Annotated in this window: 33 protein-coding genes and 6 pseudogenes; 19 read left to right on the top strand and 20 right to left on the bottom strand. The window is 60.6% G+C overall.

The features are described 5' to 3' along the window. The 8 genes and pseudogenes from AC630_RS46845 to AC630_RS10600 form a co-directional block, all read right to left on the bottom strand. Positions 1-124, bottom strand: a pseudogene (locus AC630_RS46845) (enoyl-CoA hydratase/isomerase family protein); the annotation flags it as partial. Between the two features lie 252 nt (positions 125-376). Beyond that, positions 377-1,225, bottom strand: a complete 849-nt coding sequence (locus AC630_RS10630) for an ABC transporter ATP-binding protein (RefSeq protein ID WP_074118486.1) — start codon at positions 1,223-1,225, stop codon at positions 377-379. A gap of 72 nt (positions 1,226-1,297) precedes the next feature. Beyond that, positions 1,298-2,617: an ABC transporter substrate-binding protein gene (locus AC630_RS10625; protein ID WP_074118485.1), complete on the bottom strand. Its 1,320-nt coding sequence runs from the start codon at positions 2,615-2,617 to the stop codon at positions 1,298-1,300. An 81-nt stretch (positions 2,618-2,698) separates the two neighbouring features. Next, positions 2,699-3,787 (bottom strand): branched-chain amino acid ABC transporter permease, encoded by a 1,089-nt coding sequence (locus tag AC630_RS10620; RefSeq protein ID WP_074118484.1) that lies wholly within the window; start codon positions 3,785-3,787, stop codon positions 2,699-2,701. Between the two features lie 13 nt (positions 3,788-3,800). Further along, a complete protein-coding gene (locus AC630_RS10615; protein ID WP_074118483.1) occupies positions 3,801-4,721 on the bottom strand; it encodes a branched-chain amino acid ABC transporter permease in 921 nt (306 codons plus the stop codon). A 9-nt stretch (positions 4,722-4,730) separates the two neighbouring features. After that, complete coding sequence (locus tag AC630_RS10610; protein ID WP_502691509.1) at positions 4,731-5,564, bottom strand: ABC transporter ATP-binding protein; 834 nt, start codon at positions 5,562-5,564, stop codon at positions 4,731-4,733. Further along, positions 5,561-7,502 (bottom strand): annotated as a pseudogene (locus AC630_RS10605) (AMP-dependent synthetase/ligase). The gene AC630_RS10610 and the pseudogene AC630_RS10605 overlap by 4 nt, the downstream one beginning before the upstream one ends. Before the next feature lie 205 nt (positions 7,503-7,707). Continuing rightward, positions 7,708-8,034, bottom strand: coding sequence for a 2Fe-2S iron-sulfur cluster-binding protein (locus AC630_RS10600; protein ID WP_083636188.1), 327 nt, complete (start codon positions 8,032-8,034; stop codon positions 7,708-7,710). 279 nt (positions 8,035-8,313) lie between these two features. Here AC630_RS10600 and AC630_RS10595 point away from each other — a divergent pair, with 279 nt between their 5' ends. After that, complete coding sequence (locus AC630_RS10595; protein WP_083636187.1) at positions 8,314-9,222, top strand: TetR/AcrR family transcriptional regulator; 909 nt, start codon at positions 8,314-8,316, stop codon at positions 9,220-9,222. Here the strand turns inward: AC630_RS10595 and AC630_RS10590 are convergent. After that, complete coding sequence (locus AC630_RS10590) at positions 9,179-9,973, bottom strand: cytochrome P450 (RefSeq protein ID WP_208866997.1); 795 nt, start codon at positions 9,971-9,973, stop codon at positions 9,179-9,181. The genes AC630_RS10595 and AC630_RS10590 overlap by 44 nt on opposite strands. A 928-nt stretch (positions 9,974-10,901) precedes the next feature. Here AC630_RS10590 and AC630_RS10585 point away from each other — a divergent pair. Together AC630_RS10585 and AC630_RS10580 are read left to right on the top strand one after the other, a co-directional pair. Beyond that, positions 10,902-11,225 (top strand): 2Fe-2S iron-sulfur cluster-binding protein, encoded by a 324-nt coding sequence (locus AC630_RS10585; RefSeq protein ID WP_074118480.1) that lies wholly within the window; start codon positions 10,902-10,904, stop codon positions 11,223-11,225. After that, entirely contained in the window at positions 11,222-12,460 is a 1,239-nt protein-coding gene (locus AC630_RS10580; protein ID WP_074118479.1) for an NAD(P)/FAD-dependent oxidoreductase, read from the top strand. Before AC630_RS10585 ends, AC630_RS10580 begins: the two co-directional genes overlap by 4 nt. A 242-nt stretch (positions 12,461-12,702) precedes the next feature. Here AC630_RS10580 and mmsB read toward each other — a convergent pair whose 3' ends face one another. Beyond that, positions 12,703-13,680 (bottom strand): 3-hydroxyisobutyrate dehydrogenase, encoded by a 978-nt coding sequence (mmsB, locus tag AC630_RS10575; RefSeq protein WP_283808408.1) that lies wholly within the window; start codon positions 13,678-13,680, stop codon positions 12,703-12,705. Between the two features lie 226 nt (positions 13,681-13,906). Here mmsB and AC630_RS10570 point away from each other — a divergent pair, with 226 nt between their 5' ends. Further along, positions 13,907-15,184, top strand: a complete 1,278-nt coding sequence (locus tag AC630_RS10570; protein WP_074118492.1) for a CaiB/BaiF CoA transferase family protein — start codon at positions 13,907-13,909, stop codon at positions 15,182-15,184. Continuing rightward, positions 15,181-15,957: an enoyl-CoA hydratase/isomerase family protein gene (locus AC630_RS10565; RefSeq protein ID WP_074118477.1), complete on the top strand. Its 777-nt coding sequence runs from the start codon at positions 15,181-15,183 to the stop codon at positions 15,955-15,957. Before AC630_RS10570 ends, AC630_RS10565 begins: the two co-directional genes overlap by 4 nt. A 107-nt stretch (positions 15,958-16,064) precedes the next feature. On the opposite strand, the gene AC630_RS10560 is transcribed toward AC630_RS10565, so the two are convergent. Further along, positions 16,065-17,264 carry an ABC transporter substrate-binding protein gene (locus AC630_RS10560; RefSeq protein WP_074118476.1) on the bottom strand — a complete coding sequence of 400 codons (1,200 nt, stop codon included), beginning with the start codon at positions 17,262-17,264 and terminating at the stop codon, positions 16,065-16,067. Positions 17,265-17,470: 206 nt separating this feature from the next. On the opposite strand from AC630_RS10560, the gene AC630_RS10555 reads away from it, so the two are divergent. Beyond that, positions 17,471-19,033, top strand: a complete 1,563-nt coding sequence (locus AC630_RS10555) for an aldehyde dehydrogenase family protein (RefSeq protein ID WP_208866996.1) — start codon at positions 17,471-17,473, stop codon at positions 19,031-19,033. Between the two features lie 116 nt (positions 19,034-19,149). Beyond that, on the top strand, positions 19,150-19,938 hold the full coding sequence (locus AC630_RS10550; protein WP_074118475.1) for a GntR family transcriptional regulator: 789 nt from the start codon (positions 19,150-19,152) through the stop codon (positions 19,936-19,938). Positions 19,939-20,299: 361 nt separating this feature from the next. Here AC630_RS10550 and AC630_RS10545 read toward each other — a convergent pair whose 3' ends face one another. The 3 genes and pseudogenes from AC630_RS10545 to AC630_RS10535 form a co-directional block, all read right to left on the bottom strand. Next, a complete protein-coding gene (locus AC630_RS10545; protein ID WP_074118474.1) occupies positions 20,300-21,556 on the bottom strand; it encodes a thiolase family protein in 1,257 nt (418 codons plus the stop codon). Positions 21,557-21,656: 100 nt separating this feature from the next. Then, entirely contained in the window at positions 21,657-22,586 is a 930-nt protein-coding gene (locus AC630_RS10540; RefSeq protein ID WP_083636185.1) for an SDR family NAD(P)-dependent oxidoreductase, read from the bottom strand. Positions 22,587-22,738: 152 nt separating this feature from the next. Further along, positions 22,739-23,939, bottom strand: a pseudogene (locus tag AC630_RS10535) (ABC transporter substrate-binding protein). A 497-nt stretch (positions 23,940-24,436) separates the two neighbouring features. Between AC630_RS10535 and AC630_RS10530 the strand changes: the two are divergent. Further along, a complete protein-coding gene (locus tag AC630_RS10530) occupies positions 24,437-26,038 on the top strand; it encodes an AMP-binding protein (protein ID WP_167561169.1) in 1,602 nt (533 codons plus the stop codon). A 113-nt stretch (positions 26,039-26,151) separates the two neighbouring features. Continuing rightward, the gene (locus AC630_RS10525) at positions 26,152-27,339 is read left to right on the top strand and encodes a thiolase family protein (RefSeq protein WP_074118472.1); all 1,188 of its coding nucleotides are present in this window, start codon (positions 26,152-26,154) and stop codon (positions 27,337-27,339) included. A 65-nt stretch (positions 27,340-27,404) separates the two neighbouring features. Here AC630_RS10525 and AC630_RS10520 read toward each other — a convergent pair whose 3' ends face one another. Together AC630_RS10520 and AC630_RS10515 are read right to left on the bottom strand one after the other, a co-directional pair. Continuing rightward, positions 27,405-27,833, bottom strand: a complete 429-nt coding sequence (locus AC630_RS10520; protein ID WP_074118471.1) for a Zn-ribbon domain-containing OB-fold protein — start codon at positions 27,831-27,833, stop codon at positions 27,405-27,407. Next, positions 27,830-28,927: a thiolase family protein gene (locus AC630_RS10515; RefSeq protein WP_208866995.1), complete on the bottom strand. Its 1,098-nt coding sequence runs from the start codon at positions 28,925-28,927 to the stop codon at positions 27,830-27,832. The genes AC630_RS10520 and AC630_RS10515 overlap by 4 nt, the downstream gene beginning before the upstream one ends. Before the next feature lie 295 nt (positions 28,928-29,222). On the opposite strand from AC630_RS10515, the gene AC630_RS10510 reads away from it, so the two are divergent. After that, complete coding sequence (locus AC630_RS10510) at positions 29,223-29,858, top strand: TetR/AcrR family transcriptional regulator (RefSeq protein ID WP_074118470.1); 636 nt, start codon at positions 29,223-29,225, stop codon at positions 29,856-29,858. Between the two features lie 426 nt (positions 29,859-30,284). After that, a complete protein-coding gene (locus AC630_RS10505; protein ID WP_167561168.1) occupies positions 30,285-30,689 on the top strand; it encodes a recombinase family protein in 405 nt (134 codons plus the stop codon). 94 nt (positions 30,690-30,783) lie between these two features. Here the strand turns inward: AC630_RS10505 and AC630_RS10500 are convergent, their stop codons facing one another. Next, the gene (locus AC630_RS10500; RefSeq protein ID WP_074118468.1) at positions 30,784-32,133 is read right to left on the bottom strand and encodes an oligosaccharide flippase family protein; all 1,350 of its coding nucleotides are present in this window, start codon (positions 32,131-32,133) and stop codon (positions 30,784-30,786) included. Between the two features lie 320 nt (positions 32,134-32,453). Here AC630_RS10500 and AC630_RS10495 point away from each other — a divergent pair, with 320 nt between their 5' ends. Both AC630_RS10495 and AC630_RS10490 read left to right on the top strand, forming a co-directional pair. Beyond that, positions 32,454-34,124 (top strand): GMC family oxidoreductase, encoded by a 1,671-nt coding sequence (locus AC630_RS10495; RefSeq protein WP_074118467.1) that lies wholly within the window; start codon positions 32,454-32,456, stop codon positions 34,122-34,124. 53 nt (positions 34,125-34,177) lie between these two features. Beyond that, entirely contained in the window at positions 34,178-35,344 is a 1,167-nt protein-coding gene (locus AC630_RS10490; protein WP_167561167.1) for a glycosyltransferase, read from the top strand. A gap of 17 nt (positions 35,345-35,361) precedes the next feature. Here AC630_RS10490 and AC630_RS48260 read toward each other — a convergent pair. Next, positions 35,362-35,517: pseudogene (locus AC630_RS48260) on the bottom strand (IS5/IS1182 family transposase); the annotation flags it as partial. 180 nt (positions 35,518-35,697) lie between these two features. On the opposite strand from AC630_RS48260, the gene AC630_RS10485 reads away from it, so the two are divergent. Genes AC630_RS10485 through AC630_RS10460 form a run of 6 tightly spaced genes read left to right on the top strand, consistent with a single transcriptional unit; the run spans position 35,698 to position 41,607 of the window. Continuing rightward, positions 35,698-36,255, top strand: a complete 558-nt coding sequence (locus tag AC630_RS10485) for a D-sedoheptulose-7-phosphate isomerase (protein WP_074118465.1) — start codon at positions 35,698-35,700, stop codon at positions 36,253-36,255. Further along, a complete protein-coding gene (locus tag AC630_RS10480) occupies positions 36,255-37,511 on the top strand; it encodes an HAD-IIIA family hydrolase (protein ID WP_083636182.1) in 1,257 nt (418 codons plus the stop codon). The genes AC630_RS10485 and AC630_RS10480 overlap by 1 nt, the downstream gene beginning before the upstream one ends. Then, positions 37,504-38,622 (top strand): NAD-dependent epimerase/dehydratase family protein, encoded by a 1,119-nt coding sequence (locus tag AC630_RS10475; RefSeq protein ID WP_074118464.1) that lies wholly within the window; start codon positions 37,504-37,506, stop codon positions 38,620-38,622. Before AC630_RS10480 ends, AC630_RS10475 begins: the two co-directional genes overlap by 8 nt. Further along, entirely contained in the window at positions 38,600-39,682 is a 1,083-nt protein-coding gene (locus AC630_RS10470; protein WP_083636181.1) for a GHMP family kinase ATP-binding protein, read from the top strand. Before AC630_RS10475 ends, AC630_RS10470 begins: the two co-directional genes overlap by 23 nt. A gap of 20 nt (positions 39,683-39,702) precedes the next feature. Beyond that, positions 39,703-40,266 carry a dTDP-4-dehydrorhamnose 3,5-epimerase gene (gene rfbC, locus AC630_RS10465; RefSeq protein WP_074118487.1) on the top strand — a complete coding sequence of 188 codons (564 nt, stop codon included), beginning with the start codon at positions 39,703-39,705 and terminating at the stop codon, positions 40,264-40,266. Between the two features lie 6 nt (positions 40,267-40,272). Then, positions 40,273-41,607 carry an NAD(P)H-dependent oxidoreductase gene (locus tag AC630_RS10460; RefSeq protein ID WP_074118463.1) on the top strand — a complete coding sequence of 445 codons (1,335 nt, stop codon included), beginning with the start codon at positions 40,273-40,275 and terminating at the stop codon, positions 41,605-41,607. Between the two features lie 144 nt (positions 41,608-41,751). On the opposite strand, the pseudogene AC630_RS43655 reads toward AC630_RS10460, so the two are convergent. Further along, positions 41,752-42,065: pseudogene (locus AC630_RS43655) on the bottom strand (transposase); the annotation flags it as partial. Between the two features lie 224 nt (positions 42,066-42,289). Further along, positions 42,290-42,420: pseudogene (locus AC630_RS43650) on the bottom strand (branched-chain amino acid ABC transporter permease); the annotation flags it as partial.

Raw genomic sequence — 42,420 nt, 5'->3', positions numbered from 1 at the left:
CGACCCCCAGGGCCATCTCCAAGCTCAGGGCATTGATTGCCTTCGGCCGGTTGAGCCGGATGACGCCCGCAGTCCCTTCGCGCCGGACGATCAGGTCGCCTTCTGCGACCACCACATCATTCATCGTTCACTCTCGATCATATTGTGCGACATGACCAGCCGCATGATTTCGTCGATAACTTCGTGGATCAACGCCGCATCGACGCGCGTCATCACCGTCGCGGGCGTTCGACCATCCGAGAGCACTCTGTGCATCAATTGATGCCGGCGTAGTTCGGACGTCGGCGCAGAAGGCCGTGGATCAGGATTTGCGACATCAGGCGCTCAATGGCGGCGCCGACCGGACCGCACTCGACGCATCGCCCGGGAACATCCTCTAGGCCAACCAGCGCTTTCGACGCCTATAGGACTTGACGTCTCGAAAGCTGGTCCTGTTCGAATCCGCGATGCCAAGGTAGAATTCCTTTACGTCCTCGTTTTGCCGCAGATCGTCCGCCGAGCCGTCCAACACGATTCTTCCCGTTTCAAGGATGTAGCCATAGGTTGCGTAGCGCAGCGCCATATTCGTGTTCTGCTCCGCGATCAGGAACGACACGCCCTGTGCCTCGTTGAGCGTCTTGACGATTCCGAATATCTCTTCAACGATCTTTGGAGCCAATCCCATCGACGGCTCGTCCAGCAGGATCATCTTCGGCCTCGACATCATTGCACGGCCGATAGCGCACATTTGTTGCTCTCCACCGGAGACGTAACCGGCCAGGGACTTTCTCCTCTCCCTCAAACGCGGAAAGTATTCGTACACCGCGTCCAAATCTCGCTGAATCGCCGCCTTGCCGTTCCTTCGCGTGAAGGCGCCCGTCAGAAGGTTTTCGTGGATCGACAAATGGGCGAAGCAGTGCCGCCCCTCCATGACTTGAACACAGCCGTTGCTGACAAGATCATTGGGCGTCGTATTGTCTACACGCCGACCGTCGAATTCGATGATCCCCTTCGTCACGAGGCCCTTCTCGCTCTTCAGCAAGTTCGAGATCGCCTTCAGCGTTGTCGTTTTGCCCGCGCCGTTCGCGCCCAGAATACTGACGATGCCGCCTCTTGGCACCGCGAGTGAAACGCCCTTGAGGACCAAGACCACCTGGTCATAGATCACCTCGATGTTGTTGACGGATAGGATCGGTGTCGTACCGATCCCGGACTGACCGTTCGTCTCCCGTTCGATCTGAGCCATCTGCGAAGTCCTCCCCACGTATCCGGCGGTCGGCGGAGCCGGGAAGGCTCCGCCACCCCAAGATTGCGGCAGCTAGTCGGCCTTCGAGCAATCGACGGGCGCGATGCCCTTGCTGCCGGCGTACGCCGCGGCGGATTCCTTGACCATCGGCTGGAGCACCGCGTCGTCAGCTTCGATCCAGTCGCTGATCACCTTCCAATGAGCACCGTCCCATTGCTGCACGCGCCCAAGACGCGCTCCCTCATGATCTGCGCAAGTGACCTTGAGCGGCCGCATCATGGTCGGCACCCCAAGCTCCTTCAGCCGAGCAGCTGTCAGTTCCATGTGCTCGGCACCCCACCGGACTTGCTCCCCGGTCAGCGGCTTGTTTCCGTATTTCGTTTGCGCCGTCCGGATCGCTTCGACGCCCAGCATTGCGCTCAGCATCCCGCGATTATAAAGCACCTGCCCAACACCACCTTCCGAACCACGTCCCAGGCCTTTCCCGTAGACGTGCTTCAGGATGTCGTCGTGGACCTGATCGTGCTCTGCCCCGTGCTGAAGCATGAGCGACTTATAGTTCTTCGCCAGATCGCCGGCGGGGATGACATCGGGCTCAGCGCCAGACCAGGCGTATCCGATCAATTTGTCGCGCGGAAATCCGACGGCGGCGGCCTCCTGGATGGCGGCCGGATTCATTCCGCCGTACCCCCAAAGGACGACATAGTCGGGCCGCATCTGCCGGATCTTGAGCCACTGCGCCTTTTGTTCGAGTCCTGGAGCAGTTACGGGGATGCCCGTGAATTCGTAACCCAGGCTCTGGGCAAGCTTTTCGAAGACAGGAATCGGCTCTTTCCCGGCCGGAGCGTCCAGGTAAACCAGAACGATCTTCTTGCCTTTGAGATTCTGTTTTCCGCCGACCTGCTGGCCGAGATATTCGACCGCTACCGCCGCCGCCGTCCAATGCGTGCTGATCAACGGGAAGTTCCACCTGAAGGCGGCCCCGTCGCGAGTGTCGGATCGACCATATCCCACCGTCAACAAAGGTATCTTGTCGACGGGCACTTTCTCCGTCAGCGCGAAAGTGATCCCGGTCGACACCGGATGAAACATCGACGCGCCGGTCGGCCCCTTTCCTTTCAATCGCTCGTAACACTCGACGCCACGATCGGTCGCGTAGCTCGTCTCGCATTCCTCGAACGTGATCTTGACCCCGTTGACGCCACCATCCCGCGCGTTGACGAGTTGCAGATAATCAACAAAGCCGTTCGCGAAAGGTACGCCGTTTGCGGCGTAGGGACCCGTTCGGTACGACAAGATGGGGATGAATTGCTCGTTTTGAGCGCTAGCCGTTGCCGACATCACCGTCAAAGACATCAACGCAGCCATGACAAGCGTTGAAACAACTCTCATGCGTATCCTCCTGCTTCTTTTTTGTCGGTCATTCTCACTTTGAGAACGACCCATTTGTTGCGGCGCCCTCACCGAGGAGCGCTAGTAGGGAAACGGCCAGATCCTGAGCTTCTCCTTCGCCAACAGCCACAGGCGCGCCAGCCCCAGTGGCTCGGCGATCAGAAAGAAAATGATCAGAATGCCGAATACCGCCACCTCGAGATGCGAGATCGTCGATGTCGACAAGGGTACGCCAAGCGCCGCCGGCACTCGGGTCAACACGATCGGCAATATCATGATGAAAGCGGTGCCCAGGAACGATCCAAGAATGGAGCCAAGGCCTCCAACGATGATCATGAAGAGAATATTGAATGAACGGTCGATCGAAAAGGCGAGAGGTTCCCATGAGCCGAGATGAACAAAAGCCCAGAGCGCTCCGGCAACCCCGATCGTGAACGAAGACACGGCGAATGCCGTGAGTTTGGCGTAGACGGGACGAATACCAATGATCTCGGCGGCGATGTCCATGTCCCGGATAGCCATCCACTGCCGGCCAAGCGCACCGCGCGTCAGGTTCTTGAGACCGAGAGAGAAGAGCACGACAACGGCGAGGACGAACAGGTATTTTCCCGTCCCGCTTTCAAGTTTGATTCCAAGAATCTCGACCGCGGGCGCGGTCACGGACCCGGAGGCCGACCCGTTGGTAAACCAGCTTACGCGCAGGAAAAGCCAATCGAAGAAGAATTGCGCTGCGAGAGTCGTAACCGCAAGGTAGAGGCCTTTGATACGCAGGCTCGGCAAGCCGAACGCGATACCGGCGCCGGCGGCCGCGATGCCTCCACACAATATGGCCAATATGCTCGGGACCTGCGGAAGTCTGACGGCAACGTTGTAGGCCGCATAGGCGCCGATCGCCATGAACGCACCGGTCCCGAGCGATATCTGACCGCAATATCCCACGAGAATGTTCAACCCGATGGACGCGAGCGACAGGATCAGAAACGGGATGAGGATCGCGGAATAGAGATAGTTCGATGTGAATGCGTCCGTCCCGAAAGCCAACAATATCGGAAGACCGGCCACGGCGAAGGTAACCAGTGCGACAACGGACCAGCGATCCTGCACGATCGGCAGCATCGCCATGTCCTGCTTGTAGCTCGTCTTAAACTGGCCTGCCTCGTGGTAAATCACGTGCCACCCCCAATCAGATGCGCTCAATGAGGCGTTCGCCAAACAGGCCTTGAGGCCAGATCATCAGAAAGATCAACGCCACGACGTACGCAAACCAATATTCGATCCCGCCCCCGATCATCGATCCAATGAAGACTTCGGCCAGCTTCTCTCCAGCTCCGATAAGCAGGCCGCCCACTATCGCGCCCGGAATCGAGGTGAAGCCGCCGAGGATCAAGACCGGCAAGGCCTTCATCGCCAGGAAGACAATCGAGTATTGTATGCCGACTTTCGTTCCCCAAAGCACAGCCGCCGCGAGTGCGATCAATCCCGCGACCGACCATATGATCAACCACGTCCAGGGTATCGGAATGCCCACCGATTGCGCGGCAGCGTGATCGTCGGCGACCGCGCGCAACGCCAGGCCAGTGCCCGTCTTCTGAAAGAACACGACAAGGATTAGTACGAGACAAGCCGCGATAATCGCGGCCCACAAGTCGACACTGTTGAGAAGCACGCCGCCGTCAAAGAGTCCGGTCAGAACGATGATCGGCTCTCGGGGAATGCCGATCTTGACGGCATACACCTCGGATCCGAACGCAATCTGGCTTAGCTCATCGATCACGAACGCCAGTCCGATGGTCGCCATGAAGAGGGACAACGAACTCTGGTTGATCAGCCGGGTCAGAACGAATTTTTCGACGAGCCAGGCAACGATGACCATGATGGCGACTGCAAATGCCAGCCCGCCTGCAACCGAGATCCAGAACGGGAAGGTTTCGCCGAGAAATGCCTGCGCCCGAACGAATGCCAGGCCCGCCAGGAGAACCATCGAGCCTTGCGCGAAGTTCAGGACGCCTGACGCCTTGAAGATCACCACAAAACCGAGGGCGACCAGTGAATACAGCACGCCGGAGAGCAGCCCACCAATCAGCACTTCTATGAAAAATCCCATGACGATCCCTCAGTGCGAGCCGAGATAAGCCGCAATGACCCTGTCGTCAGACTTGATCGCGTCGGGCGTTCCGTCGGCGATCTTCCTCCCGGATTCCAGGACCACGATGCGATCTGACAAATCCATCACAACGCCTATGTCATGCTCGATCAGGGCGACGGTCGTCCGGAAATGCCGATTTGCCTCCAGGATGAAGCGGCACATATCGCCTTTTTCTTCGAGATTCATTCCGGCCATCGGTTCGTCGAGGAGCAAGAGGTCCGGCTCCATCGCCAGCGCGCGACCGAGCTCCACCCGTTTCTGCAATCCGTAGGGGAGCACTCCGACCTGCGTCTTCCGGATGTGCTCGATCTGCAAGAAGTCTATGATCTCTTCGACAAGATATCGGTTCTCGATCTCCTCCCGCTCCGCCTTCCCGGCGCGGACGAGCTGTTGCCAGAAATTGGCGCGCATCTTCAATGCACGCCCCGTCATGATGTTTTCCAGCGTTGTCATTCCTCGAAAGAGAGCGACGTTCTGAAACGTACGGGCAATGCCGTCGCGCGCGGCCTCGTGTGGCCTCATCTGAGCACGCTTGCGGCCCTTGAACGTGATGCTTCCCTTTGCGGGATGATAGAAGCCGTTGACGCAATTGAGCATCGTCGTCTTCCCGGCGCCGTTTGGCCCAATGATGGCCCGGATCTCGCCGCGGCGGATGTCGAACGACACATCGGTCAGCGCCCGCACTCCGCCAAAGGCAACGGAGATGTTTTCGATGTCGAGGATCGTCTCGGCTTCTCGGGCCACTTGCCGGCCGAGGAAGGCCTGCTCCCCCGGCGCGGGCTCCGGTATCACCGTCATCATGCGGCCCTCGCCTGCGACGGACTTCCACCACGCGTCACGAAAGTTTCGGCGTCACGAACTCGTACCTTGCCGCCGACGGTCCCCTGCCGCCCATCTTCGAACATGACGGGCGTCTCGATTTCGTAGGAGCCAGGTCCCTGGTAGAGCGCGTCGATAAGAACGGCGTATCGGTCGACTATGATGTTGCGGCGGACCTTTTGCGTACGCGTTAGCTCCCCGTCGTCCGCGTCGAGTTCCTTGTGCAGAATGAGAAATCGGCGGATTTGCGCACCGGACATCCTGGGGTCCGCTGCGAGCGCCCGGTTCACGTCAATCACGTGGGTTGCGACCAGGTCATAGACCAGTGGATGGGCCGCCAGTTCCTGGTAGCTCCCCCAACTGATGCCGTTCCGTTCGGCCCAGTTGGTGATGGCACTGAGTTCGATGTTGATCATCGCGGTGCAGTAGTCGCGGCCGTCACCGAACGCGACTACTTCCTTGATGACGGGAAAGAATTTCAGTTTGTTCTCGACATACTTCGGCGCGAACAGCTCGCCACTCCGCAGCCGGCCAACGTCACGCACGCGGTCGATGATCCTGAGGTGACCACGGTCATCGACGAATCCGGCGTCCCCCCGTTCGCACCCAACCGTCAGCCGTCAGTATCTCCTGCGTCTTTTCGGGCTCCTTGTGATACCCGATGAACACACCCGGAGAGCGGAACAGAATCTCGCCCTGCTCGGTCACGCGTATCTCGACTTCGGGCGCCGGCACCCCGACCGTCTCGAAATCCACGGAGTCGTTGCGGTGCATGGCTATGTACACGCAAGCCTCGGTCTGACCGTAAAGCTGCTTGAGATTCACGCCGAGCGATCGGAAGAAGCCGAACATGTCGGGCCCGATGGCCTCCCCGGCCGTGTACGCGACCTTTATGCGCGAGAAGCCCAACCGGCTCTTTATGGGGCGGTAAACGAGCAGCCAGCCAATTGCATAGAGCAACCGCCCCTTGAGCGGCACGGACCTTCCCGCGTTTATCGCGTCGCCCCATTTCTTCGCAACGCGAATGAAGTAGTCGAACATGCGGCGCTTCAGCGGAGCTGCGTCCTCAATTCGGACCAGCATCGTCGTCAACATCTCCTCAAAGACCCTTGGAGGAGCAAAAAAATATGTTGGCGCGATCTCGTGGCGATCGTGCGCTATGGTCTCAGGGGACTCAGGGCACGAAACGCAGTATCCCGCGCAGTAAGCCTGAGCGTATGAGAATATGTGATCGCCAATCCAAGCCATGGGCAGGTAGGCGATCGCCTCGTCCGTCTCATCCAGACTATCGAACTCATTCGCGTTCAACGCCGAGGTGATCAGATTCCGGTATGTCAGCATCACCCCTTTCGGCCGGCCCGTGGTGCCGGACGTGTAGAGGAGGACCGCGAGGTCGTCCAAGGACACGGCATCTATCTGCGATCGCCAGGCAGCTTCTCGGCGAGGATCAGCGCGGAGCGCGGATACGCCCCTGGCTTGCACGTCCTGGAATTGATGCAATCCTGCGTCGTCGTAATCGCGCATGCCACGAGGCTCGTCATAGACGACGTGGCGCAGGGCGCGAAGGCGGTCGCGTATGCCCAATAGCTTGTCTACCTGCTCCTGATCCTCCACGACGGCGAACGTGGCCTCCGCATGCCCCAACACGTACTCCATCTCTTCGGCGGTTGAGTCGTGATAGACCGGAATGGCCACGCCGCCGAGGGACTGGGCGGCTGCCATTGACCAATACAGTCGCGGGCGATTCCTGCCAGCGATCGCGATCCGGTCGCCAGGCTGAAAGCCGAGGTCCTGGAGGCCGGCCGCGAACGATCGAACCTCGTCGAGGACGTCTCGCCATGTCCAGCTTTGCCAAATGCCGAGATGCTTGAAGCGCTGAGCGGGGCGGTCCGGGAATCGCTCAGCATTGACCAGCAGCATCGCCGGAAAGGACTTGCAGTTGCGAATCCTCGCATTGAGCGCCGAGACTGTCGCGGCATCAATTCGCTTGGGAGAGGGCGGTGACGGATGCATGGTATCCTGCATAACCTTCACTCGTCGGCTGGACTGAGTTGACCGCGCCGATCTCGACACTTGCTCATGCGCAGGCAGTTCGGCGCAGCGATCGGCAACATGCAACTCTGCCTCATCGCTGACGCTCTGGAACGACCACGACGAGCCCATCGAGCAGCTTCGTCATCCGCACTTGGCAGCCCAAGCGGCTATTGTGCCGACGGGGTGCAGCGACGCCGTTCAACAACTCATCCTCGAGCTCCGATGGCGCATCGAGCTCTCCCAATCGCGTCTCGTCGACGTAAAGGTGACAGGTCGCGCACACGCAGGCTCCGCCGCAGTCCCCGAGCACGCCGGGCACGGCGTTCTCGATCGCGCCCTGCATCAGAGACACGCCGTCCGACAGATCCAATGAGCAGCGCGATCCGTCCGGCAAAATGTACGTCACCGCTGGCAACATCCCCCCTTGGCCTACTGGTCTGGTTTTTTGATTAATGCGAGCGAACGATCCCTCGCAACTGATAGCGCCATTATTCTTTTTGGAAGTCAACAATTTTTTGTCGAACCGATCTTGTTGATTATGAAGCGCCAGATATGCTTGGAAGAATTGCTATTCGGCGAAACCGTTTCCATGCGAGATGGGGCGGCGGATAGATGCACTGTAATTTCAGGATCGGCGATATTTCGATAGATCGCTCGCAATATCACCCGTCCCTGACTGCCACTTCACGAGAGAACCATGACTGATCCTCAGGCGCGCCCAGGGCCGGAAAAAAGCGCGACAATCTCGGCTCCTCGGCAACGACGCAGTCAGGAGCGTCGCCGAGAACTGGCCCGCGTTGCCGTGCAGCTCATTCAGGAACGCGGCTTTGACGCGCTTTCGGTAAGCGAGGTTGCTGAAACAGCCGGCATCAGCATCGGCGGGATGTACCGATACATCCGCACGAAAACCGACCTGCTTGTCATGGCTTGCGAGGACATTTTTTCCGGCCTCCGGCAGCAAATGCTTGAAGCGATGCGGTCAGAGCAAGGCATTCCGGCAAAACTCGAGACTGCAATGCGCGTCTACTGGGCGGCTTGTAACGAACGGTTAAGCCTGCTCCGCCTGACTTACCGCGAGTACCGCTCGCTGCCTCCCGAGGCTCAAGACACCTACAAAAAGCAAGAAACCGATATCGCCGATTTGTTCAGCGACCTCATCCGAGCCGGCATGATCGCGGACGAATTCAATGAAGTTGATGACCGCATTGTCGCGCAGCAGATTATTTTCATGTCACACATCAACGCCTTCAAGGGATGGGCGCTTCGAGAGAAAAGCGCGGAACAATTGCTGGCAGAGCACACCCAATTGTTCATGGCGCGACTGAGGCGGGCGCCTCCCCCCCTGAATCTGCGGCGAGGCGCACGCACTCTCAGAACTCCGTGCTTGAAGAAGCCGTGCGGTCGCCTTCGCTTCATTGTGTCGGGTCACGGGGCGCCTGCGCGGCGCCGATCGCACCCCGCCCATTCGCAAACGTGCGCAAGATCGGCCTCATCGATCTCCGCACGTCGAGCGAACCTTGTACGGGCCTGTTCGAGTCCCGTCATGCGTGGCGCAAATTCCGTCAGCGATGCAACCGCACCGGAAGCGCCCGAACGCCCCTCATGACCATCGCATCGATCCAATCGAGCTCTTCGATGGGCTTGGCGACCTCGATTCTCTGAAACCGCTTCAGAAGCTCGTTGAAGGCCGTCTTCGCCTCCAGTCTCGCGAGAGGCGCGCCCAGGCAGAAATGGGCACCTTTGCCGAAGGTCACGTGGCGGTTCGGCTTGCGGCCAATATCGAGACGATCAGGCTCATCAAAGACCTTCGGATCTCGATTGGCTGCCGTCAGCATGACGAACATTCGCTGACCCTCCTCCAGCGAGTGACCGCCAAGCTCATGAGATCGCGCGACAACCCGCGCCGTTGACAATACCGGGCCGTCAAATCGCAGGAATTCCTCGACGGCACTTTCGATCGAGCCCGGACTTTGACGCAAGTGCTCCCATTGATCCGGATTGGCGTGGAGTGCCATCACCGCATTGCCCAGCAGGTTTGTCGTCGTTTCGTGCCCCGCGAACAGCATCAGCATCGCCGCGGCCACCAACTCATCGTCAGTCAGCGCGGACTGCTCGTCCCTCGCCTCTACGAGATAAGTCAGGATGTCGTTCTTCGGTTGCGCCCGCCGCTCGGCGACGAGTTGGCTGAAGAAATCCGCCATGGCGATCACACCGCGACGCGCGCGTTCGTACTTGTCTTCGACCGTCCTGGGGCTGCCGACAAAGTTGATGAGGTCGTCCGACCATTCCTTCATCTTGAAGAGCATGTCGCGGGGAACACCCAGCATCTTCATGATGACCAGGGCCGGCAGCGGCATCGCGAAATCTCCGATGAAGTCGATTTCATCCCTGCCTTTGAGCTCCTCGAGGAGGAGATCCACGATCGAAGCAATGTCCGGCTGGAGGCCGGCGACGACGCCGGGGTTGATCGCCACATTCATGAGACGGCGGAGACGCGTATGCTCGGGCGGGTTCCGGAAGACGAGCCAGAGGCTGATATAGCGCATGATCTCGTTGAGCTTGGCGCGATCCGTCGCCTCGGCCTGCTTGTAGAATGGTGACAGGCGGTCGGAGGAGAAGTCACCGATCGCAAGGACGGATTCCGCCAACGCGTGACTCGTCACGACCCAGCTCGACAACTTGGGGCTCCAGTGAACGGGATCTTCCGCACGCATGCGAGCAAACAATGCGTGCGGATTTCGAAGCACCGCGGGGTTTGACGGGTCGTAGAAAAGGCTCATCGGCATCTCCTCTTGGTCGCGATGTCCTGCGAGACGAACGAGCGTGGGCCCCACACGCGAACGTCGCGCCAACTGATGTTTTGAACCGAGCGTCGGGACCGAAGGCGCCACCTGCTCGCAGCCCCCGCCGGTAGACACACATGTCGGCGAAAACTCAATTTATAGTTGTCAAAGACCGAGGCGACGTGGAGCGCGCGGACGGCGCTACAGAGCGCAACACTCGGCCGTGGGCCGAATACACCGATCAGCGATCGCCGCTCCGGCGACGAAAACGCGGACCGCTGAAATCCACCAGCAGCAGATCAGGGCATGAGCGACTCATTCCAGAATAAAAGAGAATACTTGCTCTCATTTATTCGACGAGTGAGAATTGCTGTCAAGCCAGAATTCCGCAATTATCTTATGAAATTCTAACATTAGGCCCTTGGTTGACATTCTGGCACAGCTAAGAATAAAAGAGATTACTCGCTCTCTTTGTGGATTGACGGAGCCGGAACCTTTCAGCATGCCGACCGTGACTTACCTGTTGAGTGATGGCTCTCAGATCTCTGCCGACCTGCCGGTGGGCACAACCTTATTGGCGGGCGCGGTCAATTCCGCCGTACCCGGCGTGCTCGGAGACTGCGGCGGAAGCTGCTCGTGCGCGACCTGCCACGTGTACGTCGAGGAACGCAGACTTGGCGAGCTGGAGCCACCATCCGTCCTGGAGAACGAGTTGCTTGACGGCGTCGCCGCACCTCGGCGTGAGAACAGTCGTCTAAGCTGTCAAATCTGCATGACGCACGAACTGAATGGCCTGATTGTCACTCTTCCGGATGTGCAGGCTTGACGGAGAGCCCTCTGGTCGTCGTCGGCGCCTCCTGCGCCGGAACCAATCTCGCCCTCGCCGCCCGAGAGTTCGGATCGCAACGCCGGATCATCGTAGTCGGCGAAGAGCCGGGATTCCCGTATCACCGACCTCCCCTTTCCAAAGCATACTTGTCGGGAAAAGCTGACGATCAATCGCTGATGTTGCGCCCCGAAAAGCTCTACGCTTCTCAGGGCATCGAGTTTCTCCCTGAAACCCGGGTCGTGTCCATAGACCGCAACGTCAAGGCGCTCTTGACGAGTGAGGGACAGCGGATTTCATACGGTCAACTTGCGCTGACGACCGGATGCAGACCGCGGCGGCTGTCGCTCGCCGGAGCGGAGGCCGACAACGTACTGCTACTCCGAACGGTCGCCGAAGCTCGTTCGCTCCGCGAGGCCGCCCAGTCCGCCCGCTCGGCACTCGTCATCGGCGGCGGCTTCATTGGCCTCGAGGTCGCCGCGACGCTGGCGCAAGGGGGCATAGCCGTCACTGTTATTGAGCTCGAGCCTCGCCTTCTGCAACGCGCCGTCTCGACACTGGTGGCCGACGCCTTGCTGAAAGTGCATCGTTCACACGACGTTACATTCCGCTTCGGCGTAACTGCAGCGGCACTCGAGCTCTCCGGAAATCGGGTTCGCAACGTCCGACTGAGCGACAACTCCACGATCACCTGCGACCTCGTCGTCGTCGGCATCGGGACAATCCCCAATGATGAGCTCGCGCGCGATGCGGGACTTTGTTGTGACAACGGCATCCTGATTGACGCGCACGGCCGGACGTCCGACGAGTCGATCGTCGCGGCGGGGGATTGCGCCAGGCAATCAAACGCCTTTGCAGATCATCAATTGCTTCGGCTCGAGTCTGTCCAAAACGCCACGGACCAGGCGAGATCCGCAGCCGCCACCCTGACCGCCCGTGCAGACACAGGCCTCAAGCCTCCGTGGTTCTGGTCCGATCAGTATGATGTCAAGCTGCAGATCGCAGGCATCATCACGGGAGCGGACACAAGCGTCGTGCGAGGCACTCCCGAAGAGGGCAAATTCTCGGTGTTCCACTTCCGCAATGGAAGCTTCATCGGCGCGGAATCCCTCAGCCGCGCGTCAGACCACGTGTTGGCACGCCGATGCCTTGGAGAGCAGATCTCGCTCTCCCCGTCCGTCGTCGGGGATACCAGCATCGATCTCGCCACGATCGTCCGGCAATCAAAGAAATGAGATTGAACCAATCTGCAAGGGCTTGAGCGCCTGCTTGCCTAAGGCGTGCTGAGGCCCGCAGCATCAGAAGCAGGGCAATCGCGCATGATGCCGTGGAGGCAGTGAACTTGCCCCGCCTCACGGTTCAAGGAGCGCCGCACTCGAAGGACAGGCCGCCGGGAAACTGCCCACCAGAGCCTCTTCCATATGCGATTGCCCGGCACTCGGAGCGGCCTCGCAACGCTTCGTTGCTGCCTCGCCTTTCAGGTCGAGGGGGTACGAATGAAATTGATGATGCCCGAAAAATCGGTCTGGCCATGACCGGCCCCCTCGAACGCTCGATAGATCTCCTCTGCATGCTTTCCGAGCGGCGTCTTCACAACAGCGGCGTCGGCCGCCTCCTGTGCCAGCGCCAGGTCCTTCAACATGAGGGAAGAGGCAAAGCCCGGCTTGTAGGCATTGTTCGCCGGCGACGTCGGCACAGGGCCCGGCACTGGGCAATAACTGGTGATCGACCAGCACTGCCCCGACGAAGTCGAAGCCACATCGAACAGCGCTTGATGCGACAAGCCAAGCTTTTCACCCAGCGCGAAGGCTTCACTCACCGCGATCATGGAAATCCCGACGATCATGTTATTGCAGATCTTGGCTGCCTGCCCCGCTCCGGCACCGCCGCAAAGCACGATCTTCTTGCCCATGGCCGCCAGAAAGGGCTTGGCATCGGCGAACGCCCGCTCTTCGCCACCACACATGAACGTCAGCGTTGCGGCTTTGGCTCCGCCGGTGCCTCCGGAGACCGGCGCATCGACCGACGCGAGTCCGTGCTTGGCGGCAAGCGCATGCACCGCCTTGGCGCTTTCGACGTCGATCGTCGAACAATCGATGACGAGCGCCTGTTTCGACATGACGGGAAGTATGTCTGCCCAAACTGCCCGGACATGTTTGCCGGCAGGCAGCATGGTAATGACCACGTCCGCGCCGTCGGCCGCCGCGACCGCACTTTCGGCAACGTCAGATCCTTCGCCGCTCACTTGGTCGCGTAGCGCCTTGACCAGATCGAACGCGACCACCTTGTGACCGGCCTTCACGAGGTTGGCCGCCATCGGCGCGCCCATATTGCCCAGACCGATGAATCCGATAGTTGCCATTTGGAGCCCTCCCGATTGGCAAGCAGAACAATGCCCGCTGGCCGAGACTTGAAATCGTCGCGAGCGCCCGGCACGCGCCCAGACGGGCGACACTCTGCAATTTCAGAAATACACCTGTCAATAAATTGAACTTCTATATGGTCTATAAATATACGATGGTGGTTGTTGTGTATTCTAATGTCTCGTGCTACGGGCCTTTCCGCTAGATGCCATCGCAGAACTCGTCGCGGCGGACCTCTTCGCGCCGTTGCGCATCGCAAGGCTTTTGCGGATCCGCGACCGGTCGCGGTCGGTCCCTTTTCAGGTGCAGGTGGGCTTGATGTCGACTTCCAATCCAACCAACAAGAACCAGCTGCCTCTTGCGGGCATGCGCGTGCTGGATCTCAGCCGGGCCTTGTCGGGGCCATTCTGCACCACGATCCTCGGCGATCTCGGCGCCGACGTGATCAAGGTCGAAGCCCTGCCCGATGGCGACATGGTGCGCAATTGGGGCCCCTTCGATCGTGAGCTTAGCGCCTACTACCTGTCGGCCAACCGCAACAAGCGGGGGATAGCCATCGATTTCCGGAGCGAAGAAGGACGCGCCATCCTGTTTCGCTTGGCAACCGAAAGTGACGTCATTGTCGAAAATTTCATGCCGGGCACCCTGAGCGCCATGGGGCTGGATCCGGAGAAATTGCGAGAGCGAAATCCCCGGTTGATCATTTCAAGCATCAGCGGCTTCGGCCGTAGCGGTCCGTTGGGAGACAGGCCGGGATTCGACCAGATTGCACAGGGTTACTCCGGTCTGATGAGCGTGACCGGCGACCCCGCCACGGGACCGACGAGAGTCGGCGTCGCCATTGGAGATATGACCGCTGGAATGTGGTTGGCTCTGGGCGTTCTCGCAGCCTGGATCGGCGTCGACAAGACGGGCGCCGGCCAAACCGTCGATACCTCGTTGCTCGCCGGTCTTGTGAGCTTGTTGAGCGTGCAGGGGCAGCGATATCTCAGCCTCAATGAGGTGGCGCCTCTCGCTGGCAACGTTCATCCGGTCATTGCGCCTTACGGCGTCTTCCGTGCCGGCGACGGCGACATGAACATCGGAGCCGCCACCCAGGGCATGTGGCTCAGCCTGTGCGACGTCATCGGGCGACCGGACCTCAAGCAGAATCCGCGCTTCACCACTAACGCCCTGCGCATGCAACACCGCGACGAATTGAAGGAAATCATTGAGACCGAATTGACGGGTCGGACGCGAGGGGAGTGGACCGGCTTGTTCGTAGCGGCCGGCATTCCGGCCGGCCCGATCAACTCGATCAAGGACGCATTGGAGAGCGATCAGGTCCGCCACCTCGGTCTTGTCGAGGTCACGGAGCTTCCGGACCGGGGCAGGTTCAAGCAGATCACCAATCCTCTCCGGATGTCCAATCATACCGGCGGCTGGCTAAGACGCGGCCCTGCCATCCTTGGCCAACACACGAGGGAGGTCCTGGAGGAAGTGGGGTTCAGCCCGAAGGAAGTGACAGAGCTCGAGAACAAGAACGTTGTGCTGCAAGCGCCTCTGTCCGTCGACAACGCCCTGTCAGGGGCCGAAATGCAAGCAGGCACCCCATGACCGGACATATCCACTCCACGGTACGAGCCGACGGTATCGTCGCGTTGACGATATCCAATCCCAGCAAGCGCAATGCGTTGACGGTCGAGATGTGGCGCGACTTGCGTCAACTGTTTTCGGACTTTCACGGCGACAGTGAACTGCGATGCGTCTTGATCGCGGGGCACGGAGCGGATGCGTTTTCGGCTGGGGCCGATATCAGCCAGTTCGCAAGCACCCGTGCGACACCGGAACAGACCGAAAAGTATCACGAAGAGATCGTCGGCCCCTGCCTGAAGGCCATCGCCGATTGCCCCGTCCCGGTCGTCGCCAAGTTGCGCGGCCATGTCATGGGAGGCGGCCTCGAGATCGCCGGGGCATGCGATCTACGGATTGGAGACACGTCTGTCCTGATGGGCGCGCCGGTTGGACGCCTGGGCTTCGCTCTCGCTTTCGGCGAGACTCAATCACTCTTTAACCTGGTGGGCTATTCAGTGCTGGCTGAAATTCTCATCGAGGGCCGCGTCTTGCGGGCAGATGAAGCGGCTGCCCGAGGGTTGCTGACCCGAGTTGCGGCTCCCGAAGATCTCGACGCGACCGTGGAAAACACCCTTTCGGGGGTTTGCGCGAATAGCCCCCTCGCCACGCGGATGCATAAGCAACAGCTCCGGCGCCTGATGACCGACAGCTCTCCAGTGACGCATTCGGAGCGGGTCGAGATGTACGCTTTTGCCCGATCCGAAGAATATTCCAGAAGGACTGCGATGTTTTTGCGCAAGGGAAAGCCGGCGTAGCGCCAGTAGACGCACTGCGGCATCCACGCCGTCGGTAGGCAATCTCACCGTAAGACGACAACGAGTAACGCGCCGGGAAGCTGGAAAGCCTCCCGGCGCGTTCGTCTTCACGGCTTCATCAAGCTACATTTGCTGTCGGATGCCGGCGAAATCGCTTCGGCCGAGGGGATTGTGCGCAAAACCTTATAGTAGTCCCAGCGCGCTTTCGACTCGGCAGGCCGTTTGACCTGGATGAGGTATTGGTCATTCATCAATCGCCCATCTGCCCTTATCTTGGCACCCGGCGCATAGAAATCATCGACGGTCGTTGTCCGCATCTTATCGGCGACGGTCTTGCCGTCAGCGGTTCCTGCTGCGGCGACCGCCCGCAGGTAATGAAGGACCGCGGAATAGGTGCTTGCCTGGATTTGACCGGGCATACGCTTGGTTCTTTCATAGTAGCGTTGGGACCACGCGCGTGTTGCGTCGTTGAGGTCGTGGTAAAAGGCTTGCGTTGTGACGAGGCCCTGCGCTCTATCGAGGCCCAGCGCGTCCACATCGCTGAGAACGATCACAAGTCCGACGAGCTTCTGTCCCCCCTCGATCAATCCGAACTCGGCCGCCTGCTTGAGCGATGTCGTCGTGTCGCTACCCGCGTTGGCAAGACCGACCACCTTCGCCTTCGAGGCTTGTGCCGCAAGCAGTTGCGACGCGAAATCCGAGGTATTAACGGGGTGGACTGATTGGCCGAGAATTCGGCCTCCCGAAGCGGTCACGACCTGGTTCAGTTGCTTGCTCATCTGATGACCGAACGCGTAATCAGCCACAAGGAGATACCAGGAATCGCCCCCTTCGCGCACGACGGCGGATGCCACACCACGGGCCAACCCCGCAGTGTCGAAAGTCCACAGGAAGCCAGTTGGCGAGCAGTCCTCGTTGATCAGCCGGTCGGTTCCAGGACCCGTAAGCAGCGCGATTTTCCCCCGCTCACGCGCCAATCCCTGAACTGCCAGCGCCACCGCGGAATTCGTAAGGTCCGCAATGGCGGTCACGCCGTCGGCATCGAACCATTTGCGGGCGATCGTCGCAGCAAGGTCGGGTTTGTTCAAATGGTCGGCCGAGACGATCTCAATCGGCTTGCCGAGCACATTGCCGCCAAAATCCTCGATCGCCATTTTGGCGGCCTCGACCGATCCGCTCCCTCCGAAATCGGCCAGCGGTCCGGACTGATCGTTCAGGACCCCTATCTTGATTGACGTCTGCGCATTCGCGAGACCGAAAGTTGCGCCGACCAGCATCAGCGCTGCCAACACGCCCCTCAACATCATCTATCCTCCACTACCTGTATACGGTTTGCCATCATTGGCGTACAAATCGTAGTTTTCTGTATATATTTTTGGCCATTTTGCAAGCGCGACGGCGGTCCGGGCTGGGTGCCTTGGTCGACAGGCAGAACGTCGACACCCAACGAATTGTGGAAACATCGCCCCGTCCGCATTTTTCGACGGGCCGAGTGCATCCGGAGCTTCAATGTATGCAGAAAGAGGTTATTTGTATTGCGCGATTGCAGCGGTCTGTTACGTTGCGCCGACAGACGACGGTTGAAAAATCAGGTGACGGGATGAACAAGAGAGTCGCATTGGAAAACCTGCCCAGCAAAATGCTGATCGGCGGCGAGTGGGTCGACGCCCAGTCGGGAGAGGCTTTCGATGTTGAAAACCCGGCGACGCGCGCGCCGATTGCAAAAGTCCCTCGCGGCAATGCCCTCGACGTCGACCGCGCTGTCGCGGCCGGGCTATCGGCGTTTCCCTCTTGGCGGACTGTTCCTCCGCGTGAACGGGGGAGACTCCTCCTCCAGATTGCTGACCGCCTCGATCATCGCGCGGAAGAGATAGCGACAACGATCGCTCTCGAAACGGGCAACGCGCTTCGGACTCAGGCGCGGCCCGAAGCGAAGGCCGCAGCGGATATTTTCCGTTATTTCGGCGGCCTCGCAAGCGAGTTGAAGGGCGAGACGATCCCGTTGAGCGAAACCGTGCTCAGCTATACGCGACGCGAGCCGCTCGGTGTGGTTGCTGCGGTGATACCATGGAACGCCCCGCTGCTGCTGGCGGCCGTGAAAGTCGCCCCCGCCGTTTGCGCCGGGAATACGGTCGTGCTGAAGACCGCCGAAGATGCACCGCTCGCTGTATTGAAAATGGCTGAGGTTTGCCAAGAGTACCTCCCTCCGGGGGTCCTTAACGTTCTGACCGGGACCGGCATCGAGTGCGGCGCGCCACTCTTCTCCCATGGACAGGTTGCGAAACTCTCCTTCACGGGATCCACCGCCGTCGGTAAGATCGCGATGGAAGCAGCCGCCAAGCGCATTCTGCCGGTGTCGCTTGAGCTTGGTGGCAAAAGCCCCGTCATCGTCTTCCCGGACGCAGATGAGGACTGGGTCGCCGACGGGATCATCGCGGCGATGCGCTTCACTCGCCAGAGTCAATCCTGCACCGCGGGATCACGCGTGTTCCTTCACCGCAGCCTTTTCGATCGAATGCTGGACAGGATCGTCGCGAAAACTTCGGCCTTACAGGTCGGCGACCCGTTGGACGAGGCATCCGATGTCGGCACATTGATCAACGCGAAGCAATTCGCGAAGGTCTGCGGCTACATTGAGGACGGCATCGCTCAACCCCACAGCAAGCTCCTGGCCGGTGGATTGCCGCCGAAGCAAGGACCGCTATCCCAAGGATACTTCCTCACACCGACAATCTTCGCGAGCACGAACAACAAGTGGCGCCTGACCCGCGAGGAAATCTTCGGACCCGTCATGGTGGCAATCCCGTGGGAAAACGAAGACGACGTGATCCGCATGGCGAATGACACGCACTACGGCCTCGCCGCCTACGTTTTCACGCATGACGTGGGGAAGGCGCTGCGATGCGCGCACTCGGTCGAGGCCGGTTGGGTCCAAGTCAACCAGGCGGCCGGCCAGTCGCCGGGGCACATCTACGGCGGATACAAGGAAAGCGGCCTTGGCCGCGAATTTTCTCTCGGCGCAATGCTGGACAGCTTTACACAGACGAAGAACGTGACGATCAATCTCACGCGTTGAGCGCGCGATCCCTCTGCCCTGCCTGGCCGCCGGGGCTCGGTCTTCACGGACGATCACGAGAACTATAGGATGTCCGCAGAACGACTTGAATGTGCCGACTAACCGGAGACGGGAAAATGGGCCGGAGCGAGCGTAAGCGAACGTCCGCCAAGCAAAGTGAGATTCGCCTCTGGATCGAGCAGGAGATCGCGGAAGGGCGTGTCCGTCCCGGAGACGCCCTCAATGAGCGGAGTCTCTGCCTGCAATTCAACGTTTCACGCACGCCGGTTCGCGAAGCGCTACTGCAACTCGCGTCCGTCGGACTGGTGGCATTCGAGTCGCGACACGGCGCCGTCGTCGCGACGATGAACGTTCAGCAAATCGCGGCGATGTGGGAGGTTCTCACTCACCTCGAGGGCCTTTGCGCGAAATTGTGTGCGAGGCGCCTGATCAAGCCCGACCTGGACGTCTTGCGAGCCGCATACGAGCGCGGCTCGAAGGCGATCGAGAAATCGGACGTCGCCATGTACGCTGAAGCGAACAAAGATTACCACGAACTGATCTACCATGGCTGCAAGAATGAGTTTCTTGCAGATCAGGTTCGCGGCATTCGAACGCGGCTGAATCCGTATCGCAAATTCCCTTTCCAGAGATCTGGAGGAATGGAAAGGTCGCTCGCTGGACACAAGGCCGTGTTGGATGCCCTCGCCGTTGGCGACGACGAAGCGGCCGACAGGGCAATGCGGGAGCATGTGGCGGGCGGACTGTCGTTCCTGGATCTGGTTGCCGAACTGCCGGCGCACACGACGACCGCATCGCCGATTGCACCTCGGAGCGAACCAAGCATGCGCCCTGCCTCTGCACCAGCTCGGAAGAAAATCGCACCCGCCCCGACACCGGCAACATCGCGCAAGGCAACAAAGTAGCCGCCAGCCAAGCTCGAACCGGCGACGTGCGCGTATCGCAGGCCAGCCAAGGGCGGAGCAATCCCTTCCGCCTGACATACCGCGAGCATCGCCCACGGCCGCCTCACGCTCGGAACACTTACAAGCGGCAGGATTAGAGATCACTGCACTGCCCAGTGACCTTATCCGGACTGCCGGCATCACCGACGATTTTCGGATCGCCGTAGATGCGATCATCTCCATGTCCCGCACCGGCGCCCTCAAGCATTGGACGCTTCAACCAAAATGGCGCGGGACACCTGCTGATGGAGCACATCGACCCGTTCGTGTCGCGTTTACGAGGGGGCAGCGCACCAATCGACTGACAGCGACGACGAGCCGATCATGCTTTTGGCGCCTCGAGTATCGTAACTGCACAGACTGCTTCGTCGAAGCCGATAACGCCACCGCCGTTCTCCGCCAAGCCGATCCGGGCACCGCGGGCTTGCCGCGCGCCAGCTTCTCCTCGCAGTTGAGTGGTCAACTCGTGGATCATCGAAAGGCCCGTTGCTCCGATCGGATGCCCCTTTGAGACCAGGCCGCCGGACAAATTGACCGGACGCGCACCGCCGAGCGCCGTCGCACCCGATTCGACATAGCGGCCGCCCTCGCCCTCGGCACAGAAGCCCAGCATTTCGCACTGGTAGATCTCGCAGAACGAAGTCGCATCGTGAACTTCCGCGATGTCGATATCCTCTGGCGCAAGACCTGCACGACGATAGGCCTTCTGCGCCGCGATCCGGCTGAGACTGGGCTCGTCAGGATCGCGATACTTCCCGCCTGAAAGCTGCATCGCGCGCACCTTCACGGCACGTTCCCGCACCTCAGGTGGGCATGTCGCAAGATAGGCAGACGAACAGACGATGGCAGCGGCGCCACCGTCGCCGATAGGCGCGCACATCGCCCGCGTGAGCGGCCAGCTTACGGGACGATCTGCGAGGACGTCTTCAACCGAGACTTCGAAGCGATACTGCGCTCCAGGATTCAAGCTTCCCATATGGTGATTCTTGGAAGCGCCCACCGCGATCTGTCGTTGGGTCGTGCCGTAACGTTTCATGTGATATGCCGCCTGCATACCGTAAGTGCTCATGAAAACCGTCGACCCGCCAGCCTTGGGTTCAAAAGGCTTTCCTGCGCGATGTCCGATGGCCGTATAGTATTCTTCCCATTCCTGCGGGTCGAACTGATCAATGGCGCCGTCGAAGATCTGCTGCGTGACGGCCCGGTCTTCGAAGAAAGTCTTTTCGACACCAATTGCCAAAGACACGGAGACATCCCCCGAGACAACGTCCTTTATTGCACCATTCAGCGCCAACGCCGCCGTCGCGCAGCCACCCTCTACATTCGTGATCGGCACGCGCTCAGGAAAAAGACGGTCACGCACAAGAGGCGTAAAGCACACTTGGCCGCGAATGTTTCGCTGCTCGAATGCGCCCATGCCGCAATTACCGAACCAGGCCGACTCAATAGGCCCGCCGTCGGCCAAGCCGGCATCGCGCAAAACCATCGTAAAGACGTCGCGTGTGAGGCCTTTATACGTCTGCTCCTGAAACTTGCCGAAAGGCGTGCAGGCCGAACCGATGATGAAAGCGTCTTCCATGATCTCCCCTTAGCTCATCGATGAAATCGAACGAGAGAGCGCGAACGGCCCATATGATCCCGACCTCAATCCAATCGAACTCACGACCTCGACCGCCGCATCAGGCATCCGCAGATGGCGCTGCACCATCCTCCAGACGAAGCGCCGCCGCCTTGAACGCGACTTCAAGGTTTGGAAAGGCATTGGCGCCCGCTAGGTCGAGAGTTGCTTGAATGGAGCACGCGACCTGCTCCGGCAACGGCCGATCGGATGCCAGGACGACACCGCGAGATTCGACGATTGCGGCGCGAGCCAAATACCCGCCCCCGGCGACGAAGACTTCGCCGGTTATGTCGCAGCCTTCGCTGGCGAGATACGCAACAACGGCCGAAACATGCTCAGGCGGCATCTTCCGGAACACCTCCGCGTCGAGGACCCCCTCGCTCATGCGGGTTGCCGCAAGAGGGGCAACAGCGTTGGCAAGAATCCCAAAGCGCTGGCCTTCCTGTGCCAGAGCCTTGACAAACCCTACGAGGCCGAGCTTCGCCGCACCGTAGTTTGTTTGTCCGAAATGGCCGTAAAGTCCGGAAGACGATGTCGTTACGATCACACGGCCCCAGCGTTGGCTCTGCATCACGCTCCAGGCAGCCTTCGTGCAGTAAACCGCCCCGAGAAGATGGACGTCGAGAACCTTTCGAAAGTCGTCCAGATCCATTTTCGCGAAGGTTTTGTCGCGCAGGATACCGGCATTGTTGATCAGGATATCGACCCGGCCGTAAGCAGAAACGGCCTGGTCGACGAGACGTGACGCACCGGCCGGATCGGAGATGTCATCGCCGTTCGCAATGGCGGTCCCGCCCGCCGCGCAAATCTCTGCGGCCACGTTTTCAGCAGCGAGCGACGGACTGGCCGCGCCATCGACGGATGTTCCGAGATCGTTGACGACAATGCGCGCGCCTCGCGACGCGAGCAGCTTCGCGTGGCTACGCCCCAAGCCACCTCCAGCACCGGTAATGATGGCGACGCGGCCATCGAAGCGGATTTGACTCATTGGCAGCCTACCTGACCGGCCGATAGCAGGGACTTTTGCCGCGCGTGACACTTGAGGGACCAATGTGAAGCCGCAAAGGGCGTTTCAGGCATTTTTCGTCCTCCTGGATTGCGCGAACCACATGAAAGCCAAGCGTCCTAAAACAGCGAGGCTCAGTTCTTCACGAGGGGGCAGTCGCCTTCGTTCAGCGGCCGGAACGCCTCGTTGGCCGGGATTGTCGCGACGAGCTTGTAGAGGTCCCACGCACTCTTCGACTCGGACGGCTTCTTGACCTCGAACAGGTACATGTCGTGGATCTTGCGGCCGTCAGCCCGGAGTTGTCCCTTGCCGAACAGGACGTCGTCGGTCGGGTTGGCCTTCATCCATGCCATCACCTTGGCCGGGTCCTTGTCCTTGAGCGCCTGGACCGCCTTCAAGTAATGCAGAATGCTCGAATAGACGCCGGCGTGAACCGAAGTCGGCGCCTTGCCGCGGAGACGGTCGGCAAAGCGCTTTGACCAGGCACGGCGCGGCTCGTCCATGTCCCAGTAGAAGGCTTCGGTCACCAGAAGGCCCTGAGCCGCGTCCGCGCCCAGAGCGTGTACGTCGCTGATGAAGGTCACCAGACCGGCGAGCTTCTGGCCGCCGCGCACGATGCCGAATTCCGCGGCCTGCTTGATGGCAGTCGACATGTCGGTTCCGGCGGTGGCCAGTCCGATGATCTTGGCCTTCGAGGCCTGCGCCTGGAGCAGATAGGACGAGAAGTCGGCGGTCGAGAGGGGGTGGCGCACCGAGCCCAGCACCTTGCCGCCCGAGGCCGTCACCACTTCCGAGGTATCACGTTGGACGGCTCGGCCGAAGACGTAGTCGACCGTGAGGAAGAACCAGGTGTCGCCCCCCCTGTTGCACGATGGTGCGACCACCGGCATGCGCCAGCGACCACGTGTCGTAGGTCCACATAACGCTGTTCGGAGAGCACTGGGCGCCGGTCAGCTCCGAAGCGCCGGGGCCCGAAAACAGGGCGATCTTGTTCTTGTCGCGGGTCAGTTGACTTACGGCCAAGGCGACGGAGGAAATCGGCACGTCCGCGATGACGTCGACGCCATCGACTTCGTACCAGCGGCGCGCGATGCCCAATCCGACATCGGACTTGTTCTGGTGGTCAGCCGAGATGATCTCGACCTGGATGCCTTTCTGGGCTGCCTGAAAGTCCTCAACGGCCATCTGCGCCGCCACGACCGACCCCTCGCCCGTGATCTCAGACGAGAGGCCCGTGCGGTCGTTCAGGACGCCGATCTTGACGGCGAGCTCCGCACGGGCGGTGCTGACGACTGCAATCGTCGCAAACGCCGCCAACGAAAGACTTCTGAACATCACGGGCGCGCCTCCTGGAATTGGTTTTTTGTGGACGCGCCGACGGCGCGCTCGCACCCTCTCGTCCAATTCTTATAATAGAGAGAATGCTCGCTCTCATTTTGCTCAATTGAGCCCACACGTCAAGCGACGATCGCCTAAAGACCCGGCCCCACGCCTGGAAATCGGAGAAGGTCTCCCGATTCTCTAGAGAATCCAATTAGTGCAGCAATTTCACAAGCGCCTTTGCGGGAGCTCCGGGACTGTTCTTGCGAGCCGTCCTATTCCGACGAGCAGGAATTGACACCAAGGAAACGGGTGACCTATATTTCAAGAAAGCGATTATTCAGTCGCATAAAACAGGCCAAGCGATCTCCGGTGCACGGCAGCGGAAGTGTTGCTCCCTGAAATATGACGACGAAGAGAAAACAAGGTTGAGCCGGCCGCGCATCGAAGGCCGGCCCTCCAGGGAGGATGCAAGGGAGCAAGAATGCCCAGTGTCTATGATCGTTTTCGGGATGCGGCTCGGCGATGTCCGACTCTGCCCTTTCTATGCATTCCGAAAAGCCCGACACGCGACTATCTCGCCGGTGGTACCGAGTTCAGCTACGGGCAGGCCCTGTCCATTGTTGACGATCTGGCTGCCCGATATGCGGACGCCGGCTACAGCGTCGGCCATCGGGTCGCGATTGTTCTCGAGAACCGGCCGGAGCATTTTTTGGCATCTTCTCGCGCTGAATGCGGTTGGCGCCTGCGTGGTCCCGCTGAATCCCGATTATCTCGACCACGAGTTCGCCTACGCGATCGAGTTCGCCGATTCTGCTTTGGTCATCGGCATCGGGAAGCGCCTCGAAACATTGCGCCGTGTCGTATCAATGCTCGATCCATCCGTGGCGCTGATCAATGCCGAAGATCTGCCAGCCAAGTTCCCGAGCCCGGCGCAACTGGCGCAATCGGTCGACGCTCACGTCATCAAGGACCTGCGCGAGGCCCTCATCATCTACACCTCGGGAACGACCGGGCGCCCCAAGGGCTGCATCATCTCAAACCATTCCTGCTTTGTTGCAGGGCAGAGCTACGCGTCCTCCGGCGGTCGGCTGTCTCTCGAAGAGGAGCGGGAACGGCTCTACGTACCGTTGCCCACGTTTCACATGAACGCCACCATCGTTGCCCTGAACGCCATGATCGAGGCCCGCGGCTGCCTTGTCATGCCAGACCGCTTCCACCCCTCGTCCTGGTGGTCCGATCTGTGCGACACGCGGGCGACTGCGGTCCATTACCTTGGAATCATCCCGCCGATTCTGCTGAAGGCGCCACGCCATCCCGACGAAGCCCGACATTGCGTCAAGTTTGGTTTCGGCGCAGGGGTCGATTCCGTCCTCCATGGAGCGTTCGAGGAGCGCTTCGGCTTTCCCCTGGTGGAGGTTTGGGGCATGACGGAAACCTCGCGCTTCGTTGCCGACAATTTTGAGCCGCGGCGGATTGACACCCGTGCCTTCGGGAAACCTCGGCCGCCGCTCGAAGTGTGTGTCGTCGACGAGCACGATCGACCGGTCCCGGCCGGGGAATCGGGCGAGTTGCTCGTGCGTTGCGAGGGTCCGGATCCGCGCTCCGGCTTCTTCTCGGGCTACCTCAAGAATGCGGATGCGACCGAGGCGGCGTGGCGCGGCGGGTGGTTTCACACCGGCGACATCGTCTCGCAGGGCGCCGACGGCATGCTCTGCTTCGTCGACCGCCGCAAGAACATCATCCGTCGCAGCGGCGAGAATATTTCCGCCGCTGAAGTCGAGGAAGCTCTGATCGAGAGTCCGGAGGTGCAGAGCGTCGCGGTTATGGCGGTTGTCGACGAGCTGCGCGATGAAGAGGTTCTCGCCTGCGTCAAGGCACGACCGAATGCGGAGCCGGGTTCGGAGCTGGCGATAATCCTGTTGGAGCGAGCACGCCAACGGATCTCCTATCACAAGCTTCCAGGGTGGATCGTCTTCGTGGACGAAATTCCGGTGACCGGAACTCAGAAGATTCGCAAGGGGCTGATCTTCCCCGAGGACATGGACCCGCGAGTTCATCCGCAGGCCATAGACCTGCGACACCTCAAGAAGCGCACCGTGGCCGCATCATAACCCGCCGGCTGAACACAGAGAATGCAGGTTCGTCATTCCCGCCGCAGTCGTTTGTGGCGGGACATCTTTTCAACTGACGCAAGTCGTCTCGACTGACACAAGGAGTGTAGACCATGTCCCGCAACGTTGTATTGGCCGCCGGCAAGCGCACGCCGTTCGGTGATTTCGGCGGTTCCCTCAAGGATACGCCACTTTCGGCCCTGGGAGCCCACACGGTGCGAGCTACGCTGGGCGCCGCCGGGCTCGACGCGGCGCGCATTGATCATCTCACCTTCGGCAACGTCATGTCGGTGGACTACGACGGCAACTTCATCAGCCGCAAAGTCGCACTCGACGCCGGACTGCCGATCGAGTCCGCGGCGCTGGCCGTGAACCGGGCCTGCGGCACGGGCACCGAGGCGATCGCCAGCGCGGCACGATTGGTCCTGTGCGGCTCAAGCCGTCTGGGGATCGCGGCCGGTGGCGAGAATTTCAGCCGCGTACCGTACGTGGCACAGAACGTGCGTTGGGGCGCGAAGCGTGGCCCTCAGACACTTGAGGATGGACTGGACTTTGCCTATCGCTGCCCCTTCAGCCGGGAACTCATGGGCGAAACGGCCGAGAACCTTGCCGATGTCGGCGACTACAAACGGGCCGACATGGATGCCTGGGGCCTCATGAGCCAACAACGAGCCAAGGCGGCGATCGAGAGTGGCTTCCTGAGCCGGCAAATCGCGCCGATCGAGGTGCCCGACGGCAAGGGGTCGAGACTGTTCGCGCAGGACGAATTCCCGCGCTTCAATGTGACCGCCGAAAAGCTGGCGAGTCTGAAACCGGCCTTCCGCAAGGACGGGCGCGTCACCGCGGGAAGCTCCAGCGGAGTGACGGACGGGGCCGCGTCCCTCATCGTGGCCGATGCCGACGCCCTTCGCGGCGCAGGCGTCGAAGCTGAAGCGCGCTGGGTTGATGCGATCTCTGTCGGCGTCCCGCCCCATATCATGGGGTCGGGCCCGGCCCCGGCGATCGGCGCGCTGCTGAAGAAACACGATCTCAAGGTTTCGGATGTCGACTATTTCGAGATCAACGAGGCCTTCGCCGTCGTCAACCTCCACGCGGAGCGTGAGCACGGCATCCCCCGAGACCGGACGAATCTGTACGGTGGCGGCATCTCGATCGGCCATCCCCCGGGTGCCACGGGCGTTCGCATGACAATCACCGCGATGCATCATCTGGCCGACACGAAGGGACGCTACGCGATCATCAGCATGTGTCTCGGAGCCGGCCAGGGAATGGCGACCCTGATCGAGAATCTCAGGCGCTGACGTCTGAGAGCATCAAAGACCGCATGAGAGACGTGCCGAGGAGCCGCCTCTCATGCGACCTCTCATCAAATTAGTCGCGCCGCAAAGAGAGGGCCGTCGTCATACTGTAACACCACGGTTTCGACTTCTCGCCCGATATCGGCAAATGTTGCCTGATTGACGAGGCGACAGAGCAGCCGCACGCCATCGTCAAGGTCGACGATGCCGATCGCGTAGGGCAGATCGCCGTCCAGAGCCCGAGGGGCCACATGGATGCGCGTGAAGCTGTACAGGCGGCCATGCGGCCGCAGAACGATCCAGACATGATCCTCGGACCAGCAGGCCGGGCAGAGCGGCCGGGGCGGAAACCGGAGCCGGCCGCAAGCCTGGCATTTCGGCGCCGTTAGGAAGCCTTGCTCGAGCGCCGTCCAGAACGGACGCGTGAAACGCGAGACCCGCGGCGGAAAAGGGCGCGGGCCGTTGTGGCGGATGGTCGGGAGCGGGACGTCGATCATGAGTGCGCCTCCAGGATATGGACGAGCGCCGCGTTGTACTTTCCAAGTTCCGACACGCACATGGCGAGGCGGGCTCCCTCCACCTGCCGCCGCTCGGCGCGCCCGAGGATCTGGCTGCAGGCTTCGACGACGTCGTACAGTGGGGAAACTTCGGGAGGGTGTCCGCGCGACAGGCAGCCACCGCATGTATTGACCGGATAGCGCCCCCCGATGGACGTGGCATCGTTGGCAGCGGCGGCGGCGCCTGAGCCGCGCGCGAAAAGCCCCAAGGCTTCGGTCGCCAGGATCTCGACAATGGTGCATGGAGCATAGAGTTGGAACGTCGAGATGTCGGCGAGTTCCGTCCCGGCTGTGGTCAAGGCACGGTGCGCAGCCCGGGTCAACGCGCTGTAGTCAAGAGCGGAGGTTGGGACATCGGCAATCTGATGGATTCCCTCGTGATCGAACCCCCGTCCGCGGATCCGGGCGTAAGGCTGCCCGGTGAGCTTCGCCCTAGCTTCCGTCGATACGATCAGGGCGACAGCGCCGTCGGACCGCGCGGGCACCTCGAAGAGGCCGAGTGGCTCGACGATCGGACGAGCCGACAGCACGGCGTCGAGCGTCAAGGGATCGCGAAACTGTGCCAGCGGATTGAACCGCGCATGTTCTCGATTCTTGACGGCCACCACTGCGGTAGTGTCGCGCGGAACGTCGTATTCGAACATGTAGCGGTGCGCGTCCATGGCGTACCAGGAAATCGGCACCGGGCCGAAGATCGACTGGAAGTCGACGTCGCCGGTCAGACGAATGCTGTAGTCGAGATGCTGCGCCGTGGGTATTCCCGATTCGAAATGAACACCCACCGCAAGCACGCATTCGGCGCGGCCCGACTCGATCAGTTGCACCGCCTGATCGAACGCATGACCTCCGGTCATACCGTTGCCGAGGACCTGGATCACATTGCCCTTGGCGGCGATGCCCAGGGAACTGCAGAGGAAGGTGTGGAAATAGCCCTGCCGGGTGTGATCGCCGGGATGGGCGACAACGACCGCGTCGATGTCTGGCCGTGAGACTCCAGCCATCGTGGCGGCTTCCCGCACGACCTGGGCTGCCATCTCATGCTCCAAGGGAGGATCGATCCCGGGCTTCGTCCGTTGATGGATCCCCACGGGCACCGCCGCGTACCCGACAATCGCTGCACCTGTCATGATTTTCGGATCTCCCACTCCAGGCTCTGTGGACTCTTTCGACGAATCTTTCAGGCCTTCGCGGATTCTTTCCGAAGGCGGTGCAGGATGCCCCCAATTACCAAACAACCGTTTGTTTTGCAATTGAACCGCGCAATTCTCGACGACGCGTACTTCGTCAGGTAAGAGGAGAACTCAGCCGGATCTCCCCGAACAAGACCAGATGACAGCTAAAGGCCGACGCGCCCACCCCGCATCCCAAGCACGCCGCCCAAAGACGGCTCCACGGCCGCGAACTGCCGGCACGAAGCGCGAGCTTCCGGACGAACGTCGACAAGTCCTGATCAGCGAAGCTGCACGGCTATTCGGCAGCAAGGGTTACGAGAACACGTCGATGCGCGACATTGCAGCGGTCGTCGGCATCCTGCCCGGCTCGCTCTATCATTATTTCCCGTCCAAGGAGGACTTGTTCGTCGCGGTCTACTCCTTCGCGGTGTCGCAGTCTCTGGATGCGGTGAAAATGGCCGTGGCGAACCGCGACGATCCGTGGGCCCGCCTGGAGGCTGCCTGCATTGCTCATTTGCAAGGCCTGTTGGACAAGAACCGCTTTGCGTCAGTGCTGGTCTCGCATCTGTCCGTCGACAATCTCCCCGAGCAGGTTGTAATGCTGCGCGACAAATACGAAGCCGTATTCAAGGAGCTGATTGCCGAGCTGCCGCTTCCGGCGGGAATCGATCAGCGCATCTTCAGGCTCGGGCTGCTTGGATCGATGAATTGGGCAATCACCTGGTACCGGCCCGGCGGGGAGACGCCAGCCAGCGTCGCGCGCAAGCTGTTGAACGCCCTTCGCCGGACCTGAGCGTGGCAGCCGCTCAGCGACGTCGCTCGTTCGAGCGCTAGACGACATATTCAATCGCCTCACGCGGCAAGCAATCAATTATCCGACGCGCCGCAGATACCCGCCCTTCATGGCGGTCCCAGCAAGATCGCAAGCCGCGCAAACGACGACAGTCAAAGTCGATGCCCGATCCGCCGCGTGCCATGGTCTGGTCTGACGTCTGAGACGATTATGGCCGGCGTTTCCTAGGCGGCACCCTATCCGCCATCTTTTCCGCTTCGTTCCGATGGTCACGGCGGCGCAGACCAGCCCATCAAAACTCCGAAACTTGCGCCGGAAAGCAGACTCGCTCAAACTGGTCGCTGCGAGAGACTGTCCTGAACTACCGTCCAAAGCGGCACGTGTTTCGGGCCTATTTTGGCTATGTGGCTGCCGGGGGGAAAGTCCGTGATCGTGGGCTATTGTCGCATTGGTCCACTCGAACCCATCGAGCGACTTCACGCTCAGAGGCGCAATCTGGCCGCCATCGGGGCGCAGGAGTTTTTTTGCGAGAAAGCCAGTGTCTTCGGGAAGCTGCCGGAGTTGGAGCGGGCGATCGAGTCCGCTCGAAAAGGGGACGTGATAGCGATCACGAAACCCTATCGAGTGGCGCATTCGACCCGGGGGGTGCTGGCGCTCATCGAGCGGCTGGGCCGCAAGGGCGCCGGGCTTCGCATCATCGGTACGCCGATTGACACGAGCACCACGACCGGACGCATGATCCTCGGATCGGCGCCCCTTTGGTCGCTTGGCGCTTCCCCGCTGCGGTCTGTGCTGTGGGACCTGAGTATCGGTTGGCGGCGCGGGCGGTAAGGCCACTTCTGGAGTGCACCATCAAGAGAGAAATACTCCATACGCTCGTGACGCTCGCCTTGAAGGGGCGGGCCACGTGCGCGGGCACGTCGAGTTAGCGTTCGGAGCGAAGTTGACCGCGCCAAGGCGGCACGGCGCTGGCGGGGGACGCGAGCACGGAGCCCGCCGCAACGTCGCTCGCTCGCGCTTTGCCGTCACCTTGAGTTGCGGGAATCCGCGCTCTGGCAGTGCCAAACACCAGGAAGAAACCTGCCGAGATCACCAGCACGAAACCTTCCCTCGCGATTAGCGCGATCGCGACGGCAATAGCCGCGTTCGAGAGTTGGAGGGAAAGTAGGAATGCTACAGCGAGGAATATCAGCAACCCTGAAACGTTGAGAGAGGCCCAAGCGCGCTCGTGGCCGTAGTTAAACATATAGAGGTTTGACGTGCAGGTGTTCGCGTTTATTAGAATAGGGATGACGGACATCACCCGAACGATCGGGATCGCCCCCGAAAAACTTTCGCCGAATAGAAAGAGGATGACATAAGGGGCGAGAAAGAACAAGGAAAGGCTGAACGCCGCACCAACGACGAGGGTCAGCAAGGAACGCCAAATCAGAACGAGCCCGGCTTCCGGGTCGTGGTGCGCGCAATACGCGACTCTGGGCAAGAGCGTGTCGCACATCGCTCTGAAGAATGGCCGTGTGGCGTTCACGAACTTCTCGGCGATCGAATAGTTCCCGGCAGCAACGTAACCCGCAAAATGCTCGACGAGCGGAACGGGCAGAGTCACGAATATCCTCTCGACAAGAGTAAAGAGGAATCCTCGCCAGCCGTTCCGAAGCTGCATCCCAACCGTGGACGGTGTCACGGTCCTGAAGCCGCTGAAGCCAATGGGAACGATGAACGGCAAGCTGACAAGGCCCGCGACAAGACCTGTCGAGCTCTGAATCGCCACCGCAAGTTCGATTTGAGCGGACGAGGTCACCATCGTCAGGAAGCATACCAGAGCCAAACTGCGGCTGACGACCACCGCGATGGTCGCTTGCCATGCGCGTTCTAGAGCGATGAATAGCCAAGTGGGAAACACGATGCCCCCCACCGCGTTCAGCATGGCGCACAAGAGCATTGGCCTGCTGACAGCGAGGAGGCCGTCCGCCGCAGCGACGACAGCGAGCGTCACCACGAAGCACAGTGTAGCCTTCGTGGCGGTGATCTCCGCGAAGAGAGAAGCGATCACGGCTGGCTCATGCCGGGCGGACGCCGCCGCACGTTGCGCCGTCCAATGAAAACCATAGTCCACGACGGTGGTTGCCAGCCATCCGATGCTCAGGGCGTATGCGTATTGTCCAAAATGAAGGGGTCCCAGAACCCTGCCGGCATATGGCAGAATGAGAAGGGGCTGCAGGACATCGACCGCATGCATAATGGCTAAACTGGCCGCTTGCTTACGCAGGCTCATAAGCAGTCCTCACTGAGGGAGATCCCATAAGTCCTGGCACCCTCCAGGCAGGCGACGTCGTGACGAGCAGAGAGCCGTCCGGGAGGTCAGCCCGCGTCGGGAATCCCGCAAGAAGTTCATGCTTGCCTCTGGACACGCCCGGTTACAGGTTTCAGGCGTCGCCGCTCCTCTTTCATGGTGAGCCGCGCGGCAACTCCGAAGCATGCCTGCGAATGACCATTTCAAAAAGCGCTCCGAAAGGGGTAACACCGATGAGCCAAGTGACGCGAAGACCCATCCGCTAACGTTCGCCGTGCAGTGAAACCCGTGGGGGTAGAAACATGTCGGCGGACACAGAGGTTTTCGACTATGTAATTGTCGGTGCCGGGGCCGCGGGGTGCGTGGTGGCCAATCGGCTCGCGACTGCAGAAGACTGCACTGTTTGCCTGCTCGAGGCGGGCCCGCCCGACTACAGTGTCTTCCTGCGTATCCCCGCCGGGGTCTACAAGGCCGCATCAATTCCGAAATACGCATGGCAATTCGAAACGGAGCCGAGCCCAGCGACCGCAAACCGTGCCATACCGATCCCGCAGGGCAAGACGCTCGGTGGTTCGACCGCGGTCAACGGAATGAACTACAACCGGGGCCATTCCGAGGATTTCGATGGTTGGGCCCGACGGGGCAACCGGGGCTGGGGCTACGCTGACGTGCTTCCGTACTTCAAAAGAACCGAACGGAGAATCGGGACATGCGACACCACGTACCGAGGCCTGGAGGGAGCGCTTCCCATCACAGACTGCGATTTCCAACACCCGCTTTGCGATGCTTTCATTGAGGCTGCGCACAACCTCGGACTGCCGCACAATTCCGACTACAACGGCGCAAGACAGGCGGGGGTCGGGTACTATCAGCGCTACATTGAGAACGGCTGGCGCGTAAGTGCGGCGCGGGCATTTCTGCGACCAATTGCCAAGAAGAGGAACTTGGAGATTCGGACCGGAGCCCAAGCCACTGCGGTGTTGTTCGAGGGAAAGCGGGCGATCGGGGTTCGGTACGCGCAAGGACCTGGCCGTCCTGCTCGTGACGTGAAAGCACGTCACGAGGTGATCCTCACCGCCGGGGCTGCGAATACGCCGAAGCTGCTGCAGATCTCAGGGGTCGGTCCACGAGCATTGCTCGCAGACCTTGGTGTTCCGATCGTGCATGAATTGCCTGGCGTCGGCGAGAACTTGCAGGACCACTACATGATCCATTTCATCGTCCGGGTGAACACCAAGACGATCAGCGGGCGCGGCTTGGCTCTGCTTCGGGAAGGCGCCAAATGGGTCTTCGGCCGTCCGAACCTTCTCGCCCTTAGCCCGTCTCTCGTCTACGGTTTCGCCAATTCGCGGGATCTCTCCTCCACTCCGGATATTCAACTGGATATTGCCATTGGGAATTATTCTAACCTCACCCAGGAACGCTTTCCCGTCCTCAAGCCCGGATTCTATCAGCTGCGGCCGAACAGCACTGGATTCGTCCGCGCACGCTCGCCCGATCCCGCCCGCGCCCCCATCATTCAGCCCAACTTTCTCGTGGACGAAAGGGACCAGCGTGTCGCTGTCGACGGCATCAGGACGATGCGGCGGCTGCTCGCCGCCCCAGAGCTTCAGCCCTACCATTGCGGGGAGGAGTTGCCTGGTCCCTCGGTCATGGATGACTCCGAGTGCCTGGAATATGCTCGGGAAGCTGGACTGACGTCATATCACGTGTGCGGGACCTGCCAAATGGGCCCGCAGGACAATCCGGCGTCGGTCGTCGATGATCAATTACGTGTCCACGGTTTGGAGAGCCTGCGGATAGCGGATGCTTCGATAATGCCCACTGTGCCCTCCGCCAACACGTCCGCGGCTGTGTTCATGATCGCAGAAAAGGCCGCGGACATGATTCTGGGACGCCATCCCTTGCCCGCAATGCATTTTGATCCCTCCGACCGGGTCCAGCGTCCGGCCAAGTCCGCCGTACAGGCGTAGATCGCAATCCAGAGGCTGGAGGCGGCCAAAAAGATAACATGGAGGGCCTTTCCTTGAAGAAACGAATCCTCGTTGCTTCCGACTTTAACGCGAAAGATCGAGCTCACTTCGCGTTGTCCTACGAATTCTGCCGTATCGTCACCGAGTGTGATGATGCAGACCTCGTCGCGCCTGGCATCGACAACTACCTGACGAGGCATCTCGGTGGCATTCTGCCACCTCACGACAGTCAGAACGTCCAGCGCGACTTCAACAGGCTGGTCAATGGTGTCCGTAAGGGGCTTGGCCTGAAGAACGCGCCGACGATCAAGCAGGTCGAGCTCGATCAGAACTACGACGTCTTCTTCTTTGTGGCCTGGAGTCCGCAAAGTTTCGTTGAGCTCTCTCGCATCCGAAATTGGCGCGGTCGGTGCAAGATCGCCGTGGCATATCTGTTCGAGCTCTGGTCCAGCACACTCGAAGAGGATCGCCATTACCTGAGACTATTGGACCAGTTCGACCACGTGTTTCTGCTTCACAGCGCAAGCGTTGCGCGCCTTTCCCCATACACGGCCGCTCCCTGTTCCTTTCTGGCGACTGGCGTCGATTGCCTGATTGCCACACCGGGTCCGTCACCGCCCGAGCGGGTCGTCGATGTATATTCGATGGGTAATCGCGCGATGGGACCACATCGGCAATTGGTGACGCTGGCTGAACGACGAAAATTCTTCTATCTATATGACTCGCTCTCCAGCAGCGATTCCCTGGTCAAGGATTGGCGGGAGCATCGACTGCTTCTCGCCAATATTATCAAGCGCACCCGTTACTTCATGGGCTTCAGTCCCGCGGCGGTAGTGGGTCCAAATTCGCACAAGATCGTAGGCGAGCAGGTCCTGCCGTCACGCCTGTTCGAGGGTGCCGCCGGGGGCGCCGTCATCCTTGGAACAGCGCCGCAATGCGCCGAGTTCCGAGAGTGCTTTGATTGGCCAGATGCGGTGATTGAGGTCTCTCCAGAGTCGAGCGATATCGCCGCTGTGATCGACGAATTGGATGCGCAGCCGGAGCGGATGGAGCGCGTGCGCCGGACCAACGCCGTGCGTTGCCTACAGCGGCACGATTGGGTCTACCGCTGGGAGCACATCTTGTCCGCAATCGGAATGGAGCCGCTTCCGCAGCTCCACGATCGCAAGTCCCGGCTGAGCGAAGTCGCAGCCGCCGCCATGTCGCCATTGCCGGCATAGCTCAGCCGCGTGAGATAACCGTGCTTCTGGCTCGAGATGAAGGTGTGGCGGGGATTTTGCGCGTCGTGGCCGCGGTGCCCTTGTCGACATAGGCGCGCGCTCGATCGCACAGCTCAGTGAGCTGTCTCGGTGTCTTTGATGACGCTCCGATGACCATGTGGTGGCCATTCCGGCCTACCCCCAAAGAGTGAATGTCACGCGGTAGGATCGGGTGTCTAATACGTCCATAGGTTGATCCATTATTTCACCATTATTCACCTTGGAGAACCGGGCGTATGCGCGCAATCCGGTCTGAATCACCATATGTGCCACCGATGATTTCGACATCACCGGAGGCGTCAGACGTCATCTCGATGCATTTCGAGGATGTGCGCCGCGTGCTGGCGGAAGTTCAAGTGTACGCGGTCCAGAGACTAGTCGATATTTTCCGTGGGGCCCGTGATCGAGGGTCCTTCATTTATATCGCCGGCAATGGCGGCAGCTCTTCGACCGCCTCTCACTGGGTGAATGACCTCGGCAAGGCGACCAAACGCTCGGGCTGCCGACCGTTAAAAGTCATGTGCTTGTCCGACAACATGTCCTGGTTCTCCGCTCTGTCAAACGACGAAGGTTACGAGAGGGCGTTCTCGGGTCAGCTCGAGAATTTCGCGAGCCCGGGAGATGTGTTGACCTGCATCTCTGCGAGCGGCAACTCCCCGAACCTGGTGCGCGCGGTCGAACTGGCGCGGAGCCGGAAGCTCACCACCGTGGCCCTGCTCGGATTCGATGGCGGCGTGCTGAAGGGGCTGGTTGATGAGCCATTGTGCGTCAAGACCGAGAAGGGCAGGTACGAGCTCGTCGAGGACGTCCATTCGGCGATCTGTCACGCGGCCACGAGGTGCCTCGTTGCCGACAGACCGGGTCCAAACTAATGGCTGCCCTCGACGACAGCTCCCTCCGCGCGCGTATCGAAGGCCGAATCTATGATCGGCCGACACAAGCGGTCATCCTCGCGGGTGGACGTGGCACCCGAATGCAGCCGATCACAAATGATCGGCCCAAGCCGATGGTGCCAGTTCTGGGGCGCCCTTTTCTTGAGTACCAGATCGAGCAACTGCGCGACCAGGGTATTGAACGAGTCCTGATACTCCTGGGGTATTTGGCCGAGGTCGTACAGAACCATTTCGGCGATGGTCGTGACTGGGGTGTGCACATCGAGTACTCGGTAACGGCTCCCGACCAACTGACCAGCAGCCGAGTGGCGACTGCTCGGCACATGATCGATCCTTGCTTCCTGCTGTTGTACTGCGACAACTACTGGCCGATGCAGCTGGACCGGCTATGGGCGCGGTTCCGCGAGGCCGGGAAGCCCGGTTTAATCACCGTCTACAGCAACAAGGACGGTTACTCCCGAGGCAGCGTCCTCCTCGACCGCGACGGCCACGTGAGTGTATTCGATCGTTTGCGCACGACCCCCGGACTGCAGCAGGTCGAAATCAGCTACGCGATCATTACAGACCTCGCCCTCGCGCTGCTACCTGAGCAGGACACGCTGTTCGAGGAGGCGATCTATACGCCGCTGGCTCAACAAGGGCGGCTCACGGCTTATTCGAGCGATCACCGCTATTACAGCATCGGCTCGCTGGATCGGCTGCCGGCAACGGAAGCCTTCATGCGGCGCAAGCCGACCGTGATCCTTGATCGCGACGGCGTGCTCAACCGCAAGCCCCCGCCGGCGCAATACGTACGGAACTGGAATGAGTGGGTATGGTGCCCGGGCTCTCTCGAGGCACTGCGGCTCCTGCACGACCGGGGCTACCGCACAATTATCGCCTCGAACCAACCTGGCATTGGTCGTGGCGTCATGAACGAGGCCGACCTCGAAGCTGTACATGACCGCATGAAGCGGGAGATCGCGCAGGCGGGAGGCTGGATCGACGCAATTTATTATTGTCCGCACGATTGGGGAGACGGCTGCGAGTGTCGCAAGCCGAAACCCGGCCTCCTTTACCAGGCCCAGCGGGACTTCCACCTTGACCTCACGCGCACGCTATTTGTTGGCGACGACGAGCGCGACGCCGCGGCTGCGGCGGCGGCTGGCTGCCCCTTTCGTCGCGTGACCGATGCATGCTCGCTCCTCGACCTCACCCGACAACTGCTTGAAGGGAAAGCCCCCGCATATGCCTGACAACAAGCGGATCCTGATCACCGGCAACAACGGCTATATCGGATCGGTTATGGCGCCTTGGCTCCAGGACCAAGGCTTCGACGTGGTTGGTCTCGACACCGGATATTTCTCTGCCTGCACACTCGTCCCCGACCTCGCTGACATCCCGACAATCCGCGAGGACCTGCGAGAGGTTACCGCCAAGGAACTCGCCGGTTTCGACGCGGTGATTCATCTAGCGGCACTCAGCAACGATCCGATCGGCAACTTGAACGAAGCCTGGACGCGGGAGATCAACTCGCAGGGGACGATCCGGCTTGCAAAACTCGCGAAGCTGGCGGGCATCCCGCGCTTCATTTTTTCATCCTCTTGCATCATGTACGGGACGTCGGAAGCGGCGGTTGTTGACGAGAATGCGCCGCTCGCGCCGCGCACCGAATACGCCCGCTCCAAAGTCGAGGCGGAGATGGCGCTGCGCGCGCTCGCCGACGATCGTTTCTCTCCGACGTTTTGCCGCAACGGGACTGTCTACGGCCTCTCGCCGCGGATGCGGTTCGACACAGTCCTCAACGATTTCATGGGCAACGCCTTTACGACTGGCCGCATTGTGATCCAAAGCGACGGCACACCCTGGCGGCCAGTCGTCCATGTCCGAGACGTTGCGCGCGCGTTTCAGGCGGTGCTCGAGGCGCCACTAGAGACTGTCCACAACGAGGCCTTCAACGTCGGTGCAAACGAACTCAATCACCAGATCCGTGATCTCGGGCAGATCGCGGCGGAGACTGTTCCCGGCTGCGAACTCGCGAGCGTACCGCAGCCGGGCGCGGATCAGCGCACCTACAAAGCGGATTTTTCCAAGTTCAAGCGAACCTTCCCGGGATTCAGCTTCCGATGGACGGCGAAGGACGGAGCGAAGGAGCTTTATACCGCGTTCCAAAGAATCAGTCTGAAGCATGGCGTATTCACGGACAAGCGTTTTACGCGTCTGAGCTGGATGCGGCATCTGCTCGACAGCGGATCGATCGACGAGTCGCTCAGGTGGACTGAGGTCAGAGCCAACCTGAGCCGGGGTCGAGCCTGTGTCTCAACAGGCGAGAAGGGCGAGCGCCATGAAAAATCTATCGACGCGTGAACTCGAGCCTGCATCCGTAATCCTCGATGAGAAGCGGCACGGACCCGCTTACGCCAACTGGCATTCGACCAACATCGTCATGACGCGGACTCCGCTGCGCATCTCCTTTGCAGGAGGCGGCACGGATCTGCCAGAGTTTTACGCGGTTGAAGAAGGCGCCGTCCTGAGCGCGGCCGTTGACAAATACGTCTACGTTACTGTGAAGCGCCACAGCGACCTGTTCAACGAGCCGATCCGGCTCAACTACTCGCGAACGGAGCAGGTCAACACGATTGGAGAGATTGACAACAATATTGCCCGTGAGTGCCTCAAATTTCTCGACATCGAGCCTCCGATTTTCATCAGTACCGTTGCCGACATGCCGGCGTCGACCGGGATGGGGGGATCGAGTTCCTTCGCAGTGGGGTTGCTCCACGCGCTCCACGCCTTCCGTGGCGAGCGCGTCACCGCGGGTCAACTAGCTGAGGAGGCCTGCTATATTGAGATGGAGGTGCTTAAAGAGCCGATCGGCAAGCAGGACCAATACGCTGCCGCCTTCGGCGGCCTGAATCTGCTTCGGTTCGGGCGCGACGGCCGCGTCATGGTCGAGCCGCAGCCGGTCCGGAACGGTTCTGTTGCCCACCTGTTCAGCAACATCATGATGTTCTGGACCGGTCATCAGCGCCCGGCCGCCATGGTGCTCACCGAGCAGAGGAGCAACACGTCGCGAAACCTGGACGTTCTACGGCATATGCGCAATGACGCGTATGAGTTTCGTGCCCTCTGCTCCGGTCAGCACATCGAGCTCGAGCAGGTGGGCGAGGCTCTTCACCGCGGCTGGATGCTGAAGCGGAGTCTTGCTTCCAAGATTACCACTTCGGAGATCGACCGCCACTACGCGCGAGCCCTCGAGGCAGGTGCCGAAGGTGGCAAACTCTGCGGTGCTGGCGGTGGCGGCTTCCTCATGTTCATCGTGAAGCCGGAGAAACGTGAGCGGGTGCGTCAGGCGCTCTCGGACCTCCCCTTGGTGGCGCTTGAGTACGAGGTACACGGCTCGCGGGTGCTTTACCCGGCCGGGTGAGGCTGGTCTCGGAGGATACGATGATTTTTAAGGCCGCCGAAATCGAGGGTGCCTATACGGTAGAACTTGACAAGCGAGCGGACAGCCGCGGCTTCTTTGCCCGCGGCTGGTGCAGCCAGGAGTTCGACGATCGCGGCCTTCCCAATCGGATGGTCCAGATGAATATCTCCTCCAACCGCCGCAAGTATACGATGCGCGGCTTCCACTACCAGATCGCCCCGTATCAGGAGGACAAGCTTCTGCGCTGCGTTCGCGGCGCTGTGCACGACGTGCTGCTCGATCTGAGACCGGGCTCGCCATCCTTCATGCGTCACATAGCGGTCGAGCTTAGTGCGGAAAACTACCGCATGCTCCTCGTCCCGAAAGGCTGCGCGAACGCCTTTTTGACCCTCGCGGACGAGACGGAGGTCACGTATCTCGTATCCGAGTTCTACACGCCGGCCGCTGAGCGGGGCGTGCGCTGGAACGATCCGGCGTTTCGCATCGAGTGGCCCGCCGAGCCCGCCATCATCTCCGAAAAGGACTGCAGCTGGCCTGATTTTGTGAGCGAGCGCAGGTTCGTCGCGACTGCCGAGCAGGAGTAGACAGCCATGTTCATCGTCGACCGCGAGCTCGAGCGACTGAAACGGGCCGGCACCCCGATCAGGGTGGGAATGGTGGGCGCCGGGTTCATGGCCAAAGGCATCGCGCGTCAGATGCTGCACTATACCAAGGGCATGGAACTCGCGGCGATTTCCAACCGTCATCTTGAAGGAGCCCGTAAGGCCTACGCCGAATCCGGCGAGACCAATGTCACACATGTGCGCGGCGTGGACGAACTCGACGACTGCATCGCCCGGGGCCAGCGCGCGATCACCGACGATCCAATGCTTCTTTGCAACGCCAGTGGGATCGATGTGATTCTGGAGGTCACCGGTACGATCGAATTCGCGGCCGATGTGGTCATGCGGGCGATCGCCCGAGCCAAGCACGTCGTCATGATGAACGCCGAACTTGATGGCACCCTCGGCCCGATCCTGAAGACTTATGCCGACCGCGCCGGGGTCGTCATCACGAACACGGAAGGTGACCAACCGGGCGTTATCATGAACCTGTACCGGTGGGTGAAGGGATTGGGTATCAGGCCCGTTCTGTGCGGGAACATCAAAGGTCTGCACGACCCCTACCGCAATCCCACAACCCAGGAGGGGTTCGCCAGAAAATGGGGGATGAAGGCCCCGATGGTCACGTCTTTCGCAGACGGCACCAAGATATCTTTCGAGAACGCGATCGTTGCCAATGCAACGGGCATGCGGGTCGCCAGGCGCGGGATGCACGGTCCCGTCGTCGAGGCCGGCACCCCGATCCAGGAAGCGGTCAACTGGTACCCGATCGACGAGCTTCTCGAGGGGGCCGGTATCGTAGATTACTGTGTGGGGGCTATGCCAAATCCAGGCATATTCGTACTTGGGACAACAGACGATACGATCGAGAAGAACTACCTATCGCTCTACAAGATGGGAGCGGGTCCACTCTACTGCTTCTACTGGCCCTATCATCTTTGTCACTTTGAAGTCCCGTTCACGATCGCTCGCGCGGCGATCTTCGGAGATGCAGCAATCGCTCCTCTCGGTGCACCGCAGGTCGACGTGGTTGCGGCCGCGAAGAAAGATCTCAAGGCCGGAGAGGTCCTGGACGGGCTTGGCCAGTACATGACCTACGGCTTGTGCGAGAACGCGCAAGTCGGTCACGCCGAGCGCCTTCTTCCGATCGGCCTCGCCGAAGGCTGCCGTCTTCGGCGGAACGTCACGCGAGACCACGTGCTCGGATACCATGACGTCGAGATTCCGGTCGCCCGATTGTGCGATGCACTGCGCCGGGAGCAAGATACCCTCTTTTTCGGCAGCCCGTCATTTATACGCCCTGAGGCTACGGTAAATGCCTAAGCTCGATTAGTCGAAGCGACCTCGAAATCTGGCGAGACTGTCTGCGGCGTTGCCCGCCGGTATGGGTTGGCGCAAAGCCTGCTGTTCACTTGGCGCAGGCAGGCGCTCCAGGGTCGCTTGGGCGGCGAGGCCGCCGTCACCTCCCGCGTAGCGCACCACCGCGGTGAGCGCCTTATCGGCCATGCGGCGCGGGTCCAGAAAGCCGGGGAAATACGAGCCCTTGCGCAGCTTGGGGATGCGCAGTTCGACCGCGCCAGCGCGGGTCTCCCAGGATCCGGTCGCGGTAGCCGCTGCGCTGGCCAGACGCACGGGGTCTTCTCGCCATAGGCCGCCCGGTCTGGCCTTCGACTTCCGGCTCCATCAGGCGCTGCGCGGCAAAGCCGATCATCTCGCGCAACAGATCGGCATCAGGGGGTCTTCTCCACGAGCGTGCGTAGATTCATCATATCGTCGGTCATCGGTGGTTCCTCTGTTGCGTTGGCGCAACCCGATCCTACCGAAGAACTGCCGGTGACCCGCCCGCTCGCTACGGCGCTATTTGAGGCCCGCGTCCGGGCGGCTTTGCTCTACCGAGCTACACCACACCCTGGGACGCGACTTCATTTCGTCGCCGATGTACTCGCGCCGTTTAGTCGAGTCTTGCGCGGCGCGGACGAGCAGAGCGCTCGTACTCGTTTGCCTTCTAGAGCGATCGCCGGAAGTAATGCGCGATTTCACCGATAACGCCGCGGCGGAAGGTGAGCACGCAGATCACGAAGATCGAGCCCTGGATCACCGTCACCCACTGGCCGAAGCCCGCCAGATATTGCTGCA

This window comes from Bradyrhizobium sp. AS23.2 (genome assembly GCF_001908185.1).
Lineage (GTDB): Bacteria > Pseudomonadota > Alphaproteobacteria > Rhizobiales > Xanthobacteraceae > Bradyrhizobium.
Note: the sequence above shows the minus strand (reverse complement) of the source record. Positions and strands in the feature narration are given on the sequence as shown.

Coding starts and splice junctions, on each gene's coding strand:
- AC630_RS10630 (WP_074118486.1), bottom strand. CDS start 1,225: ATGGCTCAGATCGAACGGGAGACGAACGGTCAGTCCGGGATCGGTACG.
- AC630_RS10625 (WP_074118485.1), bottom strand. CDS start 2,617: ATGAGAGTTGTTTCAACGCTTGTCATGGCTGCGTTGATGTCTTTGACG.
- AC630_RS10615 (WP_074118483.1), bottom strand. CDS start 4,721: ATGGGATTTTTCATAGAAGTGCTGATTGGTGGGCTGCTCTCCGGCGTG.
- AC630_RS10610 (WP_502691509.1), bottom strand. CDS start 5,564: ATGATGACGGTGATACCGGAGCCCGCGCCGGGGGAGCAGGCCTTCCTC.
- AC630_RS10600 (WP_083636188.1), bottom strand. CDS start 8,034: ATGTTGCCAGCGGTGACGTACATTTTGCCGGACGGATCGCGCTGCTCA.
- AC630_RS10595 (WP_083636187.1), top strand. CDS start 8,314: ATGACTGATCCTCAGGCGCGCCCAGGGCCGGAAAAAAGCGCGACAATC.
- AC630_RS10590 (WP_208866997.1), bottom strand. CDS start 9,973: ATGCCGCTGCCGGCCCTGGTCATCATGAAGATGCTGGGTGTTCCCCGC.
- AC630_RS10585 (WP_074118480.1), top strand. CDS start 10,902: ATGCCGACCGTGACTTACCTGTTGAGTGATGGCTCTCAGATCTCTGCC.
- AC630_RS10570 (WP_074118492.1), top strand. CDS start 13,907: ATGTCGACTTCCAATCCAACCAACAAGAACCAGCTGCCTCTTGCGGGC.
- AC630_RS10565 (WP_074118477.1), top strand. CDS start 15,181: ATGACCGGACATATCCACTCCACGGTACGAGCCGACGGTATCGTCGCG.
- AC630_RS10560 (WP_074118476.1), bottom strand. CDS start 17,264: ATGATGTTGAGGGGCGTGTTGGCAGCGCTGATGCTGGTCGGCGCAACT.
- AC630_RS10555 (WP_208866996.1), top strand. CDS start 17,471: ATGCAGAAAGAGGTTATTTGTATTGCGCGATTGCAGCGGTCTGTTACG.
- AC630_RS10550 (WP_074118475.1), top strand. CDS start 19,150: ATGGGCCGGAGCGAGCGTAAGCGAACGTCCGCCAAGCAAAGTGAGATT.
- AC630_RS10545 (WP_074118474.1), bottom strand. CDS start 21,556: ATGGAAGACGCTTTCATCATCGGTTCGGCCTGCACGCCTTTCGGCAAG.
- AC630_RS10540 (WP_083636185.1), bottom strand. CDS start 22,586: ATGAGTCAAATCCGCTTCGATGGCCGCGTCGCCATCATTACCGGTGCT.
- AC630_RS10530 (WP_167561169.1), top strand. CDS start 24,437: ATGCGGCTCGGCGATGTCCGACTCTGCCCTTTCTATGCATTCCGAAAA.
- AC630_RS10525 (WP_074118472.1), top strand. CDS start 26,152: ATGTCCCGCAACGTTGTATTGGCCGCCGGCAAGCGCACGCCGTTCGGT.
- AC630_RS10520 (WP_074118471.1), bottom strand. CDS start 27,833: ATGATCGACGTCCCGCTCCCGACCATCCGCCACAACGGCCCGCGCCCT.
- AC630_RS10515 (WP_208866995.1), bottom strand. CDS start 28,927: ATGGCAGCCCAGGTCGTGCGGGAAGCCGCCACGATGGCTGGAGTCTCA.
- AC630_RS10510 (WP_074118470.1), top strand. CDS start 29,223: ATGACAGCTAAAGGCCGACGCGCCCACCCCGCATCCCAAGCACGCCGC.
- AC630_RS10500 (WP_074118468.1), bottom strand. CDS start 32,133: ATGAGCCTGCGTAAGCAAGCGGCCAGTTTAGCCATTATGCATGCGGTC.
- AC630_RS10495 (WP_074118467.1), top strand. CDS start 32,454: ATGTCGGCGGACACAGAGGTTTTCGACTATGTAATTGTCGGTGCCGGG.
- AC630_RS10485 (WP_074118465.1), top strand. CDS start 35,698: ATGCATTTCGAGGATGTGCGCCGCGTGCTGGCGGAAGTTCAAGTGTAC.
- AC630_RS10480 (WP_083636182.1), top strand. CDS start 36,255: ATGGCTGCCCTCGACGACAGCTCCCTCCGCGCGCGTATCGAAGGCCGA.
- AC630_RS10475 (WP_074118464.1), top strand. CDS start 37,504: ATGCCTGACAACAAGCGGATCCTGATCACCGGCAACAACGGCTATATC.
- AC630_RS10470 (WP_083636181.1), top strand. CDS start 38,600: ATGAAAAATCTATCGACGCGTGAACTCGAGCCTGCATCCGTAATCCTC.
- rfbC (WP_074118487.1), top strand. CDS start 39,703: ATGATTTTTAAGGCCGCCGAAATCGAGGGTGCCTATACGGTAGAACTT.
- AC630_RS10460 (WP_074118463.1), top strand. CDS start 40,273: ATGTTCATCGTCGACCGCGAGCTCGAGCGACTGAAACGGGCCGGCACC.